Source organism: Picosynechococcus sp. PCC 73109 (assembly GCF_001521855.1).
Taxonomy (GTDB): Bacteria; Cyanobacteriota; Cyanobacteriia; order Cyanobacteriales; family MRBY01; genus MRBY01.
Genome location: NZ_CP013998.1, coordinates 571,641 through 626,568, shown reverse-complemented (window position 1 = coordinate 626,568; position 54,928 = coordinate 571,641). Strand labels below are relative to the sequence as shown.

At 50.3% G+C, this 54,928-nt stretch carries 58 protein-coding genes (2 of these 58 only partly in view); 26 read left to right on the top strand and 32 right to left on the bottom strand.

Annotated elements, in window-relative coordinates:
• From AWQ23_RS02985 to AWQ23_RS02975, 3 genes are all read left to right on the top strand, one after another.
• Positions 1–319, top strand: the 3' portion of a protein-coding gene (locus AWQ23_RS02985; RefSeq protein WP_062432373.1) for a molybdenum cofactor biosynthesis protein B. 194 nt of this gene lie to the left of the window's left edge; the window shows 319 of its 513 coding nt (coding positions 195–513); its start codon lies beyond the left edge, outside the window; its stop codon occupies positions 317–319.
• Positions 320–359: 40 nt separating this feature from the next.
• On the top strand, positions 360–1,349 hold the full coding sequence (locus AWQ23_RS02980; RefSeq protein WP_062432370.1) for a vitamin K epoxide reductase family protein: 990 nt from the start codon (positions 360–362) through the stop codon (positions 1,347–1,349).
• 203 nt (positions 1,350–1,552) lie between these two features.
• Entirely contained in the window at positions 1,553–4,198 is a 2,646-nt protein-coding gene (locus tag AWQ23_RS02975) for a chloride channel protein (protein ID WP_062432367.1), read from the top strand.
• 34 nt (positions 4,199–4,232) lie between these two features.
• Here the strand turns inward: AWQ23_RS02975 and trpA are convergent, their stop codons facing one another.
• The 3 genes from trpA to ndhL form a co-directional block, all read right to left on the bottom strand.
• Positions 4,233–5,027 carry a tryptophan synthase subunit alpha gene (gene trpA, locus AWQ23_RS02970; protein WP_062432364.1) on the bottom strand — a complete coding sequence of 265 codons (795 nt, stop codon included), beginning with the start codon at positions 5,025–5,027 and terminating at the stop codon, positions 4,233–4,235.
• 70 nt (positions 5,028–5,097) lie between these two features.
• On the bottom strand, positions 5,098–5,418 hold the full coding sequence (locus AWQ23_RS02965) for a DUF3007 family protein (protein ID WP_030005830.1): 321 nt from the start codon (positions 5,416–5,418) through the stop codon (positions 5,098–5,100).
• Between the two features lie 51 nt (positions 5,419–5,469).
• The gene (gene ndhL, locus AWQ23_RS02960) at positions 5,470–5,703 is read right to left on the bottom strand and encodes an NAD(P)H-quinone oxidoreductase subunit L (RefSeq protein WP_012306191.1); all 234 of its coding nucleotides are present in this window, start codon (positions 5,701–5,703) and stop codon (positions 5,470–5,472) included.
• A gap of 181 nt (positions 5,704–5,884) precedes the next feature.
• Here ndhL and AWQ23_RS02955 point away from each other — a divergent pair, with 181 nt between their 5' ends.
• The 4 genes from AWQ23_RS02955 to AWQ23_RS02940 all read left to right on the top strand — a co-directional run bounded on the left by AWQ23_RS02955 (position 5,885) and on the right by AWQ23_RS02940 (position 11,097).
• Complete coding sequence (locus AWQ23_RS02955; protein WP_062432361.1) at positions 5,885–8,368, top strand: glycosyltransferase family 39 protein; 2,484 nt, start codon at positions 5,885–5,887, stop codon at positions 8,366–8,368.
• Between the two features lie 79 nt (positions 8,369–8,447).
• Positions 8,448–9,035, top strand: a complete 588-nt coding sequence (locus AWQ23_RS02950) for a peroxiredoxin (protein ID WP_062432358.1) — start codon at positions 8,448–8,450, stop codon at positions 9,033–9,035.
• 69 nt (positions 9,036–9,104) lie between these two features.
• Positions 9,105–10,463 carry a 23S rRNA (uracil(1939)-C(5))-methyltransferase RlmD gene (rlmD, locus tag AWQ23_RS02945; protein ID WP_062432356.1) on the top strand — a complete coding sequence of 453 codons (1,359 nt, stop codon included), beginning with the start codon at positions 9,105–9,107 and terminating at the stop codon, positions 10,461–10,463.
• Positions 10,464–10,632: 169 nt separating this feature from the next.
• Complete coding sequence (locus AWQ23_RS02940) at positions 10,633–11,097, top strand: ATP-binding protein (protein ID WP_012306187.1); 465 nt, start codon at positions 10,633–10,635, stop codon at positions 11,095–11,097.
• A 120-nt stretch (positions 11,098–11,217) separates the two neighbouring features.
• Here AWQ23_RS02940 and AWQ23_RS02935 read toward each other — a convergent pair whose 3' ends face one another.
• Positions 11,218–11,538, bottom strand: a complete 321-nt coding sequence (locus AWQ23_RS02935; protein WP_012306186.1) for a hypothetical protein — start codon at positions 11,536–11,538, stop codon at positions 11,218–11,220.
• Between the two features lie 300 nt (positions 11,539–11,838).
• On the opposite strand from AWQ23_RS02935, the gene mtnB reads away from it, so the two are divergent.
• Genes mtnB through mtnC form a run of 3 tightly spaced genes read left to right on the top strand, consistent with a single transcriptional unit; the run spans position 11,839 to position 13,687 of the window.
• Positions 11,839–12,477 (top strand): methylthioribulose 1-phosphate dehydratase, encoded by a 639-nt coding sequence (gene mtnB, locus AWQ23_RS02930; RefSeq protein ID WP_071884899.1) that lies wholly within the window; start codon positions 11,839–11,841, stop codon positions 12,475–12,477.
• The gene (locus tag AWQ23_RS02925; protein ID WP_062432350.1) at positions 12,474–13,004 is read left to right on the top strand and encodes an acireductone dioxygenase; all 531 of its coding nucleotides are present in this window, start codon (positions 12,474–12,476) and stop codon (positions 13,002–13,004) included. The genes mtnB and AWQ23_RS02925 overlap by 4 nt, the downstream gene beginning before the upstream one ends.
• A complete protein-coding gene (mtnC, locus tag AWQ23_RS02920; RefSeq protein ID WP_062432347.1) occupies positions 13,001–13,687 on the top strand; it encodes an acireductone synthase in 687 nt (228 codons plus the stop codon). The genes AWQ23_RS02925 and mtnC overlap by 4 nt, the downstream gene beginning before the upstream one ends.
• 86 nt (positions 13,688–13,773) lie before the next feature.
• Here the strand turns inward: mtnC and AWQ23_RS02915 are convergent, their stop codons facing one another.
• The 4 genes from AWQ23_RS02915 to chlG form a co-directional block, all read right to left on the bottom strand.
• Positions 13,774–14,730, bottom strand: coding sequence for a M48 family metallopeptidase (locus AWQ23_RS02915; protein ID WP_062432344.1), 957 nt, complete (start codon positions 14,728–14,730; stop codon positions 13,774–13,776).
• A 42-nt stretch (positions 14,731–14,772) separates the two neighbouring features.
• Complete coding sequence (purF, locus tag AWQ23_RS02910) at positions 14,773–16,242, bottom strand: amidophosphoribosyltransferase (RefSeq protein ID WP_062432341.1); 1,470 nt, start codon at positions 16,240–16,242, stop codon at positions 14,773–14,775.
• Positions 16,243–16,485: 243 nt separating this feature from the next.
• A complete protein-coding gene (locus AWQ23_RS02905) occupies positions 16,486–17,175 on the bottom strand; it encodes a PHP domain-containing protein (protein ID WP_062432338.1) in 690 nt (229 codons plus the stop codon).
• 247 nt (positions 17,176–17,422) lie between these two features.
• Positions 17,423–18,424 (bottom strand): chlorophyll synthase ChlG, encoded by a 1,002-nt coding sequence (gene chlG, locus AWQ23_RS02900; RefSeq protein WP_062436474.1) that lies wholly within the window; start codon positions 18,422–18,424, stop codon positions 17,423–17,425.
• 202 nt (positions 18,425–18,626) lie between these two features.
• On the opposite strand from chlG, the gene pyrF reads away from it, so the two are divergent.
• The 4 genes from pyrF to AWQ23_RS02880 all read left to right on the top strand — a co-directional run bounded on the left by pyrF (position 18,627) and on the right by AWQ23_RS02880 (position 20,517).
• Entirely contained in the window at positions 18,627–19,316 is a 690-nt protein-coding gene (pyrF, locus tag AWQ23_RS02895) for an orotidine-5'-phosphate decarboxylase (RefSeq protein WP_062432335.1), read from the top strand.
• A 96-nt stretch (positions 19,317–19,412) separates the two neighbouring features.
• A complete protein-coding gene (locus AWQ23_RS02890; RefSeq protein WP_012306177.1) occupies positions 19,413–19,673 on the top strand; it encodes a BolA family protein in 261 nt (86 codons plus the stop codon).
• Positions 19,674–19,733: 60 nt separating this feature from the next.
• Positions 19,734–20,063, top strand: coding sequence for a Grx4 family monothiol glutaredoxin (grxD, locus tag AWQ23_RS02885; protein ID WP_012306176.1), 330 nt, complete (start codon positions 19,734–19,736; stop codon positions 20,061–20,063).
• Between the two features lie 118 nt (positions 20,064–20,181).
• A complete protein-coding gene (locus AWQ23_RS02880; protein ID WP_062432332.1) occupies positions 20,182–20,517 on the top strand; it encodes a hypothetical protein in 336 nt (111 codons plus the stop codon).
• A gap of 45 nt (positions 20,518–20,562) precedes the next feature.
• Here AWQ23_RS02880 and AWQ23_RS02875 read toward each other — a convergent pair whose 3' ends face one another.
• The 3 genes from AWQ23_RS02875 to AWQ23_RS02865 all read right to left on the bottom strand — a co-directional run bounded on the left by AWQ23_RS02875 (position 20,563) and on the right by AWQ23_RS02865 (position 22,648).
• Positions 20,563–20,820, bottom strand: coding sequence for a DUF6761 family protein (locus tag AWQ23_RS02875; RefSeq protein WP_012306174.1), 258 nt, complete (start codon positions 20,818–20,820; stop codon positions 20,563–20,565).
• 399 nt (positions 20,821–21,219) lie between these two features.
• A complete protein-coding gene (locus tag AWQ23_RS02870; RefSeq protein ID WP_062432330.1) occupies positions 21,220–21,495 on the bottom strand; it encodes a hypothetical protein in 276 nt (91 codons plus the stop codon).
• A gap of 418 nt (positions 21,496–21,913) precedes the next feature.
• Entirely contained in the window at positions 21,914–22,648 is a 735-nt protein-coding gene (locus tag AWQ23_RS02865; RefSeq protein ID WP_157072186.1) for a DciA family protein, read from the bottom strand.
• Between the two features lie 59 nt (positions 22,649–22,707).
• Between AWQ23_RS02865 and AWQ23_RS02860 the strand changes: the two genes are divergently transcribed.
• Together AWQ23_RS02860 and AWQ23_RS02855 are read left to right on the top strand one after the other, a co-directional pair.
• Positions 22,708–23,193 carry a J domain-containing protein gene (locus AWQ23_RS02860; RefSeq protein ID WP_062432325.1) on the top strand — a complete coding sequence of 162 codons (486 nt, stop codon included), beginning with the start codon at positions 22,708–22,710 and terminating at the stop codon, positions 23,191–23,193.
• Between the two features lie 85 nt (positions 23,194–23,278).
• Positions 23,279–23,554, top strand: a complete 276-nt coding sequence (locus tag AWQ23_RS02855) for a DUF3143 domain-containing protein (RefSeq protein ID WP_030005814.1) — start codon at positions 23,279–23,281, stop codon at positions 23,552–23,554.
• Here AWQ23_RS02855 and AWQ23_RS02850 read toward each other — a convergent pair.
• A complete protein-coding gene (locus AWQ23_RS02850) occupies positions 23,511–24,035 on the bottom strand; it encodes an AAA family ATPase (RefSeq protein WP_062432322.1) in 525 nt (174 codons plus the stop codon). The genes AWQ23_RS02855 and AWQ23_RS02850 overlap by 44 nt on opposite strands.
• Positions 24,036–24,087: 52 nt before the next feature.
• On the opposite strand from AWQ23_RS02850, the gene AWQ23_RS02845 reads away from it, so the two are divergent.
• Positions 24,088–26,601: an O-antigen ligase family protein gene (locus AWQ23_RS02845; protein ID WP_062432319.1), complete on the top strand. Its 2,514-nt coding sequence runs from the start codon at positions 24,088–24,090 to the stop codon at positions 26,599–26,601.
• A gap of 38 nt (positions 26,602–26,639) precedes the next feature.
• The gene (locus AWQ23_RS02840; RefSeq protein WP_062432316.1) at positions 26,640–27,872 is read left to right on the top strand and encodes an MFS transporter; all 1,233 of its coding nucleotides are present in this window, start codon (positions 26,640–26,642) and stop codon (positions 27,870–27,872) included.
• A 35-nt stretch (positions 27,873–27,907) separates the two neighbouring features.
• Here AWQ23_RS02840 and AWQ23_RS02835 read toward each other — a convergent pair whose 3' ends face one another.
• The 4 genes from AWQ23_RS02835 to AWQ23_RS02820 all read right to left on the bottom strand — a co-directional run bounded on the left by AWQ23_RS02835 (position 27,908) and on the right by AWQ23_RS02820 (position 32,925).
• Positions 27,908–29,332 (bottom strand): glycosyltransferase family 2 protein, encoded by a 1,425-nt coding sequence (locus AWQ23_RS02835; RefSeq protein WP_062436472.1) that lies wholly within the window; start codon positions 29,330–29,332, stop codon positions 27,908–27,910.
• A 130-nt stretch (positions 29,333–29,462) separates the two neighbouring features.
• The gene (locus AWQ23_RS02830; protein WP_062432313.1) at positions 29,463–30,044 is read right to left on the bottom strand and encodes a Uma2 family endonuclease; all 582 of its coding nucleotides are present in this window, start codon (positions 30,042–30,044) and stop codon (positions 29,463–29,465) included.
• Positions 30,045–30,067: 23 nt separating this feature from the next.
• The gene (gene pcrA / locus AWQ23_RS02825; protein WP_062432310.1) at positions 30,068–32,434 is read right to left on the bottom strand and encodes a DNA helicase PcrA; all 2,367 of its coding nucleotides are present in this window, start codon (positions 32,432–32,434) and stop codon (positions 30,068–30,070) included.
• A 68-nt stretch (positions 32,435–32,502) separates the two neighbouring features.
• Entirely contained in the window at positions 32,503–32,925 is a 423-nt protein-coding gene (locus AWQ23_RS02820) for a TerB family tellurite resistance protein (RefSeq protein ID WP_012306161.1), read from the bottom strand.
• Between the two features lie 242 nt (positions 32,926–33,167).
• Here AWQ23_RS02820 and zds point away from each other — a divergent pair, with 242 nt between their 5' ends.
• Entirely contained in the window at positions 33,168–34,631 is a 1,464-nt protein-coding gene (zds, locus tag AWQ23_RS02815; RefSeq protein WP_062432308.1) for a 9,9'-di-cis-zeta-carotene desaturase, read from the top strand.
• 199 nt (positions 34,632–34,830) lie between these two features.
• Here zds and AWQ23_RS02810 read toward each other — a convergent pair whose 3' ends face one another.
• The 3 genes from AWQ23_RS02810 to AWQ23_RS02800 all read right to left on the bottom strand — a co-directional run bounded on the left by AWQ23_RS02810 (position 34,831) and on the right by AWQ23_RS02800 (position 37,276).
• The gene (locus AWQ23_RS02810) at positions 34,831–34,974 is read right to left on the bottom strand and encodes a high light inducible protein (protein ID WP_030005805.1); all 144 of its coding nucleotides are present in this window, start codon (positions 34,972–34,974) and stop codon (positions 34,831–34,833) included.
• A gap of 163 nt (positions 34,975–35,137) precedes the next feature.
• Entirely contained in the window at positions 35,138–35,767 is a 630-nt protein-coding gene (locus AWQ23_RS02805; RefSeq protein ID WP_030005804.1) for a precorrin-8X methylmutase, read from the bottom strand.
• A 222-nt stretch (positions 35,768–35,989) separates the two neighbouring features.
• Positions 35,990–37,276, bottom strand: a complete 1,287-nt coding sequence (locus AWQ23_RS02800) for a D-alanyl-D-alanine carboxypeptidase (RefSeq protein ID WP_071884943.1) — start codon at positions 37,274–37,276, stop codon at positions 35,990–35,992.
• A 146-nt stretch (positions 37,277–37,422) separates the two neighbouring features.
• Between AWQ23_RS02800 and plsX the strand changes: the two genes are divergently transcribed.
• Both plsX and AWQ23_RS02790 read left to right on the top strand, forming a co-directional pair.
• The gene (plsX, locus tag AWQ23_RS02795) at positions 37,423–38,520 is read left to right on the top strand and encodes a phosphate acyltransferase PlsX (RefSeq protein WP_030005802.1); all 1,098 of its coding nucleotides are present in this window, start codon (positions 37,423–37,425) and stop codon (positions 38,518–38,520) included.
• A gap of 50 nt (positions 38,521–38,570) precedes the next feature.
• On the top strand, positions 38,571–39,575 hold the full coding sequence (locus AWQ23_RS02790; RefSeq protein ID WP_062432302.1) for a beta-ketoacyl-ACP synthase 3: 1,005 nt from the start codon (positions 38,571–38,573) through the stop codon (positions 39,573–39,575).
• 34 nt (positions 39,576–39,609) lie between these two features.
• Here the strand turns inward: AWQ23_RS02790 and AWQ23_RS02785 are convergent, their stop codons facing one another.
• The 3 genes from AWQ23_RS02785 to AWQ23_RS02775 form a co-directional block, all read right to left on the bottom strand.
• Positions 39,610–39,993, bottom strand: coding sequence for a hypothetical protein (locus AWQ23_RS02785; RefSeq protein ID WP_062432299.1), 384 nt, complete (start codon positions 39,991–39,993; stop codon positions 39,610–39,612).
• A 31-nt stretch (positions 39,994–40,024) separates the two neighbouring features.
• On the bottom strand, positions 40,025–40,777 hold the full coding sequence (locus tag AWQ23_RS02780) for a class I SAM-dependent methyltransferase (RefSeq protein ID WP_062432296.1): 753 nt from the start codon (positions 40,775–40,777) through the stop codon (positions 40,025–40,027).
• A 108-nt stretch (positions 40,778–40,885) separates the two neighbouring features.
• Entirely contained in the window at positions 40,886–42,172 is a 1,287-nt protein-coding gene (locus AWQ23_RS02775; RefSeq protein WP_062432293.1) for a pitrilysin family protein, read from the bottom strand.
• Between the two features lie 110 nt (positions 42,173–42,282).
• Here AWQ23_RS02775 and AWQ23_RS02770 point away from each other — a divergent pair, with 110 nt between their 5' ends.
• Together AWQ23_RS02770 and era are read left to right on the top strand one after the other, a co-directional pair.
• Complete coding sequence (locus AWQ23_RS02770; RefSeq protein WP_232308952.1) at positions 42,283–43,056, top strand: phosphatase PAP2 family protein; 774 nt, start codon at positions 42,283–42,285, stop codon at positions 43,054–43,056.
• Positions 43,057–43,080: 24 nt separating this feature from the next.
• The gene (gene era / locus AWQ23_RS02765; protein ID WP_062432287.1) at positions 43,081–44,022 is read left to right on the top strand and encodes a GTPase Era; all 942 of its coding nucleotides are present in this window, start codon (positions 43,081–43,083) and stop codon (positions 44,020–44,022) included.
• A gap of 126 nt (positions 44,023–44,148) precedes the next feature.
• On the opposite strand, the gene AWQ23_RS02760 is transcribed toward era, so the two are convergent.
• Both AWQ23_RS02760 and rpsP read right to left on the bottom strand, forming a co-directional pair.
• A complete protein-coding gene (locus AWQ23_RS02760) occupies positions 44,149–44,577 on the bottom strand; it encodes a KH domain-containing protein (RefSeq protein ID WP_030007129.1) in 429 nt (142 codons plus the stop codon).
• Positions 44,577–44,819 carry a 30S ribosomal protein S16 gene (gene rpsP, locus AWQ23_RS02755; RefSeq protein WP_030007128.1) on the bottom strand — a complete coding sequence of 81 codons (243 nt, stop codon included), beginning with the start codon at positions 44,817–44,819 and terminating at the stop codon, positions 44,577–44,579. Before rpsP ends, AWQ23_RS02760 begins: the two co-directional genes overlap by 1 nt.
• Before the next feature lie 196 nt (positions 44,820–45,015).
• Between rpsP and AWQ23_RS02750 the strand changes: the two genes are divergently transcribed.
• Positions 45,016–45,612 (top strand): chorismate lyase, encoded by a 597-nt coding sequence (locus tag AWQ23_RS02750; RefSeq protein WP_030007127.1) that lies wholly within the window; start codon positions 45,016–45,018, stop codon positions 45,610–45,612.
• Between the two features lie 87 nt (positions 45,613–45,699).
• On the opposite strand, the gene AWQ23_RS02745 is transcribed toward AWQ23_RS02750, so the two are convergent.
• From AWQ23_RS02745 to AWQ23_RS02720, 6 genes are all read right to left on the bottom strand, one after another.
• Complete coding sequence (locus tag AWQ23_RS02745; protein WP_062432284.1) at positions 45,700–46,911, bottom strand: 4-hydroxy-3-methylbut-2-enyl diphosphate reductase; 1,212 nt, start codon at positions 46,909–46,911, stop codon at positions 45,700–45,702.
• 62 nt (positions 46,912–46,973) lie between these two features.
• Entirely contained in the window at positions 46,974–47,897 is a 924-nt protein-coding gene (locus tag AWQ23_RS02740) for a Ycf66 family protein (RefSeq protein ID WP_062432281.1), read from the bottom strand.
• A 71-nt stretch (positions 47,898–47,968) separates the two neighbouring features.
• Positions 47,969–48,247 carry a cell division topological specificity factor MinE gene (gene minE / locus AWQ23_RS02735; RefSeq protein WP_012306146.1) on the bottom strand — a complete coding sequence of 93 codons (279 nt, stop codon included), beginning with the start codon at positions 48,245–48,247 and terminating at the stop codon, positions 47,969–47,971.
• A gap of 79 nt (positions 48,248–48,326) precedes the next feature.
• On the bottom strand, positions 48,327–49,127 hold the full coding sequence (minD, locus tag AWQ23_RS02730) for a septum site-determining protein MinD (protein ID WP_012306145.1): 801 nt from the start codon (positions 49,125–49,127) through the stop codon (positions 48,327–48,329).
• Between the two features lie 64 nt (positions 49,128–49,191).
• Positions 49,192–50,112, bottom strand: a complete 921-nt coding sequence (minC, locus tag AWQ23_RS02725) for a septum site-determining protein MinC (RefSeq protein WP_062432278.1) — start codon at positions 50,110–50,112, stop codon at positions 49,192–49,194.
• A 64-nt stretch (positions 50,113–50,176) separates the two neighbouring features.
• Positions 50,177–51,346, bottom strand: a complete 1,170-nt coding sequence (locus tag AWQ23_RS02720) for a pyridoxal phosphate-dependent aminotransferase (protein ID WP_062432275.1) — start codon at positions 51,344–51,346, stop codon at positions 50,177–50,179.
• 218 nt (positions 51,347–51,564) lie between these two features.
• Between AWQ23_RS02720 and AWQ23_RS02715 the strand changes: the two genes are divergently transcribed.
• Positions 51,565–52,686, top strand: a complete 1,122-nt coding sequence (locus tag AWQ23_RS02715; protein ID WP_062432272.1) for a histidinol-phosphate transaminase — start codon at positions 51,565–51,567, stop codon at positions 52,684–52,686.
• Positions 52,687–52,696: 10 nt separating this feature from the next.
• Here AWQ23_RS02715 and AWQ23_RS02710 read toward each other — a convergent pair whose 3' ends face one another.
• Together AWQ23_RS02710 and AWQ23_RS02705 are read right to left on the bottom strand one after the other, a co-directional pair.
• The gene (locus AWQ23_RS02710; protein ID WP_012306141.1) at positions 52,697–53,002 is read right to left on the bottom strand and encodes a hypothetical protein; all 306 of its coding nucleotides are present in this window, start codon (positions 53,000–53,002) and stop codon (positions 52,697–52,699) included.
• Positions 52,999–53,874, bottom strand: coding sequence for an MBL fold metallo-hydrolase (locus AWQ23_RS02705; protein ID WP_062432269.1), 876 nt, complete (start codon positions 53,872–53,874; stop codon positions 52,999–53,001). Before AWQ23_RS02705 ends, AWQ23_RS02710 begins: the two co-directional genes overlap by 4 nt.
• 120 nt (positions 53,875–53,994) lie before the next feature.
• Between AWQ23_RS02705 and AWQ23_RS02700 the strand changes: the two genes are divergently transcribed.
• Positions 53,995–54,928 carry the 5' portion of a nicotinate phosphoribosyltransferase gene (locus AWQ23_RS02700; RefSeq protein WP_062432266.1) on the top strand. The gene runs 407 nt beyond the window's last position, so 934 of the gene's 1,341 nt are visible here — the first part of the coding sequence; the start codon lies at positions 53,995–53,997; the stop codon falls past the right edge of the window.

Below are 54,928 nucleotides of genomic sequence, written 5' to 3'. Positions count from 1 at the left end.
CCTCGCCCACGCGAATTTGGAAGCCTTAATTTTCAATGGCGGCACCGGTATCGCCCACCGGGACAACACCTACGATATGCTAGCCAAACATTTAGAAAAAACCTTGCCGGGGTTTGGGGAAATTTTCCGGGCCTTGAGTTACGAGGAAATTGGCTCTCGGGCGATCGCCTCCCGGGCGGTGGCAGGCACCTATCGGGGGATGATTTTATTTTCCTTACCCGGATCGACTGGGGCGGTGCGATTAGCCATGGAAAAACTCATTTTGCCGGAACTGCGCCATTTAGTCAGCCAACTGCAACCCGCCGCCCCGCAGGTTTAAGATGTAGACAATTTATTGCTTGGAATTTTTTTGACGCGCTATGGTACGCCGACGTTCTCAACCCTGGATCCATCAGTGGTCCCGTCCCATTATCGGGGCGATCGCCATCATTGGCTTTTTGCTCACCAGTTACCTGACGATCTCTAAACTTTTCGGGGCAGAGGTGGCCTGTGGTACAGAAGCAGCAGCGAGCTGTAGTGATGTACTCTCCAGTCCCTATGCTTTTGTTTTTGGCTTGCCCTTGTCGCTGTTTGGGGCGATCGCCTATCTCGCCATGGCCGGTTTTTCCCTAGTGCCCCTGGCGATTAATCCCGAAGACAACAAAAAACTGCGGAACAAATACGAAGATTGGACATGGCTCTTTCTCCTCATTGGTGCCACCGCCATGAGCCTGTTTAGTGCCTACCTGATGTACATTCTCTTTGCGAAAATTGGCGGCGTTTGTCTCTACTGCATCACCTCGGCCACCTTTGCCGCGAGTTTTCTGCTATTAACCCTCTTTGGTCGCTTTTGGGATGATTGGGGTGAAGTGTTCCTGACAATTTTTGTGGTGGCGATTATTACTGCCCTCGGCACCCTCGGCTTATACAACAGTATCGAACGCGATATTCAAGGTAGCGTCCCGGTGCTCAATGACCAGGGCCAAGAAATTATTACCCCAGTCCCCAACCGCGCCCCCGAACCGCCCACAGGCTGGGAAATCACCACCACCTCTGGCCCCGCAGAAATTGCCCTAGCCGAACACCTCACAGAAATTGGGGCGCAAGAATATGGCGCTTACTGGTGTCCCCACTGCTACGACCAAAAACAGTTGTTCGGAAAAGAAGCCTTTGCCAAAGTACCCTACATTGAATGCGCCCCCGAAGGAGAAAATGGCCAGCCTGATGTTTGTGCTGCCGCGGGGCTAGAAGGATTCCCCACCTGGGAGATTAATGGGGAACGTTATGCTGGCACTCAATCGCTACAACGCCTGGCAGAGCTTTCTGGCTACCAGGGTTCCACTGATTTTAAATATGCCTTGCCCCGTTAAGGAGTGAGTGCATTCCCCATCAGCTTTTACATCCCTAAAATGCACTACCTGATCTGCCAAGGTCAGGTTTTTTTTGTCAACGATTGAGCTAAAACTTGCCAAAAATTTTCCTGAAAGGCCCAGGGAAAGATCGTGCTAATCTGCTAGGGGAAAGCTGAAACCAGCGTTTCTAAATCTTGTGAAGCATCTTACGGGCGATCGCCATGGCTTCTGTGCGAAATTGGTGGATTTTTCGATCCTTAGGCCAGCACAGCTTAAACAATAACTATTTATTAATCGAAGCCTGCCTCATTGGTGTCATCTCCGGTTTGGCGGCCCTTTTCCTCAAACAAGGCATTGGTTTCGTGGGGGGATATCGGGTCATCCTGAGTCGTCAATACGGCGCCTGGTTAATCCTGCCTCTGTTTGGGGTGGTTTGCGGCTGGTTGGCGGGCTATCTCCTAGAGACCTTTGCCCCAGAAGCCAAGGGGGGCGGCGTCCCCCAGGTCAAGGTTGTCCTGGCCCAATTTCCCCTGCCGCTAAATTGGAAAGTGGCCTTGGCTAAATCCATTGGCACGATTTTGGTTCTAGGTGGCGGATTAACCCTCGGACGGCGCGGCCCCAGTGTCCATATCGGTGCGGCTCTCGCAGCTCAACTCAGTCAATGGCTGCCGACAACCCCAAACCACCGACGGCAAATGATTGCAGCCGGAGCAGCGGCGGGTTTAGCGGCGGGATTTAATACCCCCATTGCTGGGGTACTGTTCGTGGTCGAAGAACTGATGCGGGACATGTCAGGGCTAACTTTAGAAACAGCGATTGTTGCCTCTTTTACAGGTTCGGTGGTCTCCCGCTGGTTTGGCACTTCGGATCTGAATTTGCCCGCAGAGCTATTAAACGCAGCAAATCAAAGTAATTTTTATCTGGCAGAAATCCCCTGGTATTTGCTGTTGGGGGGCTTGGCAGGGGTTTTGGGGGCTTTATTCAACCGCGGTATCTTAACGGTTTTGGGGTTTAATCGTCGTCTCCGTTTGAGCTTGGGGGTGCGGATGGCGATCGCCGGAGCGATTTCGGGCACTGTGGTCGCGTTTTTGCCGCCTTTTTTCCGGGACAATGCGGGGCTACGGGATTTTTTGCTCACGGGGGATGCGGGCTGGCAGGTAATTGCGATCGCCTTTGTCGCCCACTTTTTCCTAAGCTTGATTGCCTATGGCTCCGGCGCACCGGGGGGGCTGTTTGCACCGACCCTCGTTTTAGGCACGGCCCTCGGTTATTTGGTGGGTACCTGTGCCGAGATCTTTGTGCCAGAGGCGACCCAATATACCTACGCCCTTGCGGGGATGGGGGCTTTTTTTACAGGGGTGGCGCGGGTGCCGGTGACCGCAATTGTAATTGTCTTTGAGCTGACGACAGATTTTAATTTAGTCCTACCCCTAATGCTGGCTTCGGTGACAGCGCTCATCGTAGCGGAAAGCATTTTTAAAGGTTCGATCTACGAATATCTCCTGGAAGCCAGCGGCATTCACCTAGAGGAGGAAAAAAATCCCCAGGTGTTAACGGATCTCACCGCCGCTCAGGTGATGCAACCGGAAGTAGAAACCCTCGAAAGCCACCTCAACTTAAAGGATTTAGTCCCCATCCTCTCCGAATCACCCCACCGGGGTTTTCCGGTTTTAAAACAAGGCAAGCTCGTCGGCATTGTCACCCAGGGGGATTTAGCCCAAATGGCGGCCCAGGGCAAGAATTTAACGGTGGCCCAGGTGATGCAACGCAAGGTGATTACGGTCTCTCCCCGGGCTTCCCTCAGTGATGTGTTGTACCTGCTCAATCGCTATCAAATTTCCCGCCTACCTGTCGTCGATAATGATCAGCTCCAGGGCATTATCACCCGGTCAGATATTATTCGTGCCGAGGCCCAGGAACTCCTTGGGAAAAGTCACCATGCAGTACAGCGCACGCCGTCCTATTGCGTTTATCAAACCCACACCAGCGACAATTACAAGCGCAAACTCTGGGTGGCGATCGCCAATCCCAATACCGCCGAAGCCCTCATCACCTTTGCGGCGGCCATTGCCAAGGAAAAAAATGCCATGGTCTATTGCCTAAATGTGGTGCAGGTGGCAGCAACCTATCCTCTCACCGATGCCCACATGAACACCTATCCAGAACGGCATCTGATGGAAAAACTCGAACGCCTTGGGGAGACATTGGGGATCTCAATCCACACCCAGGTGATCCTCGCCTACGATGTGGCCGGGGCCATTCTTCAGGAAATTTCGAGCAAGGATCAGGGGTTAATCTTGGGTTGGCAAGGCGATCGCCACCCAGGGGGGCAACTGTTCGGGAGTGTAATGGAATATCTCGTGAAAAAAGTGCCCTGTGATGTGATTTTAGTGAAAACGAGCCACGCCCATCCCCTCCAGTTTAAGGTTCAACCAGGCAAGATCCGCGCCCTCGTTCCCATTGCGGGTGGCCCCAACGCCGAACGCGCCCAGGAATTCATCCCGGCACTGTTGCACCTGTCCCCAGAGGTGGCGCGCTATTCCCTACCGTCCCAAATTTGCCTCTGTCAGGTCTATCAACCCCAACAACGCCCCCAACATTTTCCGCTGCTCATTCAAGCCAAACGAGCCTTAAATCCCCTGGTCGAAATTCCCATTATTCCTCTACCCATTCGCTCGTCCCACATTGCTGACAGTTTAATCCGCTTAATCAAAGAAGAAACCTATGACCTGGTGATTCTGGGAGCCAGCCGAGAGAGCTTATTCCAAAAGGCACTCCATGGAAATATTCCTGAGGCGATCGCCAAGGGGACAAACCGCACAGTGGTGATTATTCGGGGGGCCTTAGACATCACTGACCCCGAATGATCTTTCATTTTCTCGATCTACAACAGGCCAATCGTTAGGCGATCGCCTCCTTGAGGGACTCACAAAATTCTTTGACTGCCGCTAAACCTTCGGCGGGTGTTCCAGTGGCGAGGCGTTTGACCACCGCACTGCCGATGATCACCCCATCCGCGCCCCATTCTTTTAGCTGTCTTGCCTGGGCTGGATCCGAAACCCCGAAACCAACCCCGATGGGCTTATTGGTCACTTGACGTAACTTCGGCAACAGTTCCCCGACACGGCTAGCCACAGAGGTTCTCGCCCCCGTGACCCCCGTCACACTCACGAGATAAATGAAACCCTGGGAGGCTTTGGCGATCGCCTCAATTCGCGCCGTGGGACTGGTGGGAGCCACCAATAAAATCAAATCAAGACCATGGCTCGTTGTTGCATCCAGCACCATCTGGGATTCCTCTAGGGGCAGATCCGGGATCACCAAACCCTTAACCCCCGCCGCTGCCACTTGGGCCATAAAAGCATCAATGCCCCGATAAAAAATCGGATTGTAATAGGTGAATAAAATAATCGGTGCTGTTAATTGCCCATGGACTCGTTGCACGATCGCTAAAACTTGTTCAAGGGTGACGCCCCGGCTCAAGGCCCTAGTTGCCGCCGCTTGGATTGTCGGCCCATCGGCGAGGGGATCAGAATAGGGGACGCCGAGTTCAATAAAATCAGCCCCGGCTGCGTCTAAAATTTTGAGGGCCTGTTCTGTCGTTTCTAAATCTGGGTCACCCGCTGTAATGAAGGGAATCAGCGCACATTGGCCCGCCTGCTTTAGGGATCGGAAACGTTCAGAAACAGAGGTCATGATTTTGTTCGATAAAAACACACAAGGGGTTATTGTACGTCCCCAACTCCCCCTTCGGTAAAGATTGCCGTTACTTTTTTGGCGAAGTTTGATCTTCCGTTGCTTCGAGTTCTGCCTGGAGTTGGGCTAATTCTTCGGGGCTCATCTCATCTAAGCGCCGCTGCAGGGCTGCTTCTTCGTAATCTCGCCGCTGTTGATGAAAGGTCATATTGCGGGTTCCTACTCGAAACAGATAGGTTCCCACCCAGACAAACACCACAATTACCAGCAACGCCTGGGACCAGATCCCCGCATCTAAACTTTCGAGGCCCGCAACTTTGAGGCCACCATAGAGCAGCCCACCCACGATGAAAATACCGAAACTGATGGCCAAGATATCAATGCGTCGCATGGTTTTAGGGGGAGAAGTTGGCAAGGATGGGAGAATTCATTCGGCAAAGCCTTAGACTTCGCGACGGCGGGGGCGAAAATTCAGGAAAGGGCTTAGGAGCAGCATCCCAGGGAACAAAAAGAAAACGAAGAAATACATCACAAGTCGCTCGATGGAACTGGCGACATACCAACGGTTATTGAGATAAAAATAGAGACCCGCAGGCAAAACGAGCAGGTAGGTTACGCTGAGGCTGAGGTAGAGGGTGGCAATCAGGAGGGTTTCAACGGGAATATCAAAGGGCATAGGTTTGTTGTGGTGATGATTTGCTTGGGGATTATTTTATCCTAGTGCCCCAAGGGTCAAGCAAGGTGTGGTGATTTGAGAAATTATTTTTGTCTATGGCAAGGATAACGAGAAGCTTTACCTTGAGGGATTTTTTCCGATACATTGCAGCTAGGCTAAATCCATCAGGGGAGTTTTAACATTGCAGGATCAGGTCGCAAAATCACCCAGAGCGCCTTGGAAGACTGGGTTAGTTTTATTGGGGTTGTGGCTAGGAATTAATCTCGGCGATCGCCTGTGGTTATGGCTCGATCAAAGTGTACCTTCTTGGGATCATGCCGACTATCTCACGGAGAGTTTGAACTACGTTGCCGCATTTCGCCAATTCCCCGGCTGGGAAAATTTTTGGCGCTTATCCAATAAGATTCCTCCCTTCACCCATTTTATTGCAGCGCCATTTCAACTCATTTTTGGGCCGGGAAATGATCAAGCTCTGCTGATGAATCTGGTATTTAGCGGTGTTCTAATGCTGGTGGTTTACGGCGTTGGCCAGCGATTATTTAATCGTTCGGTGGGTTTGTGGAGTGCGGCGATCGCCCTTTTAATGCCCCGCTTGACGTTCCCTCGACTTTACTATGTGACGGATTTTCCCCTTGCTGCTGTCACGCCATTGGCATTTTGTTGTTTAACCTATTGGTATTTTGCGCAAACCCGTCGCGCCCAATGGCTCTGGATAATAGGGTTTGGGATCAGTGCTGGGTGTGCCCTGATGACAAAACAAACCGCTCTCTTTTTTTTGTTTGTGCCGACAGGATTTTCCTTGGCCGCTCAACTCTGGCAGAAGCAATGGGCAAGGGTTCTACAACTTCTCTGCGGTCTGCTGCTCTCCCTTCCGATCTGGGGAATTTGGTATCGCACAAATTTTATCTACTTATTCAGTACCTATGAGCGCGCCAACGTCGCATCAGCAGCGAGGGAAGGAGATCCTCCTCTAAATACCTTGGGGGCATGGGTTTACTATTGGTTGGATTTACCCCAGGCGATCGCCTGGATCCTGTTGCTGGTGCCCCTTGTTGGTATTGCGTTGCACTTACTACGTCGTTTTCCTACCCAAAACGCTAAATATCAACTTCCTGAACGGCAAAGTTTGTGTTGGTTAGGGATTTATTTTGGTGGTGCTTATTTGCTGCTATCAGCGATGTACAACAAAGATGGCCGCTATATCATGCCCTATCTGCCAATTGTGGCGGTTTTCTTAGGGTATGGCCTGACCCAGTGGCGCGGTAAATGGCAACCTGTGCGTTGGGGAACCGTGGGTTTAGCTGCAATCTTTTGGCTGATTCAATTGTTTCCTTTACCGGTCATTGCGGGACTGGTACCAGATCCTAATTATCCGGATCGACAGACCTATCCCCACCCAGAAATTATCCAGGAAATTATTCAGGAAACTCCAAATTTAAGAAGTAACTTGGGGGTGATCCCTGGGGTGGCGATCGCCAATAATCACACACTTAACTACTATGGTGCTCTACGGGATTTTCAGGTGTATGGGCGGAATTTAGGGAGTACTCCAGAACAGTTGGCTCAAGACAAAGAGTCCTTTGATTGGTTCCTCACGAAAACAGGAGAGGACCCCCACCGCAACGCGGATCAGTTGGCCCTCGCGGCGAGTTTAGATACTGATTCTGAGTTTCTGCTCCAGGGGAGTTGGCCACTGCCGGATCAAGATCAGCTAAAGCTCTATCACCGTCGCCAACCTTTGGTTTCTGTCGAAGCTGCTGATACCACTCAAAGTCCTGTGGCATTAAAAAATGTGGCCGTCGCATCAGAGGCGATCGCCGGCCAACCTCTTCCGATTACCTACACTTGGTCGGGAAATCGGCAGGATTTAACCAAGGGTATGGCGTTACTCACCTGGTCGAACGGCGAACAGTTTTGGATCCAGGATCATCAGTTGGCCTTCGGGATGCTGCGGGAAGATTCAGAAAATAAAGGCGATCACTTAGAAATTATTGAACGCACCGCCACTCTACCGCCAGCAGATTTACCAGCGGGCCTTTACACTTTGGACGCCCAATATCTCGATCCGGCTACTGGGGAAGCTCGCCCATTGGAGCAACCGACGGTCACTGTAGAAATTTTGCCGGCCACCGGTGAAGCCTTAACGCCAACGCAATTGGTGGCCTTAGATTGGTTGACCCAACTGCGGAAAATTGCGCCCCAACTTGGTGGAGGCATTGCGGGGTTAGAGCCATTATTTGCCCACGTGGAGCGGCTCAACCAGTACGATCCGGTGCAGGACTATTTACAGCAAGTGGAAGATAGCCTTGCCTATCGCCTCACACAAACGCCAGCCAACGCAACCAACCGCCCCCAACTGCGGGATTGGTACTGGGCCAGAACCCTTGCCCATGCTCTCCAGGAGGAATCTCAGGCCACCATCGAGACCCTGACTCAACTCCAGCAACTGACCCCAGACGATCCCTGGGTGAATGCCTACATCGCTTTCGTCCATCTGTACCGTTGGGAACCCAGACAGGCGGAATTGGCCATTACGCCAGTTTTAGACAAGCTAGGGGATGTCCCAGAAATTCAGGCGATCGCCGGGGTGGCGGCGCTCCTCCAGGGGAAACTCTTCAAAGCCTGGTCAGTGGTGCAAACCCTCAAGGCCCAGGGCGTTTTGTAATCCATTTTCACTAGTTTTCGGGACGCAAAATAGCGGTGTGATACCTTGGGAAAAGATTTTGCGTTGGAACACGATAACCATGGCCGCACAAGTGGGACAATTGGCACCGGACTTTACCGCTACCGCCGTCATTGATCAAGAGTTCAAAACCATTAAGTTGTCCGACTATCGGGGGCAATATGTGGTGTTGTTTTTCTACCCGCTCGATTTCACTTTTGTCTGTCCAACAGAAGTAGGAGCCTTTAGTGATCGCCACGAGGAATTTCAAAAACTCAATACGGAAGTATTGGGTGTTTCCGTAGATAGTGAATTTGCGCACCTCGCCTGGATCCAAACAGACCGCAAAATGGGTGGCGTGGGCGATTTAGCCTTTCCCCTGGTGTCTGATTTAAACAAAACCATTAGCACGGCCTACGGCGTCCTCGAACCGGAAGCGGGGATCGCCCTGCGGGGACTTTTTATCATTGACCCGGAAGGAATGATCCAACACATTACCGTGAATAATTTTTCCTTTGGCCGTAGCCTTGACGAAACCCTGCGGGTACTCCAAGCGATTCAGCACGTCCAGACTAATCACAATGAAGTTTGTCCCGTCGATTGGCAAGTGGGCGATCGCACCATGGTGCCAAACCCAAGCGAAGCCCAGGCTTATTTCTCGACCCTCTAGAGAAAAACTGCAAGATTGACCGCAAGAAAGGCTAAAGTGTGAAGGCACTTTGAAAGCGAACTTAGCACCATGCACCAAGGCGATCTGATTGAACTTTCCATCCATGACCTTAATAGCCAGGGGGCTGGGGTCGGTCGCCATGGGGATCAAGTTGTGTTTGTGCCGGATACGGTGCCAGGCGATCGCCTCCAGGTGCGGATCGTCCGTCTCAAGCGCCAATATGCCATCGGTCAACTGCAAAAAGTTTTAGAACCAGCCCCAGAGCGGCGGCGTCCTCCCTGTATCGTGGCGGACAAATGTGGCGGTTGTCAGTGGCTCCAGGTAGAAGATTCTCTACAACAACAGGTCAAAACCAACGAAATTCAACAGGCCCTCCAACGCATCGGTGGTTTCCAGGATCTCGAGATTCAGCCAATCCTGAGTGGTGATGGGCCATTGAGTTATCGCAATAAGGCCACCTATCCCCTGGGTCGTTCCAGCAGCATGGGCAATGTGCAAGCCGGGTATTACCGCAAAGGAAGCCACCAACTGATCAACCTCAACAAATGCCCAGTACAGGATTCGCGCCTCAATCCCCTCTTGGAAAATGTCAAAATTGACATCCAAAACCAAGGCTGGTCGATCTACAACGAAACCAAACACCAGGGCAAATTACGCCACCTCGCTCTCCGCATTGGCCAGCGCACCGGGGAAATGCTCCTTACTTTGATCTCAACCAGTGCTGATTTGGTGAACCTAGAAACCCAAGCTGAAACCTGGCTCGAAGAATATCCTGGTCTCGTGGGAGTTTGTTTGAATGAAAACCCGAAAAAAGGCAACCTCATCTGGGGTGACACCACAAAGGCGATCGCCGGTCGTCCCTACCTCGAAGAAATCTTTGCGGGGCTAACCCTCAAGCTGCGGCCCGAAACCTTTTTCCAAGTCAACACCAGCGCTGCCGAAGCCCTCCTCGCAGCAATTACTCAACAGCTCACTTTTACGGGCGAAGAAATCCTCGTCGATGCCTATTGTGGTGTGGGAACCTTCACCTTGCCCCTAGCGAAAAAAGTCCAGCAGGCGATCGGCATCGAAGTTCAGGCAAGCTCGATCCAGCAGGCCTGGGAAAATGCCCACCACAACGATATCCATAATGTGGAATTCCACGCTGGCACCGTAGAATCAATTTTGCCCAGTCTGGATGTCACCGCTGATATCGTGCTCCTTGATCCCCCCCGTAAAGGCTGCGATCGCCAGGTGCTCGATGCTCTCCTTCACAGCAAACCCAAGCAAATTGTTTATATCAGTTGTAATCCTGCAACCCTCGCCCGCGACCTCAAACACCTTTGTGCCACCCAACAGTACCAAATTCAGTGGGTGCAGCCCGCCGACTTCTTTCCCCAAACGCCCCATGTCGAATGCGCCGTTCTCTTGAATTTCGTGGAAACCTAAAATTTTTTGTATAATACAAGGCAGAAACCACGGCAAGATCGTTCGGGATTCCCTACAGGCAAACAAACTATGTTGTGACCACTACTTTTTGGGTTTATGCCATAAGCTACCCCACTGAGCCCAGTTTTCCCCATTCATCCCTGCGCACATCCCCAAAGGAGCATTAACTGTGATCGCGATTTCATTGCCGCCGCTAAAATCCCATTGGACGACCCTCAGTTTTGCCTCTACCCTCTACTTAGTCCCGATTCTCGACCTTCTCCTAGACCGTATCCCCAGTGACTGGCGCTACGAAGTTCAACTCGGTCTCCAGGAAGCACTAATTAATGCGGCCAAACATGGTAATCGACTAGATCCCAGCAAAAAAGTCATTGTTCATTTCTACATGGGGGCAGAACAATGCTCATGGATTATTACCGATGAGGGTCAAGGCTTTGACCGTCAGGCTCAATGTTGTCAGTTAAATGATGATCTCCTCCCCCCTGAAGAAGATGAATGTGGTCGTGGCCTCTGTTTGCTCTATCAAATTTTCGACCAAATTCACTGGAACGCCGCCGGTAATCAATTACGCTTAAGTAAACGCTTCAGTAGCGCCCCGGTGATCTCCCTAGACTCTGCACCGTCAATCCATTAAGCGGCCCCAGAAAGTCTTCAGAATTTTTCCAGATTTCTCTAGTGCAACCACTAGCGCCCCTGTTTCATGGGGCTATTTAACTGTTATCTCTGGCTGGGCCATCACTTCCGTAATTCATCCCTAGCTTGCCGTTGCCGGATTAGTAGAGGAAGGGGGCGTACGACGGCTTGGGAAGGTTTTAGAAGATTCGGATTCGCCCATGGGCACGAATTCGATGTGATTGAGTAGCGTTGTCACAAAGGCAAATAAGAGAAAGGGCAAAGATAAGACAACAACAAGGGCAACGGTGGCCAGGGCATAAACTTGCCGGGTTGCACTCCAAAGGGCAAGGGTGGTCGCAAGACTCAGAAAGATGACAATCAGCCAAACAATAATTTGCCCATAAATATCGCCAAAGGTTAGGGTGCAAACCATGCGGTATTTTTTAATTTCGTTATCCATCATCAATAATTGATTTTTAATTTTTATTTTTGTTTTTAGCCAAAGATGACTGATTGTAGTCAGCATCATGTTCTGGTTGTAAACGATTTATGAGAATGAATGGTCAAAGTTGCAACATCAATTAACAAAGAAAGCAACTAAAAGTTGAGTAAAAACACTTATCTGCAATGGTGTTTTGGCTAAAAATTTCCCGTAAAAAGATAAAGTCCCAGTTGTCGCTAGAAATGTTGCGCTAACCATGACATCAATCAGTAAAATATTAAGATTTGCTTTTATTTTTTCTGCTTTATTTGTGCCCAAATGTCTTTAGAGAACCAGACCCAAAAAGAAAGGCTATGTGCTGTGATACGGCAACTGCATGCCCAGGGAAAATCACCGGCCACTTCGACGAATTATTCATTTTTGGACGAAGATCAAGTTATTTTTGTCTCCCGCAGTGGCGTTGATAAATCTCAATTTCAACCGGAGGATTTTATTGCAGTAGATACAACGGGTTTGCCACTGCTCCCCGATGAAGGGATTAAGCCTTCGGCAGAAACTTTAATTCACTGCTTTATTTATCAAAACTTTCCGGGAATTACCTGTGTGTTGCATACCCATTCGGTGGCAGCAACGTTGTTGTCTGGGATATTTGCGGCGAAACAGGCTGTTACTTTTAGCGGCTATGAGGTAATTAAGGGGATTGCGGGTCAAACCACCCACGAAACGGCGATCGCCTTACCGATTTTCGCCAATGACCAAGACATGAAATCATTTTGTCAACAACTCGCCCAGCGACAGGAGGAGTTAAATAATTACGGCTTTTTGATCGCAAAACATGGCCTCTATGCCTGGGGAGAAACCTTGGCGATCGCCAAGCGTCATCTAGAGGTTTGGGAGTTCATGTTAGAATGCGAGCTTGAGCAATTGAAAATCACGCCCCCCTTGGCTGCCCGATGACGACGTTACATCAGACCGAATCGAAACAAACCTTGACCGACCCCGCGACGATCAAAGATTTTTTAAAAAGCCATGGTATTTGGTTTGAGCAATGGGAAACGCCGGCCCAATTAACCCAGGAGGCGTCCCAAGCAGACATTCTCGCCGCCTATGCCGATGTGCTCGATCCTTTTATGGCGGCCAATGGTTACCAAAGCGCCGATGTGGTGAATATCCACAGTGGCATTGAAAACTACCAAGCGATCCGCGAAAAATTTCTCGCAGAACATACCCACTCCGAAGATGAAGTGCGCTTTTTTGTCGCTGGTCAGGGTTTATTTTGGTTTAACCTCGACGGTACCGCCGTGTTTAATGTTTGTTGCGAAGCGGGCGATTTAATATCTGTCCCCCAAGGTACTAAGCACTGGTTTGATGCGGGGCCAGTTCCCAATGTGAAAGCCATTCGTATTTTCTCGGATACCGCAGGCTGGACGCCCCACTACACCGGCTCCCAAGTTGAACAACAATACCGCGCCATCACCCTATGATTCAGTTTGTCTTGATGGACATCGAGGGCACAACCACCTCTGTGAGTTTTGTGTTTGATGTGTTGTTTCCTTATTTTCGGGACAATATTCAAAGTATTGCCAGCCGTGCCGAGGAACCAGAAATTGCGGCAATCCTCAAGCAGGTGCAGGATTTAGCCCTCACTGAAACCGGAATATCTCTCGATCAAACTGGGGCGATCGCCACACTACACCAATGGTCAGTAGAAGACCGCAAAGTTCCTCCCTTGAAAGCAATGCAAGGATTTTTGTGGGAAGAGGGTTACAAAAACGTCGATTTCCGGGGCCATGTTTATCCAGATGTATTGCCCAAACTAAAAGAGTGGCAAAAAGAGGGCATCCAGCTGGGGATTTATTCCTCTGGCTCGGTTAAGGCCCAAAAGCTCCTGTTCGGCTACTCTGACTATGGTGACCTCACGGGCTACTTCGATTACTTCTTTGATCTCAAGGTCGGCCAAAAACGAGATGTGCAATCTTATCAGGCGATCGCCCAGGCTGTGCAACTGCCCCCTGAGGCAATCCTGTTTCTATCGGATGTCCCTGCCGAATTAGACGCGGCGATCCAAGCCGGATACCAAGCATGGCAACTCGTCCGCCCCGGAACAACTGCTTCTCCGACCCATCAGCAAGTTACGGACTTTGGGGCAATTACAAGCCTGCATTAAGGGGGTGCATTGCTGGCATCGCTCAACATCGCAATTCTAACCTCAGCCCTAGCCATACCCCTCCAATCCTTTATCCCCCACGGGATTTATTCGGCTCCTTTGGCCTTTTTGATTTCTGCTTTGAGTTCTTCAATTTGGCGACGCAAACTGTCTAGATCACTTTCATCTTCGGCATTCACGTCTACTGAACCAGCGCCCGCTTGGGCATAATGACCCTGCTTAATCCGTTGATATTCCTCAGAGGCTTCCCAAGTTTTGATAAAACTCAAGCGTTCCACCGGGAAAGGATGACTCAAAAATGTCCCATTACCGCCGTTATAGATTAAAAACTTATAAATTTGGTTCAATTGATCCTGATCAAGTTCATCGTAATCCTGGGACTGTTGAGTAAACTCAGTCAAACTCATTTCGTGGCCGTATTTCGTACTGCCGCCGGCGAGCTTCATCATGGTGTGCAAAATGGGATTGAGATCATCCATCACCAGGAGAGCGGCCCGATCCGCCGAAAGTTCTGCCTTCCGCCGCCATTCATAAAAAGCGTAAAGTAACCCTGTGGTGATGACATTACCGAGGCCAAGGGTAATTTCCCCCAGGAAAGAAGCTGCCCCCATGGCCCACATTGCCATTTGGATCAAGATCGTATGGTCGCATTTAATGTGGCCCAACTCGTGGGCCATCACCGTCCGTAACTCTGTTTCATTGAGTAAATCCATCAACCCCGTATTCACCACAATGTAAGGATGATCATGGCCGAGGGCATAGCTATTCACCATCGGATTTTGGTTGACATAAAGAGTCGGCTCTGGGGAAATATCCAAATCATGGACACATTCCCGAAAAATGCCGTACAGGGTTGAATACTGACGGGGGCCTGCTTTGATATTGTTGCCCATTAAAAAAACCTGCTGGGGTCGTTCGTAGATATATTCCACAAAACGACTGGCCAACAGCTTAAAACCGGGCAGATTACGGAGGGCTTCTTCCGCTTGGCGATCAAGGGGATGACGAAAGGCTTCGCTAGAAATTCCGGGATAGGTCGGCATTAATACTTCCTTTACCGCTCTCAATCCATGGGAACGGCTTTGCTAGACAGTGGCTTTTTCTAACATTAGCTTAGATGACTTGATCGCGTCCGGAATTTCAATGGGATAGTGACCATCGAAACAGGCAGTACAGAAACTAGAAGTGCGTTCGTTGGTGACATCCAGCATGCCCTCTTTGCTGAGGTAGGTCAGGGAATCAACTTCAATTTGTTTTTCGATTTCAGCCAAGGTCTTTGTTGCGGCAATCAGTTGATCTTGGCTGTCGGTGTCGATGCCGTAGAAACAGGGATGGGTCACAGGGGGCGAAGAAATGCACATATGGACTTCGGCGGCCCCAGCTTGCCGGAGCGCCCGGACAATTTTACGGCTGGTGGTTCCGCGCACAATGGAGTCGTCCACGATGATAATTCGTTTACCTTGGAGGACATCTTTTAGGGGGTTGAGCTTCATGCGGATGCCCACTTCCCGCATGTGCTGGGTCGGTTGAATAAAGGTACGGCCTACGTAGCGGTTTTTAATGAGTCCTTCCCCAAAGGGAATCCCAGAGGCACGGGAAAAACCGATGGCGGCGGGAATGCCAGAGTCAGGAACCCCCATGACGAGATCGGCTTCAATGTTGGATTCTCTGGCCAATTGCGCCCCCAGGCGGAGACGGTAACTAAAAAGGGTTTCGTCGTGGACAATGCTATCGGGCCGGGCAAAGTAGATCATCTCGAAAACGCAGAGCTTCCGGTCTGGTTTTTCAGACCACTGCTGGGCAGCTAGGCCAGATTCAGTGATCCAGACCATTTCGCCTGGTTCGACGTCCCGCAGATAGTCCGCACCAATGATGTCGAGGGCACAGGTTTCAGAGGCCAAAACATAACGGGTGCTGCCATCTTCCTCGGTGAGAGTTCCAATGACAAGGGGACGGACTCCCTGGGGATCCCGCGCACCAATAATGCCGTTCGGGGTGCCGATGACTAAGCTATAGGCACCGGAGCAGAGATTAAAGGCTGCGATCGCCGCTTCAGTCCAATCCTTCCCCTGATCGACATAGATGGCGATCGCCTTAGCGATCATTTCTGAGTCTGTAGTCGTCTGAAAATCTAGACCATCGGCAAGGGACAACAACTTATCCTTCAGCTCGATGGTGTTCACCAGGTTGCCGTTGTGGGCGAGGGCCAAAGTCCCCAGGCGAGTTTCTTCAAGGGCAGGCTGGGCATTGCACTTATGGCTAGAGCCAGTTGTGGAGTAGCGGTTGTGGCCCACAGCCCAAACCCCAGGCAGTTCCTGCAATTTTTCTTCGCTAAAAACTTGGGAAACAAGGCCCATACCTTTGTGCACGTGCATTTGCGTACCGTCAAAGGTCGCGATCCCTGCGGATTCTTGCCCCCGATGTTGGAGCGCGAAGAGTCCGAAATATGCCAGTTTTGCCACTTCTTCCGTTGGGGCATAGATGCCGAAAACACCACAGTATTCCTTGGGTTTGTCGGGAAGATCGTTGGCATAGACAGTTTGAGGGACAGTCATCCTACAGGTTGCACTCCTAGTTAGTGGGTGAAAAAGAGTAAGGAAATTCAGCGGTTACGATGGCTACAATACCACGTCAATGAATGCCTTGAGGGACAAAATCCACAAAGGCTTTAACCCCACTTAATCTCGTTTTAAGGGTCGCGGCATGATTAATGGGGGCAAAGGAGGAAAATATTCCTTAGGTAAGTTTATTTTAGGCCAGAATTTTGCTATGCGGGGATCAAAGTTTCGCAGCGATCCCTAAAGTCGTTGCTGGAGGCTGCGACCATGGGTATCTGTGCCGCAGGTGAGCCATAGATTGTGCTGATGGCCGAGGGCAGCCACCACCGGGGTATGTTTTTGGCTAGGCACCCAGGGTTTTGGGTTGTCGTAGGCGTAATAGGCTTCTACACCATCAATGTTAAGGGATGCGGCTGCCGGGATTAACTCCGTGGCAGGACGACGATAACGGGCGGGATGCGCTAGAATAGCTAACCCTCCAGCGGCATGGATCGCGTCAATAATCACTGCTGCTGCGGCGCGATCGCCTTCCGGAATTTCCCGGTTAAAGTAAGGGGCGATCGCACTGTGATCGGGGTTAAACCCATAGGCGAGGATATGTACCGTGGTATCAAGGAGGATGCCGTTAATTTCGATGCCCGTCCAGAGGTGGGGCAAGGGTCGTGTCGTCTCGTTCTGCTGTCGGCTGAGGTAGCCTTGGGCCTGTTGGTAACCTTGGAGCGTGTGGTGGTCAGTGATCGCAAAGCCTTTTAAGCCAATGGCGATCGCCTGGTCAACAATTTCTGTTGGGGTGAGCTGACCATCGGAACAGACCGAATGCATGTGGAAGTTGTATTGATTGGGGCAACTGGTTGCCGTTAGACTGCGCCAAGCCTTTTCGAGCGCTTGCAAATCTTGAGCCGCACTTGGAACAGACAAAGTAGAAGTCATGGCGAAGGCGATCTTTGGCGATCGCAGATTTAAAGGGCGAGCGGGATGGTAATAAAAGGGTAAAGAAAACCTGAAAAAAAGATTAGATATTGCAAATTGTTACAAACAAGATAGCAAAGATTTTTGCCCTTGGGCAGCACCATTAAAAAATCCCCCCGTGTCCTCAACGACCCGGAGAGAAAGAACCCGATCTGCATTGCCGAAAATTTAAGCAAACAAGAGCCAGGTGAAGCCGAGAAAATAAAGCTTAGGAAATCCCCGCATGACCCATCGCAAGGCCTGCCACCAGCATCCCCAACACCAAAAAAGGCTGGGCACTGGCTTGGTATTTCACATCATTTTTCAGGGGATCCCGCAGGAAATACATATCTTGGAAGGTAATTTGGGGAATCACAAGCAGCAAGAGAATCGTGGCATATAACTGTTCGTGGATACTGACCAGGTAACCCGCAATGCCCACCTGAAAAATATCAATCATCAGCACACAAATCCAAGCTGCAGTTCCGACTCCAAACATGACCGGGAGAGATTTTAAACCCAGTTGGCGATCGCCTTCGACGCTCTTGAAATCATTCACAACGGCGATCCCTAGACCCGCAAAACTATAGATCAAGGTCACCACCATCACCGTCGGCGTCAACGTCCCAAACAGCGCGTGGCCAGCCCACCAAGGCAGCGCAATATAACTCGCTCCCAAGGCATAGTTCCCAAGCCAACCATTTTGTTTCAGCTTCAGCGGCGGCGCAGAATAAATGTAAGCAATGAAGCAGCCCACCACCGTTAAGACCAACATCACGGGGAAATCATGGCCCGCCCAACGGTCGAGGAGATAGCTCAAACCGATGCCAGAACCCAGGAGTCCGAGAATTTGCGTCACTACCTGGGGTACAGAAATTGCCCCCGAAGGAATAGGACGGTAGGGTTCATTGATCGCATCAATCTCCCGGTCATAGAAATCATTAAGGGTTTGGGTATAGCCCGTGAGTAAAGGCCCTGACAACAACATACAGGTCATGGCCTTGAGAAAATCTTCGACTCCCCACACATAGCCACCGGAGGATGCTGCCCCGCAAACAACCCCCCAGATCAGCGGAATCCAGGTGATGGGTTTCATCAATTGCAGGCGAATTTTCCAGATGGAGGTTTCCCCCCCAGCGGCGCCTTTCATGCCGAGGAGTTGGCGAGCCTTAGAACCCTGTTCCTCTGGGGCTGTGGCTGGTTTTGTGTCTGGATTAGGCGTTTCTGTCATGGCGTCTGGATTGGAATATTTTGTACAGAAAAAGAGCGTAAAGGAAAACCACTCGTCATTGGGCATATTACGCCGCAAGGGGTTTATTTTAACCTAGTCCCCGGTGGGATTTTGCCAATGGGTGAGCCTTGGCTCAAAAAGCTCAAAACACCGTTATGCTGAACATGACCGTCTCTAATGAAATTTACGCAAGCAATAACTGATGCAAGATACTGTGATTGTGCCCCTGGATGTGCCGGATCTCCCTGCGGCGATCGCCTTAGTCGAGAGCTTACCGGAGGTCACTTTCTGGAAAGTGGGCCTAGAATTATTTGTCGCCACTGGGCCGGATATTTTGCGCTACCTCAAAGACCAGGGCAAACGCATTTTTCTTGATCTCAAATTCCACGACATTCCCAATACCGTTGCTGGTGCCTGCCGTTCGGCGCGGGCCTATGAAGTAGATCTTCTGACTATCCACGGTGCTGCCGGGGCGATCGCCTTAACGGCGGCCAAAGAAGCCCTCGGAGATTCTCCGACTAAACTAATTGCGATTACCGTCCTCACCAGCATTAGTCCAGACCAGTTGCGGGACGATTTGCAAGTGGATCTGCCCCTCGATGCCTTTGCCCAACACATGGCCAACCTGGCCCAAGGCGCTGGGTTAGATGGGGCGGTGTGTTCCCCCCAGGAAGTGGCGATGCTGCGGCAATGTTGCGGTCAAGATTTCACCTTAGTTTGTCCAGGGGTGCGGCCCACCTGGGCTCAATCAGGGGATCAACAGCGGGTCATGACTCCCCAGGCGGCGCTCCAACAGGGAGCAAATCACCTCGTCATTGGCCGACCGATCACCCAGGCCGCAGATCCCCAAGCGGCTTGGCAGAAAATTCAAGCAGAGTTGGCGATCGCCTAAATCATTCACCCCAGCAAATCCAGAGACGGAAGACTAAAGATACAATGGCTTAAGTATTCCTGCTTACATTTAGGATTGATTTCACACTAATTACCTATGGTTAGCTTATCGGCAGTCAAAACCTCCATTGAAACCCATCTTTCCGGAGCCCAAGTGTTCGTGAAAGATCTCACCGGTGGCGGCGATCACCTAGAGGCCATCGTCGTTTCCCCCGACTTTGCAGGTCAATCCCGGGTACGCCAACACCAAATGGTCTATGCTGCCCTCAAGGAGGATTTAGCCTCAGAAGCGATCCATGCTTTAGCCCTGCGGACTTTCACCCCGGAGAAATGGGCAGAAGTGGGTCAACCCACTTAAACGGTCGGGGAAACAATGTTTTCCTGAACCCTTGTCAACCCATACTATGAGGAAAAATAGATGTCTTTAACCCCTGAAACCCGCGAAAAAATCGACCAATTGGTCAACAGCAGCAAAATTTTTGTGTTCATGAAGGGCAGTAAGCTAATGCCCCAATGTGGCTTTTCTAACAACGTTGTGCAAATTTTTAACAGTCTCGGCGTTGAATACCAGACCTTTGATGTCCTAGAAGACTACGATGTGCGCCAAGGCATTAAGGAATATTCCAACTGGCCGACGATTCCCCAGGTCTATGTCAATGGAGAATTTGTTGGTGGTTCCGACATCATGATCGAGCTTTACAACTCGAAGGAACTCCATGAGATGCTTGAGGTCGCCCTCGCGTCCTAAGGCGATCGCCTGTTCGAAAACGAAAAATAACTTTGGGAAACAGCGCCACATACCTGTGAAGTCAGAGGCTGTTTCCCTACATTCTGGCCGTCTTAGATAGGCCAAAAATCCCCAGGTTATGCTTAGCCCCGATCTCTATAAGCGCCTACTACGAGGGGAGAAGCTTGCTGCCGAGCTCCCCCCGCTACGTGCCGGTCACCGCCGTTACATCACCGTTTCTGGTGTCAAAAGTATACCTACCAAGCATCCCAACTTTAATAGGGTTCCCTGGCTTTTTCGAGTCAGTGGCTACGAATTACGAGAAGAGCTGCTTGATGAGCATCCTGGCCTAGAAAGTCTTCGGGATTTCCAGAGTGAAGTGGTTGGGGAGGATCACCTTGAAGCAACGGTTGAACGCCTTGCCGGTCAGGCCGTGACCCCACAATCTGCTTCCATTGTCGATGCTCCCTGGTAAAAACAACGCCCCAGGGACAAAAATTCCCTTGCCCCGACGGCAGCCTTAGTAATAGAAATCTGTTTCCGTTTGGGTTTGGGGGTAGGCCATCTCAAAATTGGATGGATCCCGCAGAAAACGAAAAACTTCTTCTTCTAAGCGGTGAATCTTGTACACTTCAAGGGCTCCCGTGTGGTGAAGACAGGCAATATAACCGTCCATGTATTGACGAATATCTTCATAGCGGTTGCCTCTGCGCCACAGTTCTACCATGGCGTCCGTTAAGCGTTGATAGTAGCGGATGGTGAGACTGTCTTGGAGCATAGTCACGGAAGATTAAAAAAACAGTAGATGAGTTTGGGTACAGAGGGAAACGGTTATCGTGTCACCTGATACCTGTTTCTCTTGGCCCTATTTTAGCGATTTTTGTGAATTGGCGCTGATTTTTTTCCCTTTTAAAGGAGATCTCGGCTCTTCGCACAACAACAAAAATCCCCTTCAAATACCCTAATTGCCGATAATTTTTCTTAAAACAATATTAAGTTTTACCAACAAAAAAATAAAAGTATTTCCCAAAATTAATTTTTACACCACGGGGGCGATCGCCGTTATTTTTTCGCTGAACAACACCAGTAAAAAAGCATGGTTGCCCATGCTAAGTTTTTTGCCATCAATTTTTTGTTTTTAAAGCCATTTCTTTGTCGGCCAGAGAGCCAATCCCGACTATTGGGGATGAATCTCAGAATAGGTCGTTGGCAGCGGGGCGATCGCCGTTGGTACTTTTTGGGCCACACACTCCAACGAAAAAGATTTTTCGAGCAATACCAGATCCGTTGTGGGTTCCCAACTGTCTTCAAAAATAGGGAGTGCAAAGGGACAGCTTGTCCAGTCCCCTGCCGCAAACGTTTCGAAGCGTTTACAGATGCCGCCACGACGCCCTTCAGCCTGAAAACAACGACAATGCTTACAAGTGGAGACTGAGCAACTTTGCGGTTTCATAAACGCTCCCCTAGGGATCCCATGTCATAAAAATTTTATTTATGTTTTCATTATGTGACTGTTACCCAGATCACCAGATCCCCTGAAGCTTAATCCCTGCCCTTGATTAACCCGGATCAAGGCACAATTAAAGTTTGTTTTTTTTTATATTTGATGTTTCAACTTCTTAACAGTAATTTTAAATAGGTATATGTGCCTGTAACCCCCTAAGATATGGCAAAAACGCAATCAATTCACTATGGGGATCATTTAACAATCAAGATGTTTTTTCTCTGTATTTCCCCAGAAAAATAAAATAAGCCAGTGATTACGTCCAAAAAACCTTGGCGATCGCCATATTTTTACCGAACATTTCAGAATTCCCACAGGTCGGCAGTCGCGATTCTGGCACTTTGCTTTATTCCCTGCAAAAAGTGAGTTAGGGATCATCCTCAAGGGGAGCATTTTCTGGCTCGGTAGAAGTTTCCGGGGCCGAAGATTCGGGAGGAAGGCCCAAACCTAAGGGTTGTTGTTCCTGCCAAACCTGCACAATGCAAAAGCTACAAACCTGCCACCGTTGTAGTTCCCCAGGGGGCGTCGCTCTTTGGCAACGGGGACAGGCAGGTAACCCAGCGAAGAGTTGCTTTTGGGTTTCGGCCCAGTGGCGTGCAGCTTCGAGGGGATCTTGATTTGTTTGACGAGCATCCGGGCGCTGGGGTTGGTCTGGACGAGGAGGGATCTGGCTCGGATGGGGGAGATTTGGGTCGGCGGCCAGGGGGGAATAGGCAGGCCGTCGGTGCCAGTGGACGGTAGAAAACCGGAGATCCTTGAGGGGAGGGTTTAGTTGGGCATTGAGCTGGGCCAGCAGGCGGCGGCGCTGGAGATTTAGATGCTGTGACCAGGTGTGATTGGGGGTGGCGACCCACAAAACGTCATCAATGATCCGAATGGGATGACTGTTAGCCAGGCTTTTTTTCGGCAGGATCTTTTGCCAACGCTTATTAACGGCTGTAAAACGTTTTTGGTGCGCCCAGGCGGGTTGGTCAAGCAGATGGTTGAGGAGATGATCAATGGATTGGAATCCCATGGGGCGTCGGAGAATGCAGGGCAAAGGACAGGCAAAGGACAAGGGAAAATGGCGAAAGGGCGATCGCCTTTTGTCTGTGACTACCACATTACCTCTGGGGAGAGAGAACGATAAAATATGGGGCAAGTCTTTGGGGTTTGTTCACGATGGCTCGTTCTTCCCAACGGTCTCGCACCACCGAAAAAGTCCTTGATGTCAAAACACGCATTGCCCAGAGTCATTATGGTCTTTTGGGCCTATCACCGACGGCATCGCCGCTAGAAATCCGCCAACGTTACCGGGAACTTAGCAAGCAGTTTCACCCCGATACGACGGTTTTACCGGAAGCGGAAGCCACGGCAAAGTTTCAACGTCTCAATGAAGCCTACGGCATTTTAAGCAGTCCGGAGCGGCGATCGCTTTACGATTTGCAGATTGGCTTTTCTCGCTACAGTGTGATCCAGCCCTTACAAAATGAGCAGGGAGAGCGTGGTTATTCAAATTCTGCCTATCTAGACCCGACGGATCGGCCCCTCTCGGCGGGGGAAATTTTCGCGCTTTTTATTATGGGTTTAACTTTTGTCGGTTGTGTATTGTTGGCGATCGCCCTAGGGATTAGCCGCCAAGACCTAAATCTAGAGGGATTGTTTTAGGGTTGCAGTGCAGTTGTCACCAAAAAGAAATTGGTAGACTGAACTGTGGCCTTTTGAGCCAAGCCAATCACCCTCTACCAAAACCATGTCCACGATGCCTTCCCTTGATAGCCCCCTCTACAACCATCCCCTCCCCAAAATTGAGCAGTGGCTCCGGGAGATGGGCTGCGAGCAAGATCCCCAAAATCTCCACTGTTGGACAGTCGGCCGCCCTGGTTGGCAAGCAGAAATTCGCCTCGAAATCGAAGAGCTGGCAGTGTCCTACCTCAAAGCGGGGGCTGATGGTTCTGATATTGAGCGTTCGTTTAAATATTCCCTCAGCCGTCGAGATATTGAAGCTGCTGTTTTTTCAGGGCCTTAAGGGTTTCTGGTTGCAAATCCGGGAGAGTAATGATTTCCAGAAAGCCTTCCTGGGCCTGGGGTGGCGCGGCTTCGAGATCGTGGATCATTTTTTCGATAATTTCTGGGGGAACCTGGCGCGATCGCCTTTGGTTACGGGCCAAGCAAATCTCTAGAGGACAAGCTAAATACCAAGCCAGCCAATCCATGGGCGGGCATTTTTCTAAAAAATCTAATCGCCAGGGTTGATGGCAGTTGGTGGCATCATAAATGACAGGTTTTCCCTGGGCGATCGCCTGGTGTAGCCGCCACAGCACAATCGCCTCAATGGTGGGCCAATCCCCTTGAATCCCTGGATCCTCGTACAATTGCGCCCGAATCCCATCGGTAGAAATTAAGCAAGCCTGGGGCATAGTTTGGCGCAACCACTGGGCAAAGGTAGATTTGCCAGAACCAGGGGCACCAATGAGAAAATGCGATGGGGGTTGTGCCGAGGAAAACACAATCAGTTTGAACTCATAGTTTTGCGTAATATCGACGAATCAACGGGGATAGATGAAAACTTTTGCTGAGATGACAATGGGACGCTGGCTCGCCTGCGGGGGCTTGGCACTCTTGATTTTTTTTATGTTTTTGCCGCCGAGTTATTACCTCATGGCCGCCTTCCCTTGGATCTTACTCTGGCAGGGGGGATTCTTACTGTTGGGCCTTGCCCTCTTGGTGATGCTCCGGAAATTTGAGCTGCCTTTTCGTCCCCTAGGCTATGGTTTGGATTGGGGCATTCTCGCGGTGGCGATCGCCTGTGGACTATCCACCGTATTTGCGCCGTTTAAAGGGGTTGCCCTATTTAATCTCGTCACTGTTTCCGGGTATGGCGTTGTCCTCTATGGTCTCCGGAACCTTGGCGGCCTGGGTGTTTGGACTTGGCAAAATCAATGGCGGGGCCTCGTGGGGCTGGGCTTTGGGATCAGTTTCGTGAGCCTGATTGGTTGGTTAATGACCGCTGGCGAGCTAGAACGCAACTCCATTCCCCTGGGCCATCACAACTTTATGGCGGCCTATTTCTGTCTTGTGTTGCCGATGATCTTGAGCTTTGCCCTTGCCCACCGGGGAAAAATGCGGGGTTTACTCTTGGTACTGAGTACTCCCCTGCTTTATCTCCTCTACACTTGCTCCTCCCGGGGGGGATTTGTGGGGTTATTTTTGTGGGCGATCGCCACCATTGCCTTCGTTATTGGCCGCACAAAAGGAAAAAAACGTTTAATCTCCGGCACCATTGCCCTATTTCTGTTGGGGATCATGGTGACAGCGGGGTTACAACACCCCCGGGTGCAGCGGCTGATTCAAATTGATCTCAACGATGGCCTCCCAACGGTGCAGTTTCAGGTGGATGGGGAAACCGAAGACCGCTTGTTTATGTGGCAGGCAGGCTTAAATATTTTGCGAGATCGCCCTTTAACGGGGGTCGGCCCTGGGAATATGTCCCGGGAATATAACCTCTATCGTCCGATCAATGTCGGCTCCGGCGCCGCCCACATCCAACAACTCCACAGCAATCCGATCCAACTCCTGGGAGAACTGGGTTTAATCGGTGGGGTGGCGATCACCTTTTTCTTGGTGCAGCTAATTCGGCTCGGTCATCGTATCCATCACCACACAGATAACCCGAAAATCAAACGGTTGTTCTATGGTTTGGGGGGCGGTTGGTTTGCCTACGCCATGGCGACCCTCACCGATTATCAATTAGAAAATATCCCCATCAGCCTTACCCTAACTTTGACCATTATTTTGCTGCTGAGTGTTGCAGATCAGGTTTTAAACGAAGCCACTCCCCAACCCTTGCCCATTCCCGAACGCCGTTTGTGGAGCTTAGGAAGCCTCGCTGGTTTTCTGGGGGCCTTGTTAGTTGCTGTGCCCTACAGTGCTGGGATGTATCTTTTTTCACGGGGGCAGACCCTCTGGGCCAATGGGCAACCGGAAGCGGCCTTTACCGCAGTGAACCGCGCCTATGCCCTCAATGGCTGGAATGTGAACTATCCCCTCCGCTTGGGCCTGTGGCTGTGGGGAACGCGCCAAGCAACGGATAACCCAGAAAGCAACCAACAAACCACAGAACTGGCGGCGGAATATTTCCTCGATGCCCACTCCCTGATCCCCAACGATTACTATGCCAACGTTAATACAGGGGTTGTGCTGCGGGAATTAGATCCAAGCTTGGCGCAACCATACTTTGAACGGGCCATCCAGTTGTTATCACGGGAGGCAGAACCCACCTATTTTCTCCTCGGTCAAACCTACCTCCAGACCGATCAACGGGAAAAGGCGATCGCCGCCTTTGCGCTCCAGGGCTTAGTCGACCCCAATATCATGACCCTCGGCCAATGGGATCAAGAACCCTTTGCGGCGGTGCGGGTGGAGGCCGTCGAAGCGTCCCTCGCTTTGTACCAAGACCTCCTGGATCGTCTCGATCCCCAGGATCCCTACGTTATCACCCTCCAAGAGCGAATGGCCTGGTTGGCCTGGTGGCATGGTCTGCCGATTCCCCACCGGGATCATCTCAGCCAATTTTCACCAATGGTGCAAGCGTTGATTTTAGGCGATCGCCAACCCGAACAAGCCTTGGAAATCATCGACCAACAAATTACCCAAAACCCAGACAATAATACCCGTTGGCTCATTCTCAAGGCCTGGTTTCAGCCGGACTTTAATCTGAATCTAAACCTCAAACAAGCCGATGCAGAAGACTCCCAAACCTATCTCCTGACCTCCCGCCGTGCCGAAGGGGTGACGCTCCAGGCATGGCTGAAGCAGATTGTCGAACTTGCCAAACCCGTCGGTAGTGAGCGCCTAGCCTCTCGATTGCTTTACCGTAGTGAGGATTTTGAAGCGGTGGATACGGTGTTGCGTCCCGATGATCTCCAGACGTTTCGTCTCCTGTCACTGTTGGGGCTGGGAAGTGGTTATCCCCGCACGTTCCCGGTTTTAGATCAGCTGATCAACGATGTCCGTACCGAGGCGTTGGGCCTGCCTCACCCCACTGAAAACGATTTCCAACTCAGGGAACAATAGATTTCACGGTCAACATTTAAGCGCAATTTAAAAATTTCATGGGTAATGCATCAAAAACTTGGCTGTTGGGCCTTGATCGCCAGATCTGGATCCTCGCAGCAGGCCGACTCCTTTCCCAGATTGGCACCGGGTTCACTGCCTTTTATGCGCCGATCTTTTTCGTAAATCAAGTGGGCCTATCAGCGACCCAGGTGGGCCTCGCGTTAGGGAGTGCCTCGGTTTCGGGGGTTGTGGGCCGTTTTTTAGGGGGAACAGGGGCGGATAATCCAGCCTGGGGACGCAAAAAAACGCTGCTGGCCGCCGCAGGAGTTTCAGCGATCGCCGATGTGGCTTTGGCAACGGCAGATACGTTTTGGCTGTTGGTGTTGGGAAATTTGTTAATGGGCTTGGGGATCGGTCTGTATTGGCCCGCCACAGAAACGGTGGTGGCAGATTTAACCAGCGGTAGTCAGCGCAATGAAGCCTTTGCCTTGGTGCGCCTGGCGGACAACATTGGCCTCGGTACAGGGGTGATGCTGGGGGGCTTGATCATTGCGACGATTCAAAATTATCGTTTGCTGTTTGTCCTCGATGGCGTCAGTTTTGTGGTGTTTTTTGGGGTGATCTGGGTGGCGATCGCCGAAACCTACCAAAGCCACGAGGATGTTAAAGCTGAAGGTAATAGCTGGTTAACGGCCCTCCAGGATCAACGGCTGGTAATTTACATGGCCGTCAATGTGATGTTTACGCTGTATATCGCCCAGATCCAAAGTACAGCGCCCTTATACCTCACGAATTTTATTGAATTTTCGCCCCAGGTGATTAGTGGCCTGTTTGCCTGGCATATCGTGTTTGCTTCCGTCTGTCAGTTGCCCATTGCCCGGCGTTTAAATGGCTTAAGCCGACCCCATGCCCTGATGGTTTCTCTGCTGTTGTGGGGAATAGGCTTTACGGTGATGTGGGGGGCTGGCATGGGCGCGATTCCGGCATTGGTGGGAGCGATCGCCAGTCTGGGGATTTTAGCCCTAGCCACCGATGCCTATACCCCAGCCGCTTCTGCTTTAGTGGTTGATCTCGCCCCAGCCTCCCAACGGGGTGTTTACTTGGCGCTCAATTCCCAATGTTGGGCGATTGGTTATTTAATTGGGCCACCGATCGGCGGTTGGGCCTTGGATCAGGTGCCGGCGATCGCCCATGGATTTTGGCTGGCGGGGGCAGTGAGTATTGTCCCTTGTCTGTTAACCTTGCGGTACCTCGAAACCCTCATCACCCACAAAAAAACGGAGGGTTAACTCCGTTCAATGGTCAATTATTTCCTATAAATTCACTAAGTCTGAGAAACAAAACTTTCTTCTTCTCCCTGGTGGGTGGTTTTAACCCACTTGAGCCGTTTGGGGCGCACCGACATCCGGGCCGTAGTCAGTGGCATCACGACCATCCAGTGGAGCATATAAACCATCGTCAGACCACAGGCCGTAAAAATTTTCGTGACCTTCGCCCAAGTCCAGGGCAACTCGCGATAGACACGCATATTTCCCTGCACCATTGCCCAGAGGGAAAGGCCGAGGGCGAGGGTCGTCATCGGCATCAGGACGGGTAAATGGCCCTTCAGTACCGCAAAAATAAAGTCGGGAATCGCCGCAGTGGGGAGCAAATATTGCATCAAAATAAAGGAAAAGAGATCGACTTTTTTACCAAAGCCGAGGCGCTTATTCGAGAAATATCGCCAATAGTCGAGGTAGCGCTGGTAACCCCCTTCGGCCCAACGGCTGCGCTGGTGCCAGAGGGCGATCGCCTTGGTGACTCCTTCTTCGTTAACAGCGGGATTAAGCAAAAAGCCAATTTTCCAATTGTCCAGGTGAAGGCGGATGGTGAGATCCAAATCATCGGTGATCGTTTCTTCGTTCCAACCACCACATTGATCCAAGGCAGAACGGCGCACAAACTGACCATTACCCCGTAATTCGCCGATGCCCCCCAGGGCAATCCGTTGTTGTTGAAAATAACTGTCGAGGATCATTTCTGTGGCTTGACCCTTCGTCCAGAAATTTAGCGGTTCGTTGGCGATCGCCTTCCGGACTTGGATCGCCCCGACATTCTCATCGGCAAAGAGGGGCACCACATGGCGCAAAAATTCCGACGGTACCGTGGCATCGGCATCAAAGACCGCAATAATTTCGCCCTGGGTTTGGGCTAGAACTTGGTTGAGGGCACCTGACTTCCCACCACCGGCATTGGGAGAGCGATGCACCACCTTTAACTGGGGATACTCCAGGGCCAATTGATCGAGGATCTGGGGCGTTTTGTCGGTGCTGGCATCATCAATTAACCAGACCTCACATTTCGCCGTCGGGTAATCCAATTGGCAGAGATTTTTTACTAAACGCCCAATCACTGCCTCTTCGTTCTTCGCCGAGACAATGAGGGAAACGATGGGTGCAGTGGTTAAATCCTCGTCAGCTAGGGGTTGGGGTTGGGGATCAGGCTGGGCGCTAACCAAACGGATGGCCTGAACCAAAAGCAGACCCGTAGCCCCCAAAACCGCCGTTGACCCCCAGCTCACACTGTGCAGGACAAAGGCGATCGCCCAGATGAAACTAAGCATAAAGGCTGACTTTTTGCGACGCCCCCCTAATCCCTGGAAAAAATCACTCCGAAATTCCGCTTCGGCCACCTCTGGATCAGTCAGTTCATCTAAAAAAGCCCCAAGGGGATCGTGATTGTCATCGGTTTGCCAGGGTTGATTTGCCATGCGGAGATTCTCCTCTTCCAAAAAGTGCGGTTCGGGGGCTGGGGATAATTGCGTTTGCCGCTCGACATTCATGATAATCGATAGGCCTGCCCCCTTGGGGAACGGTTCTCAAGGGACTGTGTGACCATCGCTACGGAGTTGGCGCAGTGAAGGTTACTCCTTCGTAAATGTCCGTGAGGGGGGCATCAAGATCAAAGGATTCTAAATGGGCGATCGCCTCAAGCCCTTCGTAAATTTGTACTGTCCAGATGTCTTGGGTCTGTCGGCGAAAACATTGCACAAAGGGGCTTTCTGTGCCAACGAGTAGATATTCTTCTAGGCTGGGCAGGGTGCGATAGTACAAAAATTTAGCGGTTTGATCGAAATTTTTTGTCGAGGGAGAAAGCACTTCGATGATCAGTTTCGGAAAGTTGAGATAAGTCTGGGCCGGATCATCGCGGCGATCGCAGGTTACAAGGACATCTGGATAAAAAAAGCGTTGCTGATTTGTGACATTTACTTTCATGTCAGACATATACGTCAGACAGCCAGAGCCTTTCAGATGATTTCTCAACAACATAGCACAGTTCAAACTAATCAAATTGTGGTTTCCTGTGCCGCCAGCCATGGCATACAGCTCACCATCGACATATTCATGGCGGATATCACTGGTCGCTTCAAAGGCGAGATATTCCTCTGGGGTTAGGTGTGTATGGTCACTGAGAGCAATCATAATTTTCTGTGATGAGCGTTTACCTAAAGCTTTTTCATCGGGGCCACCCGGGGATCAATGATTTTTTTACCGAGATTCGGAAACTGGATCGCTAGGTTGGTCTTTTTGTCATCCCCAAAGATTTTGATCACTTCTCCTTCCCCAAAAACATTGTGATGGACGCGATCGCCAATGTCCCATTTTTGTTGGGCCACTTCGGTACGAGCCGCCTGCCGTTCCCGTCTTTTCTGGGAGCGCTGCTTCTGGCTAATGGACATCATTTTGGGTTCCTGCTTCGGGGGCATTGGGGCTGGCGATCGCCCATTGGAAGTTACCAACTCCTGGGGGAGTTCTGCGAGAAATTGCGAGGCAACGGCAGGTTCTCGATAACCCCACATATACCGCTCCCTGGTATAGCTGAGGAATAATTGCTCTTGAGCGCGGGTCAGGCCCACGTAACACAACCGTCGTTCTTCTTCTAAAGCAACGGGATCATTTAAGGAGCGGGTATGGGGAAATAGCCCCTGCTCTAGCCCCACCAAAAAGACCACCGGAAATTCCAAACCCTTGGCCGAATGAAGTGTCATCAAAGAAACTTGCTGGGACTCATCATTGAGGTTATCGAGATCCGAAGCAAGGGACGCATTTTCCAAAAAGCCATTTAAGCTGCTGTCTTCGTTTTCGTCTTGGAATTGCAGCATTGCATTGTAAAGCTCGGAAATATTTTCCACACGACTGTCGGCTTCTTCAGTACCTTGCATTTTTAAATCATCGATATAGCCGGAATTTTCCATCACATAATCGAGGATATCTGCACCGCGCATGGTCGCCATTTTGCCCTGCATTTCCTGGATCAGCCCCGTAAACTCGTTAATTTTCCGAGCCGCCCGCCCGGCAATGGTGGCCACAGAGGTTTCATCGCTGAGGATTTCCCAGAGGGGACAGCCTAATTCTTGGGCGGCGTGGTTAAGTTTATCGACGGTGGTTTTGCCGATGCCCCGCTTGGGAGTATTAATCACCCGCATCAGGCTCAGGGTATCTGCGGGATTGGCGATCGCCTTGAGGTAAGCGAGGGCATCTTTAATCTCTTTGCGGTCATAGAATTTGAAGCCGCCCACCACTTGGTAGGGAATATTGTTACGAATCAGGAGATCTTCAAAGGGACGGGATTGGGCATTGGTGCGGTAGAGGATCGCAAAGTCGCCCCAGTCGAGTTCTGGATTTTTGCGCCGCAGACCGAGGATTTGATTTAAAACAAACCGCGCTTCTTCGTTTTCGTTATCCGCCTTGTGGCAATAAATTTCTTCCCCGGCGCCCCGGGTGGCCTTGAGCACTTTATCGATGCGCTGGCTATTTTGCTCGATCAAGGCATTGGCGGCTTTCAGAATATTTTCCCGGGAGCGGTAATTTTCCTCCAACTTAACCATCGTCTGGGTCTCGTCATCGGGGAGGCGATCGCCAAAATTTTCTTGGAATTCCAGCAAGATTGTGAAGTCCGCCATCCGAAACGAATAAATGGATTGATCCGCATCGCCAACAACAAACAAAGAGCGATTATGCCAACCCAAAGCGGCCTGGTTTGTTTCGCCATTGGTACTGAGTAGCCGAATCAACTCATACTGAATCCGGTTTGTATCCTGATACTCATCCACAAGAATATGGTGAAATTGACTGTGCCAATAGCCGAGGATCGATTCATTTTGTTGGAGCAGCCGCACCGGGATCAGGATTAAATCATCAAAGTCAAGGGAATTATTCGCCGCCAAAGCCGTTTGATAGGCTTCATAAACTTCCGCCACCACTTTGCCTTTGTAACCCCCTTGCTGCCGGGCATAGTCATTGGGGGCAAGGCCGAGGTTTTTGGCGTTACTAATCTGATAGCGGATGGTACGGGGATTAAATTTTTTATCGTCTAGGTTCAGTTGCTGGGTGACAATGCGTTTGATCAATGTCTGGACGTCGCTATCGTCCATGATCGTGAAATTGCGCTGCCAGGTGCGGCCCCGTTCGTCCTGATATTTGTTGATGTCGTACCGGAGAATTCGCGCGCAGAGGCTGTGAAACGTGCCAATCCAAAGCTGCTTAGTGACTTGTTTGTAAACCTGCGATCGCAATTTTTTTTGCTCAAACTCCGGCAGCCCTCCCAAGGGTTTACCATGTCGCAGTTCTGCGAGCTGTTGGGCATAGAGCAGTTCCACCCGTTCTTTCATTTCGCGGGCGGCTTTGTTCGTAAAGGTGACGGCCAGAATATTTTCTGGATCAACACGGTGGTTGCGGATCAAATGGGCAATGCGAAACGTCAAAGCCCTGGTTTTGCCTGAGCCAGCCCCAGCCACCACCAGGAGTGGCCCACAAAAATGTTCAACAGCACGACGTTGGGAGGGGTTGAGTTGGGCTAACAAGTCAGACATGGAAGGTAAGGTTCACAGCACAAGGAGAGACCTTATTTTGACATACTCCCCGGCGTGGCAGGGTTCGGTTAGTTCATCTCGGCGATCGCCCCTTTGTAGAGTTTTTGGATGGACTTGATCACCCGCTGAAAAGGAGAGTTTGCGTGCTGGGACTCCGGCGCTAGAGATTGCAAGCGATTAAGCAATTTCGCCTCTTCCGTTTCAATTTGACTATCGCTGTAGACCATGTGGCTAACCGCATCGAGCAGTTCTTGGTATTCCGCCTCGTTGGTATGGTCATCAATGTATTCTTCAACGAGACGGTAACAATCCTCTGGTTTAACAGGAACCGCCTCACATAACAAAGCCCGAATATCCGGATCTTGGGAGAGATTTTTTTGATCTGCAATTTGGTGGAGATATTGACGTTCTTCTACCTGGATTTCGCCGTCGATCCAAGCGGCACTAAAAAGAATTTTAAAAAGTTGTTTGTTTTTATCTGCCGTCTGCATGGGGGGTCCTCCCGAATCAGTGGGGAAAGTAATGGGCCAAAACCTTCTTGATTGTCTCTACCCTAAACTCCCCGTCTTGTGACCCCGAATTTTCTGTTGAATATCTTAAACATTCTGACTTGAACTTTTCCTGAACCTGCACCGATTCAACCAGAAAGAAAGGCGATCGCCCCGAAGAGACCCCCACCAATCGTTTACAATAATTAATACTTTTTTGAGAATCAAACCGTAGGACAAAAGTAATGCGTGTAGCAATCGTTGGAGCAGGCCTCGCCGGACTCAGCACCGCCATTGAACTGGTCGATGCAGGCCATGAAGTCGAAATCTTTGAAGCTCGCCCCTTTGTCGGTGGAAAAGTCGGCAGTTGGGTTGACAAAGACGGCAATCACATCGAAATGGGCCTCCATGTCTTCTTCGGTTGCTACTACAACCTATTTGCCCTGATGGAAAAAGTCGGTGCCGGCAATAACCTCCGCCTCAAGGAACACACCCACCAATTCATTAACGAAGGGGGCAAAATTGGCGAACTCGACTTCCGTTTTCCTGTCGGTGCTCCTTTCCATGGTCTCAAAGCCTTTTTTACCTCTTCTCAACTTTCGGCGATCGACAAAGCCGCCAATTCCCTTGCCCTCGGCACCAGTCCCATCGTTCGGGGTCTGATCGACTTTGACGGTGCTATGAAAACCATCCGTGACCTCGATAAAATCAGCTTTGCCGATTGGTTCCGGAGCCATGGCGGTAATGACGGCAGTCTGAAAAAAATGTGGAATCCGATCGCCTATGCCCTTGGTTTTATCGACACCGAAAATATCTCCGCTCGCTGCATGTTGACCATCTTCATGTTCTTCGCCGCAAAAACTGAAGCCTCAGTGCTGCGGATGCTCGAAGGCTCTCCCCACGAATATCTCCACAAACCGATTGTCAACTACCTCGAAGCCCGGGGCACCAAGATTCATACCCGCCATCGGCTTACCGATGTCAACTACACCTTAGAAGGACAATCCAAAATTGATGGCATCGTCATTAACAACGGTGAAACTACCGAGACCATCACCGCCGATACCTATGTTTTTGCCCTTGATATCCCTGGTATCCAGCGCATTATTCCCGAAGCTTGGCGTCAATGGTCGGAATTTGACAACATCTACAACCTCGAAGCTGTGCCTGTCGCCACTGTGCAATTACGCTTTGACGGTTGGGTAACAGAACTCAACGACCCCGAAAAACGTAAACAACTCCAAGAAGCGGTCGGTATTGATAATCTGCTCTACACCCACCAAGCCGATTTTTCCTGTTTTGCCGATTTAGCTCTCGCCAGTCCCGCCGATTACTACAAAGAAGGTGAAGGTTCTCTTATGCAATTGGTTTTGACGCCCGGCGATCCATTTATCAAAAAGAGCAATGAAGAAATCGCCCAGCACGTCTTGGCCCAGGTACATAAACTCTTCCCTTCTTCCCGAGAGCTCAATATGACTTGGTCAAATGTCGTCAAACTCGCCCAGTCCCTTTACCGAGAAGCCCCCGGCATGGATGTGTATCGCCCAGCCCAAGCGACGCCCATCAACAATTTATTCTTAGCCGGAAGCTATACCCAGCAAGACTACATCGACAGCATGGAAGGCGCAACAATTTCCGGTCGCCAAGCAGCAGCAGCAATCCTCCGTACCGTCGAAGAACCACGCGAGAAAACCCCTGCGGTTGTGTAGGATGAAACTACTGCGGCATTATTGCAACTGAAAAAATTGTCCACCAAGCCTCCTGATACCAATAGAACGGGGGCTTTTTAATTGTTTTCTGACAAAAAACAAAAAAAGAGAGGAATTCAATCCTCTCTCAAACTTTTAAGTGCTTTTTTAACAATCAATTTGTGATAACTGATCCTGGAATGTCGTCAGTTCTCAGAAATTACATGAGGCCGAGTTGTGCCAGAATACCTTTTCCGGTTAGGAGCTCAGTCAAAAGACCGATTACGAAACCGAGCATTGCTAGGCGACCGTTCCAGTTTTCAGCGAAGGCGCTAAAACCAAATTTGCTTTCTTGATTTTCCATAATTTATTTCCTCAGAAGAATCTTGACGTATATAGTTGTTTTCTAGTCAACCAGTTGATACTTAATTTAACAAAAGTACAGATATCTTGCAACGTTTTGTTACTTGCTTAAAGGGGAATTTCTTCGAGGATTGAAACGAAAACAGGGCTGGAACTCTTTTCCTTCAAGGGTTTTCGCCTACATCTTGTCCGTAGGCTTTCCATGACAAACTAATCAAACCATTGATAATCGCCACGGCAACGGTCGCGCCACCTTTACGACTTTGCATGCAAATGTGTGGAATCGCCGCTTCTTCTAAATACTTTTGGGGCGCTGTGCCTGTCAGAAAATTAGCAGGAGTAAAAATGACCAGCGCAGGGCGAATGATGCCTTTTTTGACTAAAGTGACCAGACTAGACAGGGCGGTTTGGGATTGGCCAATGACAAAAATTGCTTCTGGATAACGGCGCGCCAGGGTTTCCATGCCCCAAGCGGTTTTTGTCTTTTCCCGTTGGGGGCGGGTGAGGGTATCGGCGCTACAGTAAACGGGATTGGCGAAGGAATTTTGAAGCTGCTCTGTGATGCCTACACGAACCATCGGAGCATCGACGATGATCGTACCGCGAGCGGCCAGGGCCGCTGCACCAGCCTGGAGGGCGTGTTCTGAAAAGTGAATCAGTTGGGCATACTCAAAGTCAGCGGTACAGTAAATGACCTGACGCACAATTTCATATTCGGCAGGGGAAAAGGAGTGTTTGCCAATTTCGCGATCAATGAGGGCTAAACTTTGGGCGTCGGTCAGATGCCATTCCATCATATTTTGTACTGCCTAGGCGTTGTTGGGCTCTGTTCGGTAGTCCTCCACAATTTTGACATACCCGAAAAGCCACTAGAGTAGTTCTCCGGGAAAAATTAACTTGACATTAGTTTCATTGCAAAGCGCCTAAATATCTTGATGGGTAAGTGTTTCGGCATTATTCGGACAGTTTTTTATCTGGGCTTGAAATTCTGGAAGTAATGATTGGGTCTTTGGTTTTTAATTGCCTTGAATGCGTTCGGGATTGCCGAAATAGTCTGGGGGAGATTTTTGAGTTGAGTCAACGGGGGGAATCACCGGCCACTGCTCACTTAGGGTTTGTAGGAGTTGATCCTGTTGTTGTCGATAGCCGCTAACGTCCCAGGTGCCGTTATTGATAATGGCAAACCAGACATTGCCTTGGGTTTGGGTTGGCATAACCCCAGCGAGGGCACTGACTTGGTTGAGGGTGCCCGTTTTAAAGGCGATGCCTGGGGGAATGGTGCGGTTATTGACGGTGCCGCCGCGATCTTGGCCTGCAATGGGTAGGAGATCGAATACGGTAAAGGGTTGTCCTTGGAGTTTGCTGTCGATGGCTTGGAGCATTGCTACGGCAGCCCGGGGGGAGATTTTGTTTTCGACGCCGAGGCCAGATCCGTTAATGAGCTGGATTTCTGAAGTTGGAATATTTAGGCTTTGGGCAATGTCTGTTCCCATGGCTGGGCCACCGTTTAGGTTTTGGGCGATCGCCTCGGCTACGGCATTGTTGCTGTAGAGATTCATTTGTTTGAGGATGTCGGCCAGGGTTAAGGATTGATGGCTAAGGACGAGGGTTGCACCATCGGGTAGGGCTTGGCGAGCAAGGATTTTTCCGGCGATCGCCACCTGGGGACGAGACGGACGCGGTGACATCTGTTGATATTGGGTTTCGATGGTGTCGTTCCAGGCGCGTTGATCAAGGGCGAGGCGCAAACTGTCCCCAGAGGTGGCAGGCTCGGCGACATAATTCATCATGAAGTCACCGACAATAATTAAATCTCCTTCAATTTGACGAATTCCCGCTTGATTTAGGGCATTTCCCAGGGCGATCGCCTCTTCCCAAACAAATAAAGGATCGCCCCCTGCCTCAATAATCAAATCTCCCTGAACTAGGCCATTAGCCACCGTCCCCGTTGTGTAAACACGGGTGGTAAAGCGATGGGTCAACGGCCACTGCTCCAAGGCCGCTAGGGTAGTCGCAATTTTCGTTAGTGAAGCTGCCGACAGAGGTTGATTTCCCTGGTGGTTCCCCAGGGTTGACCAGGCTGATTCTAGCCAAATGCCCTGTAACGTTGGATCTTTGCCGCCAGAATCTAATTGCGCTAAGTATCGATCCACAATGGTTTGGGTATTGGTGTCCTGTTGGTAGCGAATCTCGAAGAGGCCCGCTTCTTGCCATTGCAAGCTTGCGTAGGAGGCGATCGCCAAATCCGTGCCATCCCCTTGCTGAAAAAAGCCCAAAAAACCCAAAGTTAACCCATTTAACATACCGTAAACCCCCATTGATCCCCGTCAATGCAAAATCACAATCGAAATTTGGGTCAATGATATCAACATCAAAATCTTCTCAGCCGTGACTTCAGTGACCCAACAGGCTTCTGGTAATATGTTGAAGGCTTCTATTCCTGATAAAAATGTCATCGACACGCGCAAAAATAGCCGTAGACGCTATGGGGGGAGATTATGCTCCAGACGAAATCGTTGCTGGGGCGATCCGAGCCGTAGAAGAACTCAATGTAGAAGTTTTTCTAGTCGGTGACCCTGTCCGCATTCAAAAGTATTTAGACGAACATTCATCTCCAGCCAACCAGTTTCTCCATGTGGTAGAAGCCGAAGGAGTGGTGGAAATGTGCGAAGAACCCCTCGTGGCCATTCGGCGCAAGCCCAAAGCGTCAATTAATTTATCGATGCAGCTTGTCCGTAAAAAACAAGCCGATGCCGTCGTTTCGGCGGGGCATTCTGGGGCGGCGATGGCTGCGGCTCTTTTGAAATTAGGTCGCATTAAGGGCATTGATCGGCCTGCAATTGGTGCCGTATTTCCGACCCTGGATCCCGAACGCTCGGTGATCGTGCTTGACGTGGGAGCGAATGTTGATAGTCGTCCGAAATATCTGGAGCAGTTTGCCCTGATGGGGACTATTTACAGCAAGTATGTCCTGGGGAACCGGGAACCACAGGTGGGCTTATTGAATATTGGTGAGGAGCCTTCCAAGGGCAACGAACTGGCCCTAAAAACCCACGAACTATTGAGTAGTAACCCTGCAATTCCTTTCAAGGGGAACGCCGAAGGACGAGATGTGCTGTCCGGTGAGTTTGATGTGGTGGTCTGCGATGGTTTTACAGGGAATATCCTCCTAAAGTTTGCAGAATCAGTCGGCGCAGTACTCCTACAAATCTTAAAAGAAGAATTACCCCGTGGTCTGCGGGGCAAGCTGGGGGCGGCGGTATTAACTCCAAACCTCAAAAGGATTAAGCAACGTATTGATCATGCGGAACACGGTGGCGCACTGCTATTTGGAGTGGCTGGGGTGTGTATCATTAGCCACGGTAGCTCGAAGGCACCGTCTATTTTTAATGCGATTCGTTTAGCTAAAGAAGCAATTGACAACCAGGTAATCCAACGGATTCAAAATTACACGGAGGAACACCAAGCTCTGCTTGAGCAGCAAACGAACTCCACCACCACACTCTCTGAAGTGGCATCCAGTGCCATGATAGAAAAAAGCGAGTGAATGAATTACTATCAGATGAATCATCTCCGAGGAAGGAAGGGAGTCGAGCATTGAAATTTGATGGGGCAGGTATTGCCATTACAGGAAGTGGCTCTGCCACACCAAAAGCAGTCATCCATAATGATGATCTGAGTCAGTTGGTAGAGACTTCAGACGAGTGGATTCGCACTAGAACGGGGATCGCAAATCGTCATTTACTTCCAGAAGATAGTAGTTTGAGTGAATTGGCGGCAGAGGCGGCAAAAAAGGCGATCGCCGCCGCCCATTTACACCCAGAAGAAATTGATTTGATTATCCTGGCGACTTCCACGCCGGATGATTTATTTGGCAGTGCCGGGAAAGTGCAGCAGTTGATCGACGCGAAAAATGCCACCGCCTTTGATCTGACGGCGGCCTGTTCTGGGTTTGTGTTTGGTTTAGTAACAGCAGCCCAGTATATTCGGACGGGCACCTTTCAAAAAATTGTTGTGATTGGTGCCGATGTGTTGTCCCGGTGGGTGGACTGGGGCGATCGCACCACCTGTGTATTGTTCGGCGATGGCGCTGGGGCCGTGGTTTGTCAGAGCAGCCCCCAGGATCAGTTGCTCGGCTTTGAGATGTACAGCGACGGTAGCCAAAACGAATGCCTGAATCTTGCCTACGACGGGCATCCCAAATATTTAATCCATGATGTGTCAATTCAAAAAGGTGGCTATCGAGCAATCACCATGAATGGGCGCGAAGTCTACCGGTTTGCGGTGGCGAAAGTGCCGGAAGTCATTGAAAAAACCCTATTTCGGGCAGGTCTCACCACAGAAGATATTGATTGGCTCATCCTCCACCAGGCAAACCAACGAATTATTGATGCCGTGGCAAAACGCTTAAAGCTGCCTTCAGAAAAGGTAATTGCCAATCTCCAGGAATATGGAAACACTTCGGCGGCTTCGATCCCCATTGCCCTCGATGAAGCGGTGCGGGCTGGCAAAATCAAACCGGGTCAAACGGTAGCCACTTCTGGCTTTGGGGCGGGTCTCTCTTGGGGATCGGCAATCTTTAAATGGGGAATGCCTCATTAGTGAAAGAAAAAGGAGATCGCCGCTTTTAAAAAGATTACTTGAGTAAAAATATTACGCTTGGGCAAAACAACAAAACAAGCATACCAATGCCTAAGAAATTACCTTTAAGTAGGTTGAAATCATCCACAATTTTTTGCCACGGTAATCGAAATACAACTCTGCCAAAGTACAAATCCAAAGACAACATCACCATAACCCAAATCAAGCCAATGCCAGCACACTCAAGCAGATTTTGAGGCTTGATCCAAGGCAAGCAAAAGTAGGCAATCAAGGTAAAAAGAAAGATTCCTGAGCAGAGGCTAATATTTTTTCCTTTGCGGCGGCCAAACTTTTTCTGGAGATACCTAACGCGCAAGTTGCCATTAATAATTTCTCCAAAAGCAATTAGAATCCCAACTAAAAAGGCTCTAAACATCATAGGTCATTGGCCTGAAGTGAAAACAATTTATTTAATTCAATTTTCTGGCAATATATACTCCATAACTGTAATAGGCTTTGTATTGTTCATATAATTCAATTTCGTGCGTTTCCATTGCAACAATACTGTGAGCATTTTCACTATGATTGTTTCGTTTCAGAAAATCTTGAAAACGCGCCTGCATCGGTTGGTAATAATTTTCTAACCAACAACGTTCTGGCAAAACAAAATAACCGATTGGTGAGTAGCCGTGCTCTTCGAGTAAAGCAAACTTTGCAGAGGCTAGATCAATTTCTGGATATTCAACTTCCCAATATTTTTGAATTTCTATCGGACGAAAATTTGTAAGCCAAGTGATTTCTGAAACGACCAATAATCCACCTGGTTTTAGGTAACGGTGCCAATCTTTGATCCCTTTTTCAAAGCCGATATTATAGATTGCTCCCTCAGACCAGATTACGTCAAATTCTGCATCATTAAAGGGCAAATTTTCCATGGAGCAGCACAGGGTCGATACTTTCTCAGAAAGTTCCTTTTGTTTTGCTCTCGTTTCAAGGACTTCGAGAAAATCCGGGAGGAAATCGACTGCGGTAATCTGCGCGTTTAATTGTTCCGCAAGTACCAATGTCGAAGCCCCTGTCCCGCAACCGATATCAGCAATTTTTAAGGGAGCAGTTTTATCTATTCCCAACAGATCAAGGGCAAGTTTAGTTTCTGGATTTCCCCCAGGCCCTTGACGTTCAGCATTTTTATGTAAGTCGATTAAAAGTTGATAGTCTGCCACTGCCTTGTCCTAATCCACGGGTTTATTCCCTCAGGATATCGTCCGTACTACCAACTTATTTCAACAAGCAAAATATTCTTAAAGAAAAGACTGATATCCTTTCAAAGTTTAGGCAGGTGGCATCAGGGTAACAATGCCATAAGCTTTGGGATTGAGATATTTTTGTACAGATTGTTGAATGGTTTCGAGGGTAATGGCTTGGAGTAATTCCGGATAATTTAAAGCGGGTTCGAGATCCCGTAATAGCGAGTAATAGTAACCGTATAAATTGGTGCGATCGCTGGGCCGTTCATTCCCAAAAATAAAGCGATTAGCCACTTGAGTTTTCACCCGCTCTAATTCGTTGGGCAAAATAGAAGCGGTACGAATGGTTTGAATTTGTTCAAGGATCGCCGCTTCTACCGCGGGAATATTTTCGCTTGGTAATTGGGCAGAAATATAGAAAACGCCCTGTTGTTTTTGGGTGAAGTTACTAACGCTGATTTGAGTCACTAGACCTCTTTTTTCCCGGAGATCCTGCACGAGGCGCGAGACTTTACCTTGCCCTAACACCGTCGCCAAAATATCGAGGGCATAGGTTTCTTCTAAATCCGTTAGCCCCGGCACGCGCCACATCATCACTAAACGGGCTTGCTGTAGACCTTCATCTTCATAATGACGACGCACAATATTTTGAAAAGGGGCTTCGGGAGAGTGATCGTCAAAGGTGGGAACGGTTGCTGTGGGTTGGGATTGATACAGTTTATCGAAGGCTGTGGCGACTAATTCAATCAGGCGATCGCCTTCTAGATTTCCGGCAACGGCGGCAGTCATTCGTTGGGGTTGGTACCAAAAGCCGTGGAAATCCCGCATTTGTTGGGCTTGAAGATTTTCAATCACCTCACTAGGGCCGAGCACCGGACGACGGTAGGGCAACCGCTCAAATCCCGTCTCAATGGCGCGGAAATAGGTGCGACGGCGGGGATTGTCCTCAGAACGACGAATTTCTTCGAGTACCACCTGGCGTTCCCGCTCAAAGGCAGCATCGGGAATGCTAGGATTTAGCACCACGTCTAGTTGGAGGGGCGCAAGTTCCGCAAAATCCTGGGGGGCACAGGTAATGTAATAGTGGGTGTATTCTTGGCTAGTGGCGGCGTTGGTGACGGCGCCCTTGGCTTCGATGCGTTGTTCAAATTCCCCATTGCCCAACTTTGGTGTACCTTTAAACACCATATGCTCTAAAAAATGGGCAATCCCGTTGATACTATCGGCTTCCACCGCAGAGCCAATATTCAGCCACATATTCAGGCTCACCGCCTCCACAGGCACTTGCTCGGCAATGATCGTTAAGCCGTTGGGGAGAGTTTTGATCGTCGGTTGGTTGAGGCGTGGTGTGGGAACGAGGATAGAGGTCATGCGGTGAATCGTTGGCAATTCAAAGTTTTTCGTGTTTTTACTTTAACGCAATGTTGGTCATCGAGTTTTTACAGAAGGTTTTTGGGGAAAGGTTTTTAGGCTTTTTTCTGGTGGTAACCCATTTGGGGGGCGAAGCGATTTATATTTTGTTGCTGAGTTTGTATTATTGGCTACTAGATCCCCGTCAGGGTCGGCTACTAACCCTCATTTTGACCCTGAGTGTGATCAGTAATATTGTTCTGAAAAATGCCTTTGCCTTGCCCCGTCCCTATGTGGTTAATCCGGCGGTAATTACCCCAGAAGCGTTTCATACGGAGGGTAGTTTTAGTTTTCCCAGCGGCCATGCCCAGGGGATCACGACATTTTGGGGGGCGATCGCCTGGTTACATCAAAAGATCTGGCTGTGGTTGGTGGCGATCGCAATTATTGTTTTAGTCTGTCTCTCGCGCTTATATTTGGGCGTTCATTTTCCGGTGGATGTGGCCGCTGGGATACTCTTAGGAATTTTTTGGATTAGCGTTGGCCTGTGGCTCGACGGGATGATTCCCTTACCGAATTATCAGTGGTGGCAAAAAATTAGCTTTTGGGGTCTGGGGGGATTGGTGGCGATCGCCTTGCCGGGATTAGCAGATTTACTGGGAATTTTCTGCGGTTTTTTGGTGCTTCCAAGTTTTACCTTTACGCCGCCCCAGGGCTACCGCGACAAAATAATGCTCGGATTCGGCGGGTTGGTGATCCTAATTCTCAGTTATCTCTTGCTGAAAGGAGCGAGTCTTGTGCTGCCCCCAATTGGCCTGGTGAACTATGGGCGCTATTTGGCGATCGCCCTCATCGTTACAGAAGGTATCCCCCGTCTCTGGCAACGCCTCCACCCAGTAAGATAAAAACACGCCACATCGCACAAATTCATGACCCAAGACTTTGATCTCAACCCGACTATTCCCGTCGCCCCCGCCGATTTTCGCTCTGGTTTTGTTGCCCTGATCGGTCGTCCCAATGTGGGCAAATCCACCCTGATGAATCAACTGATCGGTCAAAAAGTGGCGATCACCTCCCCCGTCGCCCAAACCACCCGCAATCGTCTGCGCGGCATCCTCTCCACTGACCAAGCGCAAATTATTTTTGTCGATACCCCTGGGATTCATAAGCCCCACCACGAGCTGGGGAAAATTTTGGTCAAAAACGCCCGCAGTACCGTTGGGGCCGTAGATTTAGTGGTGTTTATCGTTGATGGTGCGGTTCCCTTGGGTAAAGGCGATCAATTTATCGCGGATTTTTTGGTCAAAACCGAAGCCAAGGTGATCCTTGGGGTCAACAAAATCGACCAACGCCCCGACAAGCGCCCGGAGATTTTTGCCTCCTACCAAGCCCTTGCCACCCAAAACCATTGGCAACTCCAAGAATTTTCGGCCCTCGCTGGCGATCGCCTCCCCGAACTCCAAGACAAACTTATTCAGGCTCTCGATCCTGGCCCCTACTACTACCCCCCCGACCTCATTACCGACCAGCCCGAACGCTTTATTATGGCCGAACTAATCCGGGAACAAATTTTGCTCCACACCCGCCAGGAAATTCCCCATTCCGTAGCGATCGCCATCGAACAAGTCAATGAAGGGGAAGAAATTACTGAAGTCCGTGCCGCCATCAACGTCGAACGCAATTCCCAAAAAGGAATCATCATCGGCAAAAAAGGGGCCATGCTTAAAACCATTGGCACCGCCGCCCGTCAGCAAATCCAAAAACTGATCGCCGGTAAAGTTTATCTCGAACTCTTCGTTAAAGTTCAACCCAAATGGCGCCAATCCCGCACCCGCCTCGCCGAACTTGGGTATCGCCTCGAAGATAACTGAACCGTCCAAACTGAAGCCTAGGCATAGCAGTACCAATAACAAAGACTCCAAACCAAAGGGCGACTGGAGTCTCAGGAAGCATCCACCAGGGATACCGTTTCAATTTTGTCGCAACGCAAAAATAGCCTAACCCTCGTCGGAGTTCCGCAACTGGGGGCTGGGCTTCGGCGTGCGGGGCCGTCGGGAAGTGCGACCACGCCGACCGTCTTCCCTTCTACCACGAGAAGAACCAGAGGAACGCTCTCTCTGGCCACCATTGCCATCATGGCTACCGTACACATCCAAGGAAATTTTTTGCTGAGGATTGGTGGCAGCCCCATTGAGTACGGTTTCAATGGCCCGTAGATTTCGGCCGCCACGCCCAAAGACCTTTCCCTTATCCTCTTGCTCAAAAGCAACACGGATCAAAACCCGGTTGCTACTCGATAGCTGTTCGCAATCTATCGCCAGGGATTGGGGGTCATCAAGCAATGGCTCTAGAAGAAATTTGGTTAATTTTTCGTAGTTTGCCGTTGCCGAATGGGATGCACTAGACAGATCGTCTAAATTAGACATTAAACTTGGTCGAATACTTTAGCTTTTTCGAGGAGGTCACGCACTGTGTCTGTCGGTTGAGCACCTTCTTTGAGGCGCTTCACGATCGCCGGCACATTCAGGCGAGTTTCATCGGTACGGGGATTATAAAATCCGAGTTCTTCTAGGGGACGACCATCGCGGCGGCTGGTGCTTTGGGCAGCCACAAGACGATAGCTAACTTCTCTTTTCTTACCAAAACGCTTTAGACGGAGCTTTACCATTTGTTTTAACTGTGAAAAACTTCTATAGAAATAACTATAACAGAGCCAATATACTATCAAAACATAAGCACTGGGGGATGTCAATTTGCCCTGGTTACAGTGAGAACCCCAGCGGCAGGGTGGGCAAGAATTGTTTATGATCAGTTTAGTTGAAGTTTTGTGAAGAATCTTGACTCTAGCACTCAATTCTCCGTTTTTGGCAACGTCTAAAGAGCGTCAGTGGCACTGTTTAGAACCCATCTGGCAAGGGGGGATGGCCGAAGTACAAAAGGGACTCCCCCACAGCCAACTCGCCCCGCCCTGGCAAATTTTGCTCTTGGGGGATGGTTCGCCGACCCGCCATTTGGGTCTGCTGACACGGGAAAAAATTGAGGTCGATGTGATCGATATGTCCCCCATTGGTACGGATAATGATGGGGCACCGAGTTTGATTTCTGCGATTCCAACACCCCATTTACGCCGTCAGGTGTGGTTGCGAACGGCGGGGGGACAACGTTTAGCCTATGCAACGTCCTGGTGGGATGCGAACCATGTGGATGATTATTTGCAAAATCGCAGTTTGCCCATTTGGGAGAGTTTGTCACGGCTCCACACGGAACTGTACCGGGATATTCAAGGAATTTATCTGGGGCGATCGCCAATCCTAGAAGCCGCTTTTCAGGAAGAAGGGCCTTTTTGGGGCCGCCATTATCTGTTTTGGCATGATGGTAAACCCTTAACTTTGATTTATGAGGTGTTTTCGCCCTATTTGCGCAAATATTTAGGACAACCGAGCCAGGAATTTCCCCAATAAAAAAATCCCCATCCCCAGGCGATCGCCAGCAGTAGGACGGGGTAAATATTTCTTACGTTTGCGGATGTTTAACGGTGCCTGAAAAAGTTAGACCAAGGCCGCTGGTTGGGCTTTTTCGGCAAAGATTTTCGCAATGACGTCTTCAACGACTTTGTCGGGGGTAGACGCGCCGGAAGTCACACCAATTTTTAGTTTGCCAGCCGGGAGCCAATGGGTTTGGGTCGTGATTTCACCATCGAGGGGTTTGTGGGCAATGGTGTTATTCCCTAAAAGGCGATCGCCGCTGTCGATGTGATAGGAAGGGATATTGCGCTCGACGGCGATTTCCTGGAGGTGGGTGGTATTGGAAGAATTGAAGCCACCGATGACGACCATCAGATCTAAATCTTTTTCCACGAGGTCAAACATCGCATCCTGCCGCTCTTGGGTGGCATCACAAATCGTATTGAAGCTCATGAAGTGGTCATTAATTTCCGTCGGGCCAAATTTTTCGAGCATCGTCTGTTCAAACAGTTTGCCCATTTGTTCCGTTTCGCTCTTGAGCATGGTGGTTTGATTCGCCACGCCCACACGGTCTAGATCTTTGTCAGGGTCAAACCCTTCGGAATAGGCGTTTTTAAACTTGTCGAGAAAAGCTTGGCGATCGCCCCCGTGGAGAATGTAATTCCGCACATATTCTGCTTCTGCTAGATTCAGCAGAACGAGGTAAGTACCAGCAAAAGAGCTAGTGGCTACCGTTTCTTCGTGCTTATATTTGCCGTGGATAATGGAAGTGTAATTTTTCTTTTTGTGCTTCTCAACGGAATTCCACACCTTAGAAACCCAAGGGCAGGTGGTATCCACAATCGTACAGCCACGGTCATTAAGCAGTTGCATTTCTTGCACCGTCGCCCCAAAGGCCGGCAAAATCACCACATCGCCGTTTGCCACGCCACTAAAATCTTTAGCGCCATCAACCACTTCAATAAAATGAACATTCATCTCCTTGAGGCGATTATTCACCGAAGGATTGTGGATAATTTCGTTCGTCACCCAGATTTTTTCCGTAGGGAAATGCTTACGGGTTTCGTAGGCCATCGCCACTGCTCGTTCTACCCCCCAACAAAAGCCAAACGCCTCCGCCAGGTAAATGGTGACATCACCACGGGTTAACTCATAGTTGTTGTCACGGATCTCTTGGATCAGGCTACTTTGATACTCGCTGGTCATCATGCCAGCCACTTCATCTTTATGGCCAAATCCTTGGCGATAGTAATTTTCAGAGTGATTTAGGGAACGTTTAAAGGCTTTGGTATCCATAGGGCACGGGAGATCAACGATACGCTTCAGTCAAAGATCATAGCGAATTCTTGGGGCGATCCCTAATCTTTGGGAGTATCTTCGGTTTTGGAGGTTTCGTCTAACTCAGGAGAAACCTCTGTTTCCGCCTGGGTTGCTGCTTCGGCAGCTTCAGCCTGGGGGTTCTCTAGCGAGGAAGCTTCGTCGGTGACATCATTAACAGCAGTGTTTGACTCAGACGCATCTTTTTCTTCGGCAAAAATTTGCTCAATATCTTTGTCTCCTGCTGATGCACTGGTTTCCGTTGGGGCTGCGGTAGATGCGGTTTTACGTCCAAATAGCCGACCGAAGGAAAATCCTTTTTTAGAGGGTTGTGCCGTAATCGGTGGATCGGTGATGGCGTCGCTTTCTGTTTCTGGGGTGTCGGATACTTCCGTGGGTGTCTCAGAAGCTTCTTCTGGCGAGGGAACGGGCTTTGTAGAGTCAGCTTTGTCTAAATCTTTTGAGGTAGAGGGCGTTGCTGGTTCTGGGGTCGGCTTTTCAGCTTCGGGAGACGTAACTGGGGCCGTTTCAGGAGACTCAAATGGTGTAGAGGTTTCTGGAGCTTCCTTTGCAGGGTCAGTAGTTTTAGAGGAATCGGAGGAAGATTTTTTCGGTGTTTTGGTGGCTGAGGTCGGCGCGACTTTTGGTTTTTTAAAACGATCTTTGACGTAGCCAACCAGGGAAACTTTGTCGAGGTTGGGGATTTTACTGGGATCGGCGATCGCCTGGCGGAGTCGGAGGGTTTCCCAAGCAAACCAACCGAGGAGAATTACACTGGCCAATTGCCCCAACAGGATGGCTCCGGCCATTTGCCCGGCACAGACCCAAAGGACGAGGGCGTAGAAAAGACCAACAGTGCTCCAAAAAAAGTCATCTTGGCGGTGGAGTTTCGGGAAAATAAAGGCAGTCAGAAATAGCAACCCGCTCCCCAGGGCAACGGCGATCGCCAAAATTTGTGCCAACATGACCAACAACTCCTACTGATGCTAACTGCTTGCCCTATTGTGCCAGAATCATCGGATCTTCGCGTAAAAAACTATTCTAGGGAACGAATATCCCGTACTCGACGAATCGGTAGATTTGCCACCAAAGCCGTCATCCGGTCACTACTCGAAAGGTCGAACTCCATTTCCTCTGGATCCACCTCGACGTATTTAGCGACGACGGCCAAAATTTCCTGGCGCATCTCCTCGACTTTTTCGGGGCTGAGGCCCACCCGGTCGTGGGCAATGACCAGCTTGAGGCGTCGTTTTGCTTCGTCACTGCTCTTGGGAGACTGCCAATGGAGCAGCTTTTCAAGTAATTCCTGGATCATGACTCATTACAAAGGGAAACATTAATTAGATTTCAGCATAGAGGGGTATGAGGGCGATATTCCGCATCAGAGACAGCAGTTAACTGGCAAAGATCCGGCGAATTTTGGCAAGGAATCCCTCTTGGTTGGCCATTAGGTTTAACAGGGGCACTTTTTCCCCCTCTAGACGGCGGGCAATATTCATAAACGCGGTGGCAGGGAGGTCATTTTGTTTGTCTCCTAGCACCAACGGTTCGCCCCGGTTACTGGAAACAATCACTTGTTTATCGTCGGGAATAATCCCCAGGAGCGGAATGGCGAGAATTTCGAGGACATCCTCGACGCTCATCATTTCATTTTGCTTGACCATTTCTGGTTTGAGACGATTCACAATGAGGCGCGTCCGTTTAATGCCATAGGCTTCTAAAAGACCCACAACCCGGTCTGCATCACGCACAGCAGCCACTTCGGGGGTTGTGACAATCAGTGCTTCCCTCGCGGCGGCGATCGCATTCCGAAAACCCATCTCGATGCCCGCCGGACTGTCCACCAAAATATAATCAAAAGCTTTATTCAGCCGCATAATGAGTTGTTTCATCTGGGTGGGAGTGACGGATTCTTTATTCCGGTTTTGGGCCGCTGGCAGGAGGACGAGACCATTTTGCCGTTTGTCCTTCACAAGGGCTTGTTCGAGGCGACATTCTCCGGCGATCGCCTCAATGGCCGTATAGACAACGCGATTTTCTAAACCCAAAAGTAAATCCAGGTTTCGCAGACCAAAGTCCGCATCGACCAGGGCCACTTTTTTGCCGAGCTTGACCAAGGCCGAACCGAGGTTGGCGGTACAGGTACTTTTGCCGACGCCTCCTTTTCCGGAGGTCACAACGATAACGCGACTCATAGACTTCTGGGTGGATAAATAATTCAATAAGCTTACGACATAGCCACGGGTTGCGGCAGCTTAGCTACGATATTACAGGTAAGAGGGGATCAGATGTTTCCTGCCAATGCTGTTGATCGGCTTGGTATTGGTAGTTTTTCGAAAATTTGAGGGCCGGGGCTAGACGAATTCCCTCTTGGGTCAGATAGGCCACCTCTGGCTTTCGTTGCTCAACGGCTTGCGGAGCTGCACGGGCGACAACATCGGCAATGCGCAGTTGGGTCGGCTCCATTTGCAACGCCATAATCCGTCCCGTGCGATCGCCTTTTGCACCAGCATGGGCAACTCCCCGCAAACAACCCCACACCACAATATCTTTGTCCGCAACGATACTTCCCCCTGGATTGACATCCCCTGTGACAATCACCGAACCGGGATAGACGATTTCAACTCCGGAGCGGACGGTTTGGTCAATGTACAACACCTCCGGTTCTTTATCGGGGGCCAAGAGCGGTTTTAACTTGAGAGGAACATCCGCCAACAGTTGATTCGGGGGATCTTGATCAACGCTATAGCCTGCTGTCGCCGCGGCGATCGCCGTTTGCCGTCGGTTGGTGTAAATGCGTTTGAGCTTTAGGTCGTGGGGCTTGAGTAGGTCAGCCAGTTCCTGGAGTTGACGGCCCCCTACCAGTTGATTTTGAGCGATTAAGTGAACGTGGGCGACTGGAAAATCAGCAGCAGCCTGCAACTGCTCCCGAAAATTGGCCCAGATTGTGTCCCAAGCCTCAATTTCATAGGTCTGGGTGGTGGGTAAGACTAGGGTGAGGTGGTCAGCTTCAAGGCCAAACTGCAACTCCGGGGTCGCCATGGCTGCTTCTGGCTCTTTTGGGTTGAGATCATCACGTTCCGTAACAATCTCCGGAGTCGCGCTTTCACTGGAGTTAGAAGAAAACTCCGTCGATGTTGAGTCGGGATTGGGGAGAGTGTGATCGTCAAGCTCGGCCATAAAGTCAATTAGAAATTCACCCCTGATTTATAGCAGTAAGCACTGGGCTTCGGCAAAATTCTACTTACCTTGAGAGGAACTGGAGAAATTTACCGAGACGGGACATTCCCTTTTCAATGGTGCTGAGATCTGTGGCGTAGGACAGACGAATACAGCGGTCATTGCCAAAGGCTACCCCAGGGATCGCCGCCACCTGCTGTTCAGCGAGGAGTTGTTTACAAAAACTGAGGGAATCGAGACCGTAGGCGCTGATATCCACAAAGAGATAAAAGGCGCCGTCGGGGGACGGACAACTCAAACCCGGTAGATCTTGAATCGTCCCCAGCATCACTTCTCGACGCTTACTAAAGGCAGTCAACATTTCCTGGACACAATTAAGCCCTCCTTCCAAAGCGGCGATCGCCCCGTATTGGGCAAAAGTACAAACGTTGGAGGTGCTGTGGCTCTGGATCGTGGTCATGCCCTTAATTAGTTCCACCGGCGCGGCAATGTAACCCAAGCGCCAGCCCGTCATCGAAAACGCCTTCGCGAAGCCATTACAGGTAATCGTCAGGGGAAAAATTTCATCATTCACGGAACCAATACTCTGGTGAACAGCATTCCCGTAAAGAATTTTTTCGTAGATTTCATCGGCCACCACCAACACTTGTTTTTCCACTAAAACCTGGGCGATCGCCGCTACCTCTGCTGGACTGTAGACGGCCCCGGTGGGATTAGAAGGGGAGTTGAAAACGAATAATTTCGTTTTGTCGGTAATCGCGTTGCGCAGCTGATCCGGGGTGATTTTGTAGCCCGTTGCTGCTGTGGTTTCCACAAAAATCGGGGTGCCGCCCGCTAAAATTACCATTTCTGGATAGCTCAACCAGTAGGGGGTCGGGATAATCACCTCATCCCCCGGTTCAATGAGAGCCATCATCAAACCATAGAGGGCGTGCTTGCCGCCATTGGTGACGATCACATTTTCGGGGCTGTAAGGGAGATTATTTTCTGTCTGTAATTTTTTGGCGATCGCCTGACGCAGGGCCGGTTCTCCGGGGGCAGGGCCATATTTGGTTTTTCCCGCATCGAGGGCGGCTTTGACAGCGGTTTTAATGTGATCAGGGGTGTCGAAATCTGGTTCTCCAGCACTAAAGCTGCACACGTCAATCCCATCCGCCTTCATGGCCTTTGCTTTTGCGGAGATTGTGAGGGTAATCGAAGGCTTGATTTGACCGACTCTGGCTGCCAATTTCATGGTGATTTGCGTTTAGATAGGAAGTGGAAAACGTGAAATAACGGTGCAGGAAAATTCCCAATTTTTAGGCTAAGGCGACTCCCCACCGCACCAACGTTATTTTTACATAACGCAACCTTAAACTTATGATCGATTTCACAGATTGATTACATTTCATTTGCGTTCGTTTCAATGCCCTTGGGGAATTGATTTTCATTCTTCTTTTTTGCACAGCACCTATGTCCTTTTTGCGTTCTGACTTGGCCCAACTCAAAGCCTATGTGTCCCACCCCGGTGGCCCGGTAAATACGCCGGTAGATATTCTCGACACCAATGAAAGTCCCTACGATCTCCCAGCGGATCTCAAGGAAATTCTGGCTCAACATTATCAAAATCAAATTGCCACAAACCGCTATCCCGACGGGGGCCATGGGGCGCTCAAGGAAGGCATTGCCGACTATGTGAATCGTTCTGGGCAGTTGACCGGGGATCTTCAAGCGGCTCACATCTCCGTGGGAAATGGTTCCGATGAGTTGATCCGCTCATTGTTAATTGCCACTTGCCTGGGCGGGGAAGGGTCGATCCTGGTGGCCGAACCCACCTTCTCGATGTACCGCATTTTGGCGCAAACTTTGGGAATTCACACCGTGGCGATCGCCCGACAGCCGGAAGATTTTAGCTGGGATCTTGCGGCGGCCCAAAACGCCATTGACCAACCCCAAGGGGCACCGGTGCGGGTGGTGTTTGTGGTGCATCCCAACTCTCCCACGGGCCAATGTCTCACGGCAGCAGAAATTAGCTGGCTCCAGTCTTTGCCGCCGGATATTCTCGTGGTGGTGGACGAAGCCTATTTTGAATTTAGTCAAAAAACTTTGGTGGCAGAAGTCCTACAGCGGCCCAACTGGGTGATCCTGCGGACATTCTCGAAGGCGTTCCGATTGGCAGCCCTGCGGGTGGGCTATGCCGTGGGCAGTTTAGAAATTATCCAAGCCCTCGAAAAGGTACGCCTCCCCTATAATTTGCCTAGTTTTTCCCAGGCGGCGGCCCGACTCGCCCTCGACCATGGCGATCGCCTGTTGGAAACCATTCCCGAAGCTCAACAGGAACGGGGGAAACTTTACCAAGCGTTAGGGCAACTGCCGAATGTCCGGGTGTGGCCGAGCGATGCGAATTTCCTCTATGGTCGCCTCCAGCCAGCGATGGAACCCCAGGCGGAAGCCTTAGCAAACCTCGTCGAAACTCTGAAAAATCAGGGGACGTTAATTCGACACACGGGGGGCGGCCTGCGGATTAGTGTAGGAACACCAGCGGAAAATCAGCGCACTTTAACCCGGTTAACGGATTATCTCCAGGCTTTGTAAACAGGTAATTTCAGAGGCGACGTCGCACAAAGATTAACGCCCGGAGGAGTTGTTGGAGCAGCTTAATCTGGGCGATGACTTGCTGCCCTTGCTGTTTTTTCATCTGGATCTGTTGGGTGGTGGCGGGGATCACGTCCGCTTGTTGTATTAAATCTTCCACGACAATTTTGATTTTGCGTTCGTTGAGGGCGAAACGGTGGCGACTGAGGCGTAGATCCTGGTGCCAACGGCGAACTTTTCGCCAGAGAATATAATTCACCCCGATGAGACAAAGATTACTGGCGATCGCCACCAACCAGAAAAACGTTACGCTCATGCCACGGACTCCATCCACTGAATACAAGCTTTTAAATCTTGGTGTAGGGTTGCGCTGTCGGCCTGGTAGCGGCGGCCATGGCCCGGCAAAATCCAGGTGATCGGGTAGGAGAGGAGTTTTTTCATCGATTCAATTTGCGCTGTCCAAGAATACCAACAGTGATTCCGAAAGCCCGTCAAATGACCCAGCCGCGCCGAAAAAGCCAGGTGATCCCCGGTAAAAAGATATTGATCGCGGTAGAGCAACACTGCATGGCCTTCGGTATGGCCCGGCACAGGAATAATTAGGCAGTCCTTGAGAAAGGGGATTGGTTCCGTGCCTTCGAGAACGGTTTCTACAGCTTTTGTTCCCTCCCGGAGATCAGCCTGGTGCAAGAGGCGATCGCAACCGAAATGATCATGGAATTTTTGGTGATCGGCCACATCATCCCGGTGGGTCAAAAACAAATATTTTACCCCTCCCAGGGCTTCTAGTTGCTTCACCAGTGAGGGTTGAAACCGAGGGGAATCCACGAGAATATTCCCCTCTGGATGCCGGATAAAATAGCTGGCGGCCCCAAAGGATTTGCGCGAGTGATAGCCGCAGTAATAGATATTTTCGACGATGGGCAGGGGAAATTCTGCCTGGATTGCAGGAAGATCTTTGGGGACGGTTTCGGTGGCGATCGAGGCCGTTGGACAGGCTAATAAAGCTTGGAGAGCCGCCCGTCTTTGGTCAGGGGTTTGGGGCTGGTGGTAGACGGCGGATTGCCCATCCTGACGGTTGAAAATCTCTGGACTGAGCCAACGGCAAGTATCACAGTCGATGCAACTACTGTCCACATAAAAGTCACCGGGCACATTTTGCGATCGCCGCTGGTGTTGGGTAGCCATGGATCTTTTCCCCCTGAACTTTCTGATGGGATCTTAACATTCACCCCTAAAAGCAGCCGATCTAGATTTTTTATTGTAAAATAAACACTAAATTAATTCATTGGAGGCGAAAGACGCACCATGGCTGGGAAAAATTTAGACATCACGGCCCAAGACTACAGTCTATTAACGGATCTTTACCAGCTCACCATGGCAGCCTGTTATGTGGGGGAAGGGCTGGCGGAGACGCCGGCTTGCTTTGAAATGTTTGCCCGTCGTTTGCCCGATGACTTTGGCTATCTGGTAACGATGGGCCTAGAGCAGGTTTTAAGTTACCTAGAAGGATTACGGTTTACAGAAGCGCAAATTGACTATCTCCGCAGCACCGGGATTTTTGAACAAGCCCCAGCCGCCTTTTGGGATTTACTCGCCACGGGCCGTTTTACGGGGGATCTTTGGGCGGTACCAGAGGGAACCGTGATTTTTCCCCAGGAGCCGTTTTTGCGGGTGGAAGCCCCCCTGTGGCAAGCCCAGATTATTGAAACGTTTGTGCTCAATGCCATCAATTACCAAACCCTAATTGCAACACGGGCGGCACGGATGCGTCACATTGCGGGCGATCGCCAATTATTAGAATTCGGCACAAGGCGGGCTTTTAGTCCCCAGGGGTCTACCTGGGCAGCGCGGGCGGCTTTGGCTGGCGGGTTAGATGCCACGTCCAATGTTTTAGCCGCACAACAGTTGGGGATTAAACCCGTGGGAACGATGGCCCATGCCTTGGTGATGGCGGTGGGCACCCTCGAAGGCTCGGAGGATGATGCGTTCCGGGCGTTTCACCGTTATTTTCCGGCGGCCCCTTTGCTCATTGATACCTACGACACCGTGGCGGCGGCGGAGCGTTTAGGTAAGGCGATTCAAACTGGCGAAACCCATCTAGCGGGAGTGCGCCTCGATTCGGGGGATTTATTAACCCTCTCCCAACAGGTGCGGCGAGCATTACCAACGACGGTGAAAATCTTTGCCAGCGGTGATCTCGATGAAGTGGAAATGGCGCGGCTCCAGGCGGCTGGGGCAA

What these genes read in the sequence shown, in the direction of transcription:
- AWQ23_RS02980 (WP_062432370.1), top strand. Translation starts at nt 360, where the DNA reads ATGGTACGCCGACGTTCTCAACCCTGGATCCATCAGTGGTCCCGTCCC.
- AWQ23_RS02975 (WP_062432367.1), top strand. Translation starts at nt 1,553, where the DNA reads ATGGCTTCTGTGCGAAATTGGTGGATTTTTCGATCCTTAGGCCAGCAC.
- trpA (WP_062432364.1), bottom strand. Translation starts at nt 5,027, where the DNA reads ATGACCTCTGTTTCTGAACGTTTCCGATCCCTAAAGCAGGCGGGCCAA.
- AWQ23_RS02965 (WP_030005830.1), bottom strand. Translation starts at nt 5,418, where the DNA reads ATGCGACGCATTGATATCTTGGCCATCAGTTTCGGTATTTTCATCGTG.
- ndhL (WP_012306191.1), bottom strand. Translation starts at nt 5,703, where the DNA reads ATGCCCTTTGATATTCCCGTTGAAACCCTCCTGATTGCCACCCTCTAC.
- AWQ23_RS02950 (WP_062432358.1), top strand. Translation starts at nt 8,448, where the DNA reads ATGGCCGCACAAGTGGGACAATTGGCACCGGACTTTACCGCTACCGCC.
- rlmD (WP_062432356.1), top strand. Translation starts at nt 9,105, where the DNA reads ATGCACCAAGGCGATCTGATTGAACTTTCCATCCATGACCTTAATAGC.
- AWQ23_RS02935 (WP_012306186.1), bottom strand. Translation starts at nt 11,538, where the DNA reads ATGGATAACGAAATTAAAAAATACCGCATGGTTTGCACCCTAACCTTT.
- mtnB (WP_071884899.1), top strand. Translation starts at nt 11,839, where the DNA reads ATGTCTTTAGAGAACCAGACCCAAAAAGAAAGGCTATGTGCTGTGATA.
- AWQ23_RS02925 (WP_062432350.1), top strand. Translation starts at nt 12,474, where the DNA reads ATGACGACGTTACATCAGACCGAATCGAAACAAACCTTGACCGACCCC.
- mtnC (WP_062432347.1), top strand. Translation starts at nt 13,001, where the DNA reads ATGATTCAGTTTGTCTTGATGGACATCGAGGGCACAACCACCTCTGTG.
- AWQ23_RS02915 (WP_062432344.1), bottom strand. Translation starts at nt 14,730, where the DNA reads ATGCCGACCTATCCCGGAATTTCTAGCGAAGCCTTTCGTCATCCCCTT.
- purF (WP_062432341.1), bottom strand. Translation starts at nt 16,242, where the DNA reads ATGACTGTCCCTCAAACTGTCTATGCCAACGATCTTCCCGACAAACCC.
- AWQ23_RS02905 (WP_062432338.1), bottom strand. Translation starts at nt 17,175, where the DNA reads ATGACTTCTACTTTGTCTGTTCCAAGTGCGGCTCAAGATTTGCAAGCG.
- chlG (WP_062436474.1), bottom strand. Translation starts at nt 18,424, where the DNA reads ATGACAGAAACGCCTAATCCAGACACAAAACCAGCCACAGCCCCAGAG.
- pyrF (WP_062432335.1), top strand. Translation starts at nt 18,627, where the DNA reads ATGCAAGATACTGTGATTGTGCCCCTGGATGTGCCGGATCTCCCTGCG.
- AWQ23_RS02890 (WP_012306177.1), top strand. Translation starts at nt 19,413, where the DNA reads ATGGTTAGCTTATCGGCAGTCAAAACCTCCATTGAAACCCATCTTTCC.
- grxD (WP_012306176.1), top strand. Translation starts at nt 19,734, where the DNA reads ATGTCTTTAACCCCTGAAACCCGCGAAAAAATCGACCAATTGGTCAAC.
- AWQ23_RS02880 (WP_062432332.1), top strand. Translation starts at nt 20,182, where the DNA reads ATGCTTAGCCCCGATCTCTATAAGCGCCTACTACGAGGGGAGAAGCTT.
- AWQ23_RS02875 (WP_012306174.1), bottom strand. Translation starts at nt 20,820, where the DNA reads ATGCTCCAAGACAGTCTCACCATCCGCTACTATCAACGCTTAACGGAC.
- AWQ23_RS02870 (WP_062432330.1), bottom strand. Translation starts at nt 21,495, where the DNA reads ATGAAACCGCAAAGTTGCTCAGTCTCCACTTGTAAGCATTGTCGTTGT.
- AWQ23_RS02860 (WP_062432325.1), top strand. Translation starts at nt 22,708, where the DNA reads ATGGCTCGTTCTTCCCAACGGTCTCGCACCACCGAAAAAGTCCTTGAT.
- AWQ23_RS02855 (WP_030005814.1), top strand. Translation starts at nt 23,279, where the DNA reads ATGTCCACGATGCCTTCCCTTGATAGCCCCCTCTACAACCATCCCCTC.
- AWQ23_RS02845 (WP_062432319.1), top strand. Translation starts at nt 24,088, where the DNA reads ATGAAAACTTTTGCTGAGATGACAATGGGACGCTGGCTCGCCTGCGGG.
- AWQ23_RS02840 (WP_062432316.1), top strand. Translation starts at nt 26,640, where the DNA reads ATGGGTAATGCATCAAAAACTTGGCTGTTGGGCCTTGATCGCCAGATC.
- AWQ23_RS02835 (WP_062436472.1), bottom strand. Translation starts at nt 29,332, where the DNA reads ATGGCAAATCAACCCTGGCAAACCGATGACAATCACGATCCCCTTGGG.
- AWQ23_RS02830 (WP_062432313.1), bottom strand. Translation starts at nt 30,044, where the DNA reads ATGATTGCTCTCAGTGACCATACACACCTAACCCCAGAGGAATATCTC.
- pcrA (WP_062432310.1), bottom strand. Translation starts at nt 32,434, where the DNA reads ATGTCTGACTTGTTAGCCCAACTCAACCCCTCCCAACGTCGTGCTGTT.
- AWQ23_RS02820 (WP_012306161.1), bottom strand. Translation starts at nt 32,925, where the DNA reads ATGCAGACGGCAGATAAAAACAAACAACTTTTTAAAATTCTTTTTAGT.
- zds (WP_062432308.1), top strand. Translation starts at nt 33,168, where the DNA reads ATGCGTGTAGCAATCGTTGGAGCAGGCCTCGCCGGACTCAGCACCGCC.
- AWQ23_RS02810 (WP_030005805.1), bottom strand. Translation starts at nt 34,974, where the DNA reads ATGGAAAATCAAGAAAGCAAATTTGGTTTTAGCGCCTTCGCTGAAAAC.
- AWQ23_RS02805 (WP_030005804.1), bottom strand. Translation starts at nt 35,767, where the DNA reads ATGGAATGGCATCTGACCGACGCCCAAAGTTTAGCCCTCATTGATCGC.
- AWQ23_RS02800 (WP_071884943.1), bottom strand. Translation starts at nt 37,276, where the DNA reads ATGTTAAATGGGTTAACTTTGGGTTTTTTGGGCTTTTTTCAGCAAGGG.
- plsX (WP_030005802.1), top strand. Translation starts at nt 37,423, where the DNA reads ATGTCATCGACACGCGCAAAAATAGCCGTAGACGCTATGGGGGGAGAT.
- AWQ23_RS02785 (WP_062432299.1), bottom strand. Translation starts at nt 39,993, where the DNA reads ATGATGTTTAGAGCCTTTTTAGTTGGGATTCTAATTGCTTTTGGAGAA.
- AWQ23_RS02775 (WP_062432293.1), bottom strand. Translation starts at nt 42,172, where the DNA reads ATGACCTCTATCCTCGTTCCCACACCACGCCTCAACCAACCGACGATC.
- era (WP_062432287.1), top strand. Translation starts at nt 43,081, where the DNA reads ATGACCCAAGACTTTGATCTCAACCCGACTATTCCCGTCGCCCCCGCC.
- AWQ23_RS02760 (WP_030007129.1), bottom strand. Translation starts at nt 44,577, where the DNA reads ATGTCTAATTTAGACGATCTGTCTAGTGCATCCCATTCGGCAACGGCA.
- rpsP (WP_030007128.1), bottom strand. Translation starts at nt 44,819, where the DNA reads ATGGTAAAGCTCCGTCTAAAGCGTTTTGGTAAGAAAAGAGAAGTTAGC.
- AWQ23_RS02745 (WP_062432284.1), bottom strand. Translation starts at nt 46,911, where the DNA reads ATGGATACCAAAGCCTTTAAACGTTCCCTAAATCACTCTGAAAATTAC.
- AWQ23_RS02740 (WP_062432281.1), bottom strand. Translation starts at nt 47,897, where the DNA reads ATGTTGGCACAAATTTTGGCGATCGCCGTTGCCCTGGGGAGCGGGTTG.
- minE (WP_012306146.1), bottom strand. Translation starts at nt 48,247, where the DNA reads ATGATCCAGGAATTACTTGAAAAGCTGCTCCATTGGCAGTCTCCCAAG.
- minD (WP_012306145.1), bottom strand. Translation starts at nt 49,127, where the DNA reads ATGAGTCGCGTTATCGTTGTGACCTCCGGAAAAGGAGGCGTCGGCAAA.
- minC (WP_062432278.1), bottom strand. Translation starts at nt 50,112, where the DNA reads ATGGCCGAGCTTGACGATCACACTCTCCCCAATCCCGACTCAACATCG.
- AWQ23_RS02720 (WP_062432275.1), bottom strand. Translation starts at nt 51,346, where the DNA reads ATGAAATTGGCAGCCAGAGTCGGTCAAATCAAGCCTTCGATTACCCTC.
- AWQ23_RS02715 (WP_062432272.1), top strand. Translation starts at nt 51,565, where the DNA reads ATGTCCTTTTTGCGTTCTGACTTGGCCCAACTCAAAGCCTATGTGTCC.
- AWQ23_RS02710 (WP_012306141.1), bottom strand. Translation starts at nt 53,002, where the DNA reads ATGAGCGTAACGTTTTTCTGGTTGGTGGCGATCGCCAGTAATCTTTGT.
- AWQ23_RS02705 (WP_062432269.1), bottom strand. Translation starts at nt 53,874, where the DNA reads ATGGCTACCCAACACCAGCGGCGATCGCAAAATGTGCCCGGTGACTTT.